Source organism: Lysobacter koreensis (genome assembly GCF_042677045.1).
Classification (GTDB): Bacteria; Pseudomonadota; Gammaproteobacteria; order Xanthomonadales; family Xanthomonadaceae; genus Lysobacter_K; species Lysobacter_K koreensis.
In genome coordinates, this window is sequence record NZ_JBHTIH010000003.1 from 900,624 (window position 1) to 951,316 (window position 50,693).

Here is a 50,693-nt window from a genome sequence, read left to right on the forward strand (position 1 = left end):
CGCCGCGCGCCGCGGGCGGCTGACCTTCCCGCGGGGCACGGTGGAAACGCCGGCGTTCATGCCGGTCGGCACCTATGGCTCGGTCAAGGGGATCATGCCCGAGCACGTCGCCGAACTCGGCGCGCAGATCATCCTGGGCAACACCTTCCACCTGTACCTGCGGCCCGGGCTGGAGGTGATTGCCGAGCACGGCGGCCTGCACGGGTTCGCGCGCTGGAGCGGGCCGATCCTCACCGATTCGGGTGGATTCCAGGTGTTCTCGCTGGCGCACAAGCGCAAGATCACCGAGGCCGGCGTGACCTTCGCCGCGCCGACCGACGGCAGCAAGGTGTTCCTCGGGCCCGAGGAGAGCATGCACATCCAGAAGGTGCTCGACTCGGACGTCGTGATGATCTTCGACGAGTGCACGCCGTACCCTGCCACCGAGGAAGTCGCGCGTACCTCGATGGAGCTGAGCCTGCGCTGGGCGGAACGGAGCAAGCGTGCGCACGAAGGCAACGACGCGGCGCTGTTCGGGATCGTCCAGGGCGGCGTGCACCACGACCTGCGCACACGCTCGGCGGCGGCGCTCAGGGACATCGGTTTCGACGGCTATGCGATCGGTGGCCTTGCGGTCGGCGAGCCGGAGGCCGAGCGCAACGCGATGCTCGAACACACCGCCCCGCAACTGCCCGAAGACCGGCCGCGCTACCTTATGGGGGTGGGCCGGCCCGAGGACCTGGTCGAATCGGTCGCACGCGGGGTCGACATGTTCGATTGCGTGATGCCGACCCGCAACGCGCGCAACGGCCACTTCTTCACCTCGTTCGGCACGGTGCGCATCCGCAACTCCAAGTACGAGCACGACGTGCGGCCGATCGAGGAAGGCTGCGACTGCTACGCCTGCCGCAACGGCTTCAGCCGCAGCTACCTGCGCCACCTGGACCGCTGCAACGAGATGCTCGGGCCGATGCTGGGCACGCTGCACAACCTGCGCTACTACCAGCGGCTGATGGCGCAGATGCGCGACGCGATCGGGCAGGGAACCTTCCAGGCCTTCCGGGAGTCCTTCTACGCCGCACGGGTTGAGTCCCCCTCCCGCCCCGCAGGAGAGGGGCAGGGGTGAAGGCGCGCGAAGTGCCCGATTGCGGCGCAATCGTGGTTTCGAACGCCTCCCTCCACCCTCCGGGCACCTTCTCGCGCCGCCGGGAGCAGGGAGCAGCAAGCCCCGTGGCATAATCCCCGGCTATTTTCGCCCCAGGACATCCGACATGAACCTGCTCGACCTCGTGATCTCCCCCGCCTACGCCCAGGCCGCCGGCCAGCCCGCCCCGGGTGGTTTCGGCATGTCGCTGCTGTTCCCGGTGCTGCTGATCGGCGTGATGTACTTCCTGATGATCCGCCCGCAGATGAAGCGCGCCAAGGAGCACAAGGCGATGCTGGAGAAGCTGTCGCGCGGCGACGAGGTCATCACCAACGGCGGCATCGCCGGCACCGTGTCGGACATCGGCGACAACTTCGTCAGCGTCGAGATCGCCGACAACGTGCGCATCCGCGTGCAGAAGGGCGCGATCGCCAGCGTGCTGCCCAAGGGCACCCTGAAGGCGTCTTGAGAAGACGGCGCGGACTGGAGCCGGCCCGAGGCGCGCCACGCACCTTGAAGTCGGCCTCCAGCGCCGCCAAGACCCACTGAACCACCAATCGACCCACCATTGATTCACGGCAGCCTCGGCTGCCGCAGGGGCATTCGATGTTGACCTACGCGCGCTGGAAATACTTCGTCATCCTGGTCGTCCTGCTGCTCAGCGCGCTGTATGCGTTGCCGATCGCGTTCACCCAGGACCCGTCGGTGCAGGTCACCGCCAGCCGCGGGGCTCCGGTCGACGCGGCGCTGCGCACGCGCGTGGAGGGCGAGCTCAAGCAGGCCGGCGTCGCCGTCAAGGCCGTCGAGCTGGAGAAGGGCGGCAACCTGCTGGTGCGCCTGTTCAACGCCGACCAGCAGGTCAAGGCCGCCGACACGCTGCGCCCGGAACTGGGCAGCGGCTACGTGGTGGCGCTGAACTTGGCGTCGACCCTGCCGAACTGGCTGGAGGCGATCGGTGCCCAGCCGATGCGGCTCGGCCTGGACCTGCAGGGCGGCGTGCATTTCACCATGCAGGTGGACCAGAAGGCCGCCCTCGACAAGCGCCTGGATGCCACCGCCGAGGACATTCGCGTGCAGTTGCGCGACAACCGCGTGCGCTACGAGTCGGTCGAACGCCGTGCCAACAATGCCATCGTCGCCACTCTGGCCAGCGCCGCCGACGCCGAGAAGGCGCGTGGCTTGATCCTGACCAACCAGCCGACGCTGAGCGTCGACGTGGTCGGCAACACCGTCTCGGTGCGGATGACCGAAGCCGAGCTCAAGCGACTGGCGGCCGAGGCGATCGAGCAGAACGTCGGCACGCTGCGCAACCGCATCAACGCGCTGGGCGTCACCGAGCCGATCATCCAGCGCCAGGGCGACGACCGCATCGTGGTGCAGCTGGCGGGCGTGCAGGACACCGCCCAGGCCAAGCGCGTGCTCGGCGCGACCGCCACGCTGGAGTACCGCGCGGTCGTCGAGGGCAATGCCTACGACGCCGTCGCCAGCGGCAACGTGCCGCCCGAGGCGCGCGTCTACTACCGCAAGGAACTCGGTCCCGACGGCAAGCCGATGCCGATTTTGCTCAACAAGCGCGTGATCGCCACCGGCGACCAGCTGGTCGGCGCGACATCGGTGTTCGACTCGCAGACCGGCTCGCCGGCGGTGTCCGTGCGGCTCAACAACGCCGGCGGCCAGCGCATGTTCGACTACACCACCGAGAACGTCGGCAAGCTGATGGCGGTGGTCTACATCGAGCGCATCCCCGAGGTGCGCGTGGTCGACGGCAAGGAAATCCGCACGACCCGCATCAATGAGGAAGTCATCAACGCCGCGACCATCAACGGCGTGTTCGGCAAGGAGTTCCAGACCACCGGCCTGGAGAGCTCCAAGTTCGCCGCCGACCTGGCCCTGCAGCTGCGCTCGGGTTCGCTGGCCGCGCCGATGGACTTCATCGAGGAGCGCATCGTCGGCCCCAGCCTGGGCGCCGAGAACGTCGAGCGCGGCCTGCGCGCGGTGGCCTATTCCTTCGTGTTCGCGCTGGCATTCTTCCTCATCTACTACCGCATGTTCGGCCTGATCACCTGCCTGGCGCTGCTGGTCAACATGCTGATGGTGATCGCGGTGATGTCGCTGTTCGGCGCCACCCTGACGCTGCCAGGCCTGGCCGGCATCGCGCTGACGGTGGGCATGTCGGTCGACGCCAACGTGCTGATCAACGAACGCATACGCGAGGAGTTGCGCCTCGGGGTGCCGCCACAGGCGGCGATCGCCGGCGGCTACGACAAGGCGGCCGGCACCATCACCGATGCCAACACCACCGCCATCCTCGCCGGCATCGCGCTGTTCGCGTTCGGCTCCGGGCCAGTCAAGGGCTTCGCGGTCGCGCTGATCGTCGGCATCCTGACCTCGATGTACACCGCCGTTGGCGTCTCGCGCGGCATCGCCACGCTGATCTACGGCGGTCGCCGCAAGCTCAAGTCGATCGCCATCTGACGGGACCACACATGAAACCTTTCAACCTCATCCCGTACGACAGCAACTACAACTTCATGCGCCTGCGCTGGGTGTCGCTGGCGCTGACCGCGCTGCTGACGCTTGCCGCGGTCGGCCTGATCGCCGCCAAGGGCTTCAACTTCGCGCTCGACTTCACCGGTGGCACCGGCATCGAGTTGCGCTTCGCCAAACCGGTCGAGGTCGAGGACGTGCGCCGGCGGCTGGAGAAGGCCGGCTTCGAGAACCCGCAGGTGCAGACCTTCGGATCGGGCAACGACCTGCTGATCCGCCTGCAGTCGAAGCCGCCGGCCGGTGCCGGCGACGATGCGACCACCAGCATCGCCTCGCAGGTCCAGCGCGCGGCATCGAGCGCCGACAACCCCGGCCAGGTGATGAGCAGCGAGGTGGTCGGCGCGCAGGTCGGCAAGGACCTGGCGATCAACGGCATCTGGGCGCTGATCTTCGTGGTCGTCGGCTTCCTGATCTACATCTCGTTCCGCTTCGAGAAGAAGTTCGCGATCGCCGCGATCATCACCACGCTCAGCGACATCACCATCGTCGCCGGCTGGTTCGCGCTGACCCAACACGAGTTCGACCTGACCGTGCTGGCCGGCATCCTGTCGGTGCTGGGCTACTCGATCAACGACAAGATCGTGGTGTTCGACCGCGTGCGCGAGAACTTCCGCTCGATGCGCGCCGATCCGGAGACGATCCTCAACAAGTCGATCAACCAGACGCTGTCGCGCACGATCATCGTGTCGTTCGTGGCGTTCCTGACCGTGCTGGCGCTGTACCTGTACGGCGGCGGTTCGCTGCAGGGCATGGCCGAGGCGCAGATGATCGGCATCGTGCTGGGCACCTTGTCGTCGATCTTCGCCGCGTGCCCGCTGCTGACGCTGGGCTTCCTCAAGGTCACCAAGCAGGACCTGATGCCCAAGGCCAAGGACGAAGAGGCGATGGCGCGCCGCCCGTAAGCGCCTGCGACCGGACACAAAAAAGGCCGCGATCTCGCGGCCTTTTTTGTGGTCTGTAGGTGCCGAGCCTGCTCGGCACGCTCTTTTTCGGAGCCGATCGGTGGTTGCGTGTGCCGAGCAGGCTCGGCCTACAGGCGCGCCGGCTCAATCAAACGCGGCGGCGTAACCGGTGTTGACGATCTTCTGCTGCAGCACGTCGCTGATCTTCAGGTTGCCGGCGATCAGCGGGCGACCCGCCAGGCCGCGGTTGTCCATCGGCCCGGTGGTGCGGCCGCGGAAGTCGCTGACCTTGCCGCCGGCCTCGCGCACCATCAGCACGCCGGCGGCGATGTCCCACGGCTTCACGCCGGCCTCGAAATAGGCGTCGGCGCGGCCGCAGGCGACATAGGCCAAGTCGAGCGCGGCCGAACCGGTGCGGCGGATGTCCTCGGCCTCGGTCAGCAGCGTGTCGATGCACTTGAGCTGGGCGCTGGCGCGGGCGCGCTCGCGCGGCGGGAAGCCGGTGACCAGCATCGCGCCGTTGAGATCCTTGCGGTCGGCCACGCGCACGCGCTTGTCGTTGAGCACGGTGCCGCTGCCGCGGCTGCTGGTGAACAGCTCGTTGCGCAGCGGGTCGAAGATCACGCCGTGGACGGGCTCGCCGTTCTCGACCAGCGCGATCGACACGCAGAAATGGGGGATGCCACGCAGGTAGTTGCTGGTGCCGTCGAGCGGGTCGATCACCCAGGTGAAGCGGTTCTGGCCGGTCGAGCCGGTTTCCTCGGCCAGGATCGCGTAATCGGGGGTGGAGCGGCGGAACTCCTTGATGATCTCTTTCTCGGCCAGGCTGTCGACTTCGCTGGCGAAGTCCATCCGGTCCTTCTCGACCACGTTCAGCGCGTCCAGCTTGTACATGTGCCGCAGCAGCACGTTGCCGGCGGCGCGGGCGGCCTTGACCATGAGGGTGACGGCGGGTTTCTGCATGGCGAACGGCCTCGGACGGTTGAGGTGGGGATGAGCGGCTGGTTTGAACGCGGGCTGCTGGGCAGCCGGCGCCGTGAAAGAGCAGGCCGGCGCTGGGGCCGGGCCGCGGAGTTTACCATTGCGTCCATGAGTAACGACTCGGCCCCGGCCACCCCCTCGCTATCCCCCGCATCCCGCCTGCGCATCGTCTTGGTCGGCACCCAGCACCCGGGCAACATCGGCTCGGCGGCGCGCGCGATGAAGACTATGGGCCTGTCGCGGCTGGTGCTGGTCGCGCCCGAGCGGGCACCAAACGTCGACTCGTTCGCGCTCGCCGCCGGCGCCGACGACGTGCTCAGCGGCGCCACCACCTGCGCGACCTTGGCCGAGGCAATCGCCGACTGCCGCTGGGTGCTGGGCTGCACCGCGCGCAGCCGTCGGGTCGCGCTCGACGAGCTGCTGCCGCGGGATGCCGCCGCGCGCGTAGTGGCCGAGGCGGCCGCTGGCGCCGAGGTCGCGCTGGTGTTCGGCCGCGAGCGCACCGGCCTGAGCAACGACGAGCTGCAGCTGTGCCACGCCGCCGTGCACATCCCGGCCAATCCCGATTACAGCTCGCTGAACCTCGCCGCCGCGGTCCAGGTGCTCAGCTACGAGCTGCGCCTGGCGATGCTGGGCGACGCGGCCGCCGCGCCCGTGTCGGCGGACGGGGAGCGCGAGGAACCGCCGGCCTCGCATGCGCAGATGGAAGGCTTCTTCAGCCAGCTCGGCGAAACCCTGGACGCGATCGATTTCCACAAGGGCCGTGCCCCGGACTCGGCGATGCGCAAGCTGCGGCGGCTGTTCCTGCGCGCGCAGCCCGACGAGCGAGAGGTGCGCCTGTTGCGCGGCATCCTGGCCGACGCCCAGCGCATGGCGATGCTCGCCAGCCAACGCCGCTCATAGCCGCCAGGCGCCCCGGCCGGCGGTGCTATCGGCCCCGGCGGCTTTCGATTAGGCTGCGGCACTACACCGGACCGGGCCTTCCCGCTTGATCGCCAGCGCGCGCCGCATCGCCATCTTCATGATCGCGCTCGCCTTGGCGCTGCCGATGCGAGCGGCCTTCGCCGACGACCCCGGGGTGCTGGTGCTGGGGCGGATCAGCGACGATCCCAAGGCGCACTACGAACAGCTCAAGCCCCTGCTCGACTACGTGGTGCCGCGTATGGCCGATGTCGGCATCCGCGAAGGCCGGATCCTGATGGCCAAGGACCCGCAGCAGATGGCCAGCTACCTGCGCCGCGGTCGGGTCGACTGGGTCAGCGAGACCGCCGGCACCGCGGTGCTGCTGCAGCAGCGCGCGCAGGCCAGGCCGATCCTGCTGACCGAGCGCGATGGCACCAGCCAGTACCACAGCGTGTTCTTCGCGCGGCGCGACAGCGGCCTGCGCTCCCTCGACGACCTGCGCGGCCACAGCGTCGCGTTCCAGCGGCCGTCATCGACCAGTGCCTACCTGGTGCCGGCCGCGGAACTGCTCGACCGCGGCCTGTCGCTGGAAATCCTGCTCTCGCCCACCGACCGGCTGGACTCGGGCGTCGTCGGTTATCTGTTTGCGCGCTCGGAACTCAACATCGCCACCTGGGTGCACAAGCGCCTGGTCGATGCCGGGGTGATGAGCAACTTGGACTGGGACAACCCCCGGCGCATGCCTGTCGCGTTCCGCCGCGACCTGGTGGTCATCGGTATGACCCCCAACTACCCACGCGCGGTGGAACTGGTGCGCGGTGACCTCAACCCCAAGGTCAAGGCGCGACTGCGCGAGGTGCTGAGCGAAGCGGCCGCCGATCCCGACGCCAGCGAGGCCTTGCTGCGCTTCTTCAAGACCACCCGATTCCTGGAGATCGATCCCACCTCGCAGCACGCCCTCGACCACATCGCCGTCGGCGTCGGCCGGGTGAGGGCGGACGTCGAATGAACCTGCGCTACGGGCTGCAGGCCAAGTTCCTGGCAATGATGGGCTTGGCGCTGCTGGTGGTGCTGGCGCTGATGACCCTGCTGTGGGTCCGCCAGGCGCGGATGCAGCGCGCGGTCGAGGAGGTCAGCCGCGACGCGATGACCGACATGGTCGACTCGGCCCTGCACCGCCGCGGCGAGGGCGTGGTGGCGCAACTGGCCGAGTCGCTCAGCAACCCGCTGTACTACTTCGACCTGGACGCGATCGGCGAGCTCGGCCGGGCGACGCTGCGCCAGCCCGGCATCGGCTACCTGATCGTCTACGACGTCGAAGGCAACGTGCTGCACGACGGCACCGAGGAGATCCCCAGCTACGGCAAGCGCATGGACGACGCCATGGCCTACGAAGTGATCGCCGCGCGCGCGCTGCACACCCAGTCCGACCAGCGGGTGATGGACATCTCCGCGCCGATCATGATCGGCAACCAGCGCCTTGGCGGCGTGCGCGTCGGCTTCGACCTGCTGGAAGTGCAGCGCTACCAGGACGGCGCGGTCGCCGACCTGCGCACGCGCCTGAGCGAACTGGGCCGGCGGCAGTTGCTGTGGGTGGGCTTGCTGAGCCTGGGCCTGGTCGGCCTGGGCGGGCTGATGCTGGTGCTGATCCAGCGCTCGCTGGTGCGCCCGATCCGGCAACTGGCCGACTCGGCGCGCGCGATCGAGGAAGGCCAGTTCGACACCAGCATGCCGGTCAGCCACCGCCATGACGAGGTCGGCGACCTGATGCGCGCGTTCGGGCGCATGGGCCAGTCGGTGGCCCGCCACGACCGCGAGATCCGGCGCATGGCCTACACCGATGCGTTGACCGGCTTGTCCAACCGCCTGGCATTCCGCGAGACCCTCGACCAGCGCCTGCTGGAGCTACGCGGCGCCGGTCGCCAGCTGGCGCTGCTATTCGCCGACATCGACGATTTCAAGCGCGTCAACGACACCCTGGGCCACGACGCCGGCGACGAGGTGCTGCTGCAGTTCTCCAACCGCATCAGCGACACCGTGCAGCGGCTGGGCGGCGGCGATGCCAAGCTCGCGCGCTTCGGCGGCGACGAGTTCGTGATCCTGGTGCAGGCCGGGCAGGGCCAGGGCGGCGACGTGCGCCAGACCGCCAGCCGGCTGGCTGAAGCGCTGGTGGAGGAACTCGGGCAGCCGATCCTGGTGCACGACCGGCAGGTATTCCTGGGCACGTCGATCGGGGTGACGATGTTCCCCGAGGACGCGTCGGGCGCGCTGTCGCTGATGAAGAACGGCGATATCGCGATGTACCAGGCCAAGGTCGCCGGGAAGAACTGCTACCGGTTCTACAGCCGGGTAATGGATCAGGCGGCCGAGCGCCGCATGCACCTGGAGCAGGAGCTTCGCGGCGCCTGGGAGCGCGGCGAGCTGAGCCTGGCCTACCAGCCGGTCTACAGGCTGTCCGACGGGGTAATGGTCGGTGCCGAAGCGCTGCTGCGCTGGCTGCACCCCGAGCACGGGCAGGTCGCACCATCGGTGTTCATCGACGTGGCCGAGCAGAGTGGGCTGATCGAGACGCTCGGGCCGCAGGTGTTGCGCGCGGCCTGCGGCGACGCCGCGCGCTGGCCCACCCGCGCTGGCGGCCCGCCGCTGTTCGTGTCGGTCAACGTGTCGCCGCGGCAACTGCGCAGTGGCGACCTGCCGCTGGTGGTGTCGGCCTGCCTACGCGACAGCGGGCTTCCGGCGGATCGCCTGCACGTCGAGCTGACCGAAACGGCGGTGATCGGCGACGAGGCGCATGCGAGCACGCTGTTGACCAAGCTGCGCACGATGGGCGTGAAGGTCTGGCTCGACGATTTCGGCACCGGCTTCTCCGGGCTCAGCCACCTGCGCCGGGTGCCGGTTGACGGCGTCAAGATCGACCGCAGCTTCGTCGCCGACGTGCTGCGCGACCCGGACGACCTGGCACTGACCACCGCGATCATCGCGATGGCGCACTCGCTGGGCATCACCGTGGTCGCCGAAGGCGTCGAGCAGGAAGGCCAGTACGCGATCCTGCGCGAACGCGGCTGCGACCTGGCGCAGGGCTACTGGCTCGGCCACCCGGTGGCGATCGACGAGTTCCTGGCGCTGCTGGGCTGACGGCCATCTGCAGCCGAGCTTGCTCGCCTTGCGCAGGCTGTTTGCGCGACGCGGTGCGGAGCCGGCTCGGCCCTACAACAACGATGCCGGCGCTTTTGTAGATCCGAGCCTGCTCGGATTGCTCTGCGGTGGTTTTCGTGGCTTACGGCATCAGCGCCGCGCCGTACCACCCCGGCGCTAGACCAGCAGGTCGACCCAGCGCGCGGCCATCGCCGCCAGGTTGCCCGACAGCACCCCGAACACCGCCACCGCGATCACCCCGGCGGTCCAGGCCACGGCCATCAGGCGACCGTCGCGCTCGAGCAGGGCCAACGCAAACAGCAGCAGCAGGCCGCCGAACACGAAGTTGGTAAACGGGATCGGCAGCGACAACAGCAGCCCAAGCAGCACCAATTGCATGCCGGTGAAGGCGCTGGCCACGCGGTGGTCGAGCAGCGCCGGCGAGTGCGGCGTGACCACGCGTTCCAGCCGCGCCAGCCATGGCGAAATCATGTCGCGGAAGCGCGCGACCGCATGCCGGTGCGGGCCGCGGCGGGCGATGAACTTCGGCAGCCACGGCTTGCGCAGGCCGACCAGCAATTGCGCGCCGATCAACACCACCAGCGGTCCACTGATCGCGCCGCCCACGCCCGGGATCGGAATGAAGGCGGGCAGGGTGGACACGAACAGCAGCATCCCGAACGAGCGCTTGCCCAGCCCGGCGAACACGTCGCCGAGCTTAAGTGTTTCCTGCGGATCGCCGGTGGCGATCGCGTCGAGCAGCGCGCGGGTGCCGGCCTCCTCGGTGTGGGGGCCGTGCTCAGTCATGCTCGTCTTCACCGTTGGCGGCCTGCTCGGGGCGCCGCTGCAGCAGCAGCTTGTCGATGCGCGGACCATCGAGGTCGACCACCTCGACCCGCCACTTGGCCCAGTCGAAGTACTCGCCGACGTGCGGGATGCGACCAAAGTGCGCAATCACCATGCCCGCGGCGGTGTGGAAGTCGTGTTCGTCCTCGTCGGGCAGACGCCCGCCGCCGATCAGTTCGCGCAGGTCCTCGACCGCCAGCGCGCCGTCGATCAGGTAGGAACCGTCGGCACGCTGCACCACCGGTGCTTCGTTGTCGTCCGACTCGGCCGATGGCGTGGTGCCGATCTGCACGCGGCCGATCACCGCGCCCATCAGGTCGTTGACCGTGACCAGGCCGGTGACGTCGCCGTACTCGTCGACCACCAGCGCCAGCGACTGCTGTTCCTCGCGGAAAATCTCCAGCAGCTTCAGCGCGTGGGTGGATTCGGACACGAACAGCGCCTCGCGCGTGTTCGCAAACAGATCCGGCGGGGTGCCCTGGCCGAGATCGCGCAGCAGCGACTTCGCCTCGAGGATGCCCATCACGTCCTGGTCACTGCCGCGATAGACCGGGAACCGCGAAAATGGCGACTCGCGCATCGTGGCCAGGTTCTCCTCGAGCGGCGCGCCCGCGTCAAGCCAGGCGATGCGCATGCGCGGCGTCATCAGGCTCTCGGTGGTGCGGTCGCCGAGGCTGAGCACGCGGTTCATCATCTTGCGTTCGTCGGCGTCGATCACGCCCTGCTCGTGGCTCTCGGTCACCAGCAGGCGGATCTCTTCCTCGCTGATCTCGCTGCGGGCGTCGTCCTTGATGCCGAGCAGGCGCAGCACCAGGCGGTTGATCGCGCCGAGGGTGAACACGATCGGCTTGGCGGCCCGTGCCAGGCCGTCGAGGGGGATCGCGATCGCGGCGGCGATCACCTCCGGATTGGTCAGCGCCAGGCGCTTCGGGATCAGCTCGCCGAAGATGACCTGCGCGGCGGTGATCAGGCCGACCGCGGTGCCGATGCCGATGCCCCGCGCGTACTCGCGCGCTTCCGGCCAGATGCCCTCGATCCAGCCGGCGATCAGCAGGCCGATCGCGTCGCCGCCGAACACACCGGTCAGCACGCCGATCAGGGTGATGCCGACCTGCACGGTCGAGAGCAGGTTGTCGGGGTGTTCGGCCAGGGCGAGCGCCTTGCGCGCGCCGCGGCTGGTCTGCGCCAGCTGCTTGAGGCGCAGCTTGCGCGAGGTCATCAACGCCATCTCCGACAGCGCGAAGAAGGCGTTGAGCACGATCAGGGCAAGGACGACTAGGAGTTCCAGCATTGCGTCCGTTCCTGCGGGCCTTGCGGGAGGGCCGGGGCGGTACGCCGGGGGGGCGGCTGGGTCAGCGGCAAGGTAGCTGACTTCTTAGTGTCGTCTTCCATGGAGTGGAGGGCCTGGCGGGGGTGAAGAAGCGCGCCCGATCTTAGCAGGCGCCCAAAGCCGGCCTTCGTGAAGGTGCGCGCGACTGTCTCGAAACCGTCATAATCGCGCCCGCTGCCGTTCCCACGACCTTCCAGCCGGTACCACGAGGCCTGCACATGTTTTCACTGCAAACGATTTTCGGCCAGGGCATGCAGTTCTACACGCTGCTCGAAGAGGCGGCCGTCGCCGCCCACGACAGCACCAAGGCGCTGCACGTGATGCTGAAGGACACCAGCCGGCAGCCGCCGCTGGACGCGTTCAAGCTGGCCCGCCAGCGTGAGCGCGCGGCCTCTGACAAGATCAGCCACGAGCTGGTCAACAGCTTCATCACCCCGATCGAGCGCGAGGACATCGAGGCGCTGGGGTCGGCGCTGTACAAGATCCCCAAGCAGGTCGAGAAATTCGCCGACCGCTACTCGCTGGCGCTGCAGCACCTGGACGGCATCGACTTCGCGCCGCGCGCGGCGATGCTCGAGCAGGCCTCCGGCGTGGTCGTGCAGATGGTGCACCTGCTGCGCGGCATGAAGCTGGAGCCGATGAAGGAGCTCAACGACAAGCTGCGTTCGCTGGAGAACGAGGCCGACCGGCTGATGCTGGAGCTGTACCGCGACATCTACTCGGGCAAGCTCGACCACCTGCAGATGTTCCTGCTCAAGGAGTTCTTCGAGATCCTCGAGAAAGCCATCGACCGCTGCCGCGAGGCCGGCGTGGTGGCGTACGAAATCGTCCTCAAGAACTCGTAACGGGCGGCATTGGATGGAGATGCATCGATGCTGACCCTGGTCCTGGTCGTCGTGCTTGCGGCGCTGATCTTCGAGTACATCAACGGCTTCCACGACACCGCAAACTCGATCGCGACCGTGGTCGCGACCAAGGTGCTGTCGCCGATGCAGGCGGTCGGCTTGGCCGCGGCCACCAACCTGGTCGGCGCGCTGCTGGGCACCGCGGTCGCCAAGACCGTGGCGTCCGGGATCATCGACACTGAAGTGGTCAACGTCAGTTCGCAGCTGATCCTGTGCGCGCTGCTCGGCGGCATCGTCTGGAACCTGATCACCTGGTGGAAGGGGCTGCCGTCGTCGTCGTCGCATGCGTTGATCGGCGGCCTGTGCGGCGCCGCGTTCGCCGCGGCGATGGACAACGTCGACGCGATCGTCTGGTCCAGCCCCGCCGAGCCCTGGTACAAGAGCGCCGGCGTGCTGTGGAAGGTGGTCGTGCCGATGTTCAGCTCGCCGCTGCTGGGTTTCACCACCGGTTTCCTGCTGATGGGCGTGCTGTTCGCGCTGGTCTCGCTGATGGCGCGCAGCGGCGGACTGCTGCGGCGCCTGGCGCGGCCGCGCTGGGTCAACAGTTTCTTCGGCAAGGCGCAGCTGGTCAGTGCCGCCGGCATGGGCCTGGCGCACGGTTCCAACGACGCGCAGAAGACCATGGGCATCGTCGCCCTGACGCTGGTCGCGGCACAGGCCGACGGCACGCTCGACAACCTGCCGGCGTGGCTGGCGTTCCTGCACCCGTCGCCGGGCGCGATCGCCAACAACGACATCGACCTGTGGATCAAGCTCACCTGCGCCGTGGTGATGGCTGCAGGCACCGCCGCCGGTGGCTGGCGGATCATCAAGACGCTGGGCCACAAGCTGGTCAAGCTGCACCCGATCCACGGCTTCGCGGCCGAGAGCAGCGCGGCGTCGGTGATCTTCCTGGCGTCGTCGCTGGGCATCCCGGTGTCGACCACGCACAACATCTCGTCGGCGATCATGGGCGTGGGCACCGCCAAGCGCTTCAACTCGATCAAGTGGACCGTGGTCGAGAAGATGATCTGGGCGTGGATCCTGACGATTCCCGCCGCCGGCGGCATCGCCTACGGCTTCTTCCAGTTGTTCAAGCTGATGGGCTGGGTGTAGCCACGGCCGTCGCGCGGCACGACGGCAAGAAAGCAGAAGGCCCGCGCAAGCGGGCCTTCGTCGTTTCGGCGGCAGCAGGGCGGCTTGCCCTCAGAGCAAATCGCCGCCGGCCGACATCATCCGTTCCATGCGATCCCCAAGCCCGCCGATCTCCAGCACCAGGCGATCGACTTCCGCCGCATCCAGGCCTTCGTACGGACGGTTCTCGCACAGCTGCAGGTAGGGCACGCCGTCGAGGTCGCCGATCGCCAGGTAGCCCACGCGGCTCTGCCAGTTGAACACCAGCGCGCGGCGCGCATCCAGGCCGGTGGTCGGCGCGACCGCGGTACTCACGCGCAGGTAGGGGCGGCCGTCGTCGTCGTCGAGTTCGGACAGGAAGATCGCCTGGTGGCGCGTGCCCTGTTCGAGCGACAGTTCGATGCAGACCACGTCTTCGTCGTGCGACGTCGTGTTGAAGCCGGCGGTTTTCAGGTGGCGGCGGATCGATTCGAAGTTGCGCATCGCAGGCTCCATCCAGGGGCAGGCGGCTATGCTACCGCGATGGATGCACACGTCGCCGCCGAACGCATATTCGCCGTGATCCGCGCCATCCCGCGTGGCCAGGTCGCCGGCTACGGCGAGGTCGCGCGCCGGGCCGGGCTGCCCGGGCGCGCGCGGCTGGTGGCGCGGCTGTTGAGCCAGAACAGCGACCGCAAGCTGCCCTGGCACCGGGTGCTGCGTTCGGACGGCAAGGTCGCGTTCCCGCAAGGTTCGCAGCCGTTCGACGAGCAGTGCCAGCGCCTGCGCAGCGAAGGCTTGACGGTGGAGTCCGGCCGGGTGCGCGGGGTGCGCGCGGCGGCGACCCTGGACGAGCAGGTGTGGGGCGCGCCACCGGCGGCGCCGGCACGTGCCAAGGCGACGGCCGCCAATCGCAAGCCGCGTGCCGGCAAGCCCGTGGCCCGTTGAGGCGGGGTTTGGCGCCGGGTTGAACCACCGGTTCGAAGCCGGCGGCTGGCGCAGCGGCTACCATGTGCGCTCCCCCAAGGAGTCGCGATGTTCGCCAACCTGCCGCCCGTGACACGGGCCTTGATGATCGCCAATGGCCTGGTGTTCGTGCTGCAACTGACGCTCGGTGACGCCGCGCTCGCCGCGTTCGAGCTGTGGCCGCTGGGCAGCGGCAACGATCCCTACGCGGGCAGCGGCTTCCTGCCGTGGCAACTGCTGACCTACGGCTTCATGCACGGCGGCTTTGCCCACCTGCTGTTCAACATGCTGGCGCTGTTGATGTTCGGCGCGCCGCTGGAGCACACCTGGGGCGACCGCCGCTTCCTGACCTACTACCTGGTGTGCGTGGTCGGCGCGGCGCTGTGCCAGCTGGCGGTCGGCGCGTGGACGATGTCGCAGGGCGGCGAGGCCTACCCGACGGTCGGCGCGTCCGGCGGCATCTTCGGGTTGCTGCTCGCCTACGGCATGTTGTTCCCGCAGCAGCGGGTGATGCTGTTGATCCCGCCGATCCCAATGAAGGCGCGCACGCTGGTGATCGTCTATGGCGTCATCGAGCTGTTGATGGGCATCACCGGCACGATGCCAGGCGTGGCCCACTTCGCGCACTTGGGCGGGATGCTGTTTGGCTGGCTGCTGATCCGTTACTGGCGCGGGCAGCCGCCGTTTGGCAAGCGTCGGCCGCCGCGACCGCGGATCGTGCGCTGACTCAGGATCCGCGAGACTGCGCAATCCGCATTGGCGCGGAGACGCAGAAAGCAGAACGGCGCGGGTCACCCCGCCGTTCTGCCATGGGCCACTACGCCCGGTTTACGGCCAGATCCTGATCTGCTGCTCGGCCTGGAGCTGCATCGGCGTGCCGGCCTTGCAGCCGTAGGCTTCGCCGAAGCTGGCCAGGTTCATCACCGGCCCGTTGGCGCGCCATTGCCCCGGCGCATGCACGTTGCGCGCGGCGTGTTGGGTGGCCGCGTCGGTGGTCAGCTGCTGCGGCCACAGGCTCGCCCAGCCCTTGTAGAACGCCTGCTTGGCTTCCTTGGTGGCCGCCGGTTGCGCGGCGTTGTAGGCCGCCCATGCCAGCTCGACGCCGGCGAGGTCGGCAATGTTCTCGTCGCGGGTCTGGCTGCCGTTGAGCCGGATCCCGCTGAGCTCCGGATACGCGAAGCCGCCGTACTGCGCGCTGACCCGGTTGCCCAAGGCTTCCCACGCGCCGATCTCGGCCGGCGTCCACCAGTCGCGGACCTCGGCCCTGGCATCGACCATGCGGCCGCGGCTGTCGAAGCCGTGGCTCAGTTCGTGGCCCACCAGCGCGCCGTAGGCGCCGTACTGCGCGGCGGTTTCGCGGCTGAGGTCGAGCACCGGCGGCTGCAGCATCGCGGCGGTGACGATCAGGCGGTTCTGGGCGAGGTCGTACGCCAGCGCCGGCTGCTGCGGCAGCACGTCCCAGCGGCGGTCGGCGTTGCCGCGGCCGATGCGCTTCATTTCCTCGCGGTGGTGCCAGGTCGACGCGATCAGGATGTTGCCGCCGTAGCTGCCACGGCCCATCGGTTGCACGGTGTAGTCGAGGTCGCGCTTCGGCGCGCCGATCTCGATCTTGAGGTTGGCCAGCTTGGCGCGGGCTTCGGCCTTGGCGGCTGCGCCCAGCCGCGGGTCGCGGTCGAGCGCGGCGCCCAGCGCGGCACGCACGTTGGTGGCGATTTCCTCGGCGCGTGCCTTGTTGGCCGCGGGCAGGTAGCGGCCGACGTACTCGCGCCCCAGCATCGGGCCGGCGGCCAGGTTGATCGCGTCCAGCACCTGCTGCTGGCGGGGCGCCGGCGCGGCCTGGCCGGCAAGCATGCGGCCGCGGAAGTCGAAGTGCGCGTCACGCCATGGCTTGGCCAGGTACGGCGCCATCGCGTCGCCGACGCGCCAGCGCAGGTAGGTCTTCCACTGCGCCGGCTTGAGCCCGCCGACCAGCGCGTCAAGCTGCGCGAACAGCGCCGGGTTGGCGATCGACACGCTGTCGTCGGTCACGCCCTGGGCCTTGAGGAACTCGGCCAGCTGCAGGCGCTTGTAGGTCTTGGCCAGGGTGGCGGTGGCGACTGGGGCGTAGTTGGCGCGCGGATCGCGCAACTGCGCGAGCGGCTTGGACGACTGCGCGATGCGGGTCTCCAGATCGATCACCTGCTGGGCCTCGGCGGCCAGCTGCGCCTGCGGGGTGCCGGTCAGCGCGAGGATCTTCTGCACGTAGTTGTTGTAGTGGCCAAGCACCGCGCGCGTTTCGGCATCGGTGCGGGTGTAGAAGGCCGGGTCGGACAGGCCCAGGCCGCCTTGGCTGAAGTAGCCGATGTGGCGGCCGAGGTCCTGGAGGTCGACGTCGGCGCCGAAATTGAACGCGACCGGGATGCCGACCTGGTGCAGCGCGGCGATCGAGGCCGGCACGTCCTTGGCCTTCTTGATCGCGTTGATGCGTGCCAGCAGCGGCGCCACCGGGTTGGCACCGTCGCGCTCGACCGAGGCCTCGTCCAGGCCGCTGGCCCAGAAGTCGCCGAGCAGCTTCTGCACGTTGCCCTGCGGTGCGGCCATCGCGGTGTTGAGCAGTTCGACCTGCTGCGCGCGCGCGCGATCGCTGAGCTGCTCCAGCGCCGACAGGGAGGGCACGCCGGGCAACAGCGTGTTGGCCTTGAGCCAGTCGGCATTGGCGCTGCCGTAGAAGTCGGTGCAGGCGGCAGCGACGGCCGGGGCCTTGGCCTTGGCAGCGCGCTTCTTCTTTTGGGCTTCGGCGGACGGCGAGGCGAGGCCGGCGATCAGGCTCAGGGCGAGGGCACAGGCAAGCGGGCGTAGGGTCATCGCGGGGTTCCAGGCGGGACTGCGGCGGGGGCCACAGTGGGGGATCGAAGGCTGGCCGGAGTCTAACAATCGCCTCGCGGCAGCCACTGAACGGTTTCGTCACGGTGCCGGGCCGCAGCGTTCAAACAGCACACGCCTGCACGAGGCGACTTTTTCAAGAGCAAAGCCCACGCAGCGCGCAAAAAAAGAAGGCCCGGGAGATCCCGGGCCTTCACGCCTAGCCGACGAGGGCGAGGTTGGACGCTTGCAAGCCATTGGCTCGCGTTCGTCCGAGCGCCTGCGCGAATAGCGCAGGCTGGACGAGGGTGCAGCCCACGAGCCATTGGCCCGCGTTCGTCCGAGCGTCCGCGCGAATAGCGCGGGCCGGACGCGTTACTTACGCACAGATCACCAGATCACCACCTGCTTGTCGCCCTCGCGCACCATCGGCTGGCCCGGCTTGCACGAGAACGCCGCGGCGAACGCCGGCAGGTTCGACGGCGCGCCGATCGCGCGGAAGTTGGCCGGCGCGTGCGGGTCGGTGGTCAGGCGCACGTTGAGCTCTTCCGGGGTGAAGTTGCGGCGCCACACGGTGGCCCAGTTGGCGAAGAAGCGCTGGTCGCGGGTCAGGCCGTCGGTCTTGGGATCGGGCTTGTCGCCCGCGGCCGCCTTCATCGCGTCGTAAGCCACCGCCAGGCCGCCGAGGTCGGCGATGTTCTCGCCCAGGGTCAGCTTGCCGTTGACGTTCTTGCCCTTGACCGCCTCGTAGCCGTCGAACTGGTTGACCAGCTTGTCGGTCAGGCCGGTGAAGCCCTTGGCGTCGGCCGGGGTCCACCAGTTCTCGAAGTTGCCGGCCGGGCCGAAGCGGCTGCCCTGGTCGTCGTAGCCGTGGATCATCTCGTGGCCGATCACCGCACCGATGCCGCCGTAGTTGATCTCGTCGGTGGCATTGGGGTCGAAGAACGGCGGTTGCAGGATCGCGGCCGGGAACACGATCTCGTTCTGCAGCGGGTTGTAGTAGGCGTTGACCATCTGCGGCGGCATGCCCCACTCGGTCTTGTCGACCGGCTTGCCGATCTTGCCCATCATCCACTTGTAGTTGAACTCGTTGGCGGCCAGCACGTTGCCGATGTAGCTGTCGCGGCTGGTGGCCAGGCCATTCCACTCACGCCACTTGTCGGGGTAGCCGATCTTGGGGGTGAAGGCGGCCCACTTCTCCATTGCCTTCTTCTTGGTCTCCGGGCTCATCCAGGCCAGGTTCTCGATACGGACCTTGAGCGCGTCGCTGAGGTTCTTGACCAGCGTGACCATGCGCGCCTTGGACTCCGGCGTGAACGCGACCTTGACGTACATCTGGCCCAGGGCCTCGCCGGCCTGGTTCTCGATGGTGTCGAGCACGCGCTTGCCACGCTCCTTGAGCTCCTTCTGGCCGCGCAGGGTCTGGTTGTAGAACGCGAAGTTCTGCTGCACGAACGCATCAGACAGGAACGGCGAAGCGCCATCGACCGTGTGGAAGCGCAGGTAGCTCTGCCACTGCGCGGCCGGCACGTCGACCAGCATCTTGCTGACTTCCTGGTGGAACGCCGGGATCGCCAGCGAGAACATCTTCGGCGTGGCCACGCCCTGCGATTCGAAGAACTTCGTCCACGGGAAGTTCGGGGTCAACTTGTCGGCCTCGGCCGGCGACACCGGGTTGTAGTACAGCGAGACGTCGCGCGACAGCTGCTCGCTCGACTTCGACACCTTGGCCAGGCGGGTCTCGAACGCGATCACGTCCTTGGCCTGCTTGGCGGCGTCCGCGGCGGCGATGCCCGACAGTTCCAGCACCTTGGCGATATGCGCCTGGTACGCGGCGAGCTTCTCCTTGTGCTCGGCCTTCTCGTAGTACTCCTTGTCCGGCAGGCCCAGGCCGCCCTGCGCGGCGTAGGCGATGTTGTTCTTGGAGTCCTTGAAGTCGGCTTCCGGGCCGAAGCCGAACAGGTCGTTCTCGCCCCTGGCGGCCGTGGTGCGCAGGTGCTCGGCGATCTTCTCCGGGGTATCGAGCGCGGCGATCGCGTCCAGGCGGCCCTTGATCGGCTCGATGCCCTGGGCGTTGATCTTGGCCGCGTCCATGCCGGTGGCGTAGAAGTCGCCGACGATCTTCTCGACGCCGGTTGCGCCGGCCTTGGCCGCCGCCTGCTCGGCCAGCTGGCGCTGCACGCCGGTGGAACGCTCGTCGAGCATCTCGAACGCGCCCCACGAGGTGCGGTCGCCGGGGATGGCGTTGGCGGCCAGCCACTTGCCGTTGACGTAGCCGCCGAAGTCGGTGCACGCGTCCTTGCTGGTGTCCAGGTTGTCCAGGGTGAAGCGGTTGACCGGCGGCAGCTTGCTTTCGTCGATCGTGAACGCCGCGGCGTCGGCCGCCGGCTTGGCGGCATCGGCGGCCGGGGCGGCGGCGTCTTGCTTGGCGCACGCGGCCACGGCGGTGGCGATCGCGAGGGACAGCATCAGGACTTGCGGGCTTTTCAGGGACATGCGGTTCAAGGTCACGGGGTAACTCCAGCCAGCGGGCGTGGGAAATGTCGGAAGACCACCCGGAAGGGCGTCGGCGGACACTAGCCCCCCGAGCGACCCCGGCGCGGGTGTCGAAGGTCATGCCACGGTGCTGCGCGGGTTGCGCAAGTCGCCGTGTTTCGTGATGAAGGTGGCGTCGCCGGGACCGCGAGGGCGCCCGTGCTACGTTTCCGCGCAATTGACGAAGGATCGACGGGGCGGCGCATGCGGGTGCATTTCCACGGAGCGGCGGGCGAGGTTACCGGGTCCCTGCACGAGGTCGAGGCCGCCGGCAAGCGCCTGCTGCTGGACTGCGGGATGATCCAGGGCAGCCCCGAAGCCGAGCACCGCAACACCGAACCGTTCCCGTTCGAACCCACCGCGCTCGACGCGCTGGTCATCAGCCACGCCCACATCGACCACATCGGCCGGGTGCCGCTGCTGGTCAAGCGCGGCTTCCGCGGCCCGATCCATGCTCAGGCCGCGACCGCCGACCTGATGGCGATCATGCTGCTCGACGCGGCCTCGATCGCCGAAAGCGAAGCCGAGCGCGGCAACCGCCACCGCCGCGCGGGCGAGCCGCGGCTGCTGCCGCTGTACACCCGCGACGACGTCAATGCCGCGATGGCGCAGGTGCGGCCGCTGCCCTACGACACCCGCAAGGCGATCCTGGCCGGGGTCGAGATCGCGTTCCGCGAGGCCGGCCACATCCTCGGTTCGAGCGCGGTCGAGCTGTGGGCCGACGGCCGCAAGCTGGTGTTCTCAGGCGACCTCGGCCCGAAAGGCACGCCGATCCTGCGCGACCCCGCGCCAATCGACGCCGCCGACCTGGTGCTGATGGAATCGACCTATGGCGACCGCAACCACCGCGAACGTGCCGACACCATCCGCGAGCTTGGCCGCATCCTCGACGAGGCCTGGCGCGACGGCGGCAACGTGCTGATCCCGGCGTTCGCGGTCGGGCGCAGCCAGGAACTGCTGTACTGGTTCGCGCTGCACGCGGACGAATGGAACCTGTCGCGCTGGAAGATCTACCTCGACAGCCCGATGGCGGCCAAGGTGATCGGCGTCTACCAGCGCCACCACGAGCTGTTCGACCCGCCAGCGCGCGCGGCGTGGGCGCACAGGCCCAGTCCGTTCACGATGTCGAACCTGCACGTCGCGCAATCGCCGCAGGAATCGATTGCGATCAACCAGGTCGAGCGCGGCGCGATCATCATCGCCGGCAGCGGCATGGCCAACGCCGGCCGCATCGTCCACCACCTCAAGCACAACCTCAGCCGGCACGAGGCGCACGTGGTGTTCGTCGGTTACCAAGGCGAGGGCACACTGGGCCGGCGGCTGGTCAACGGCGCCAAGTGGGCGCGCATCCACGGCCGCGACTACCGGGTCAACGCGCAGGTGCACACGGTCGGTGGCCTGTCGGCGCATGCCGACCAGCAGGGGCTGATCGAGTGGTACGGCCACATCGAGGGGCACCCGTCGCTGGTGCTGGTGCACGGCGAGGACCTGGCGCGCGAGGCGCTGGCCGGCGAGATCGGAGAGCGCTTCGGCACCGACGTGACGCTGGCGCGGCCGGGGATGACGCTGAACGTGGGAGGCGATTGATCGTCCAGTGACTGCGTCCACCCAAGTCGCTGGCTTGGCTCCCTCTCCCTCCGGGAGAGGGTTGGGGTGAGGGGCCGGCGGAGCCAGGCGGGTGAATTGCGGCGGAGGTCATCAGCCCGGGCCTTGCTCTATCTCGGCAACCCAGCCACTGCCGTTGCGTCGAACCCTCACCCTCGGTCCCTCTCCCGGCGGGAAAGGGAGACCAATCAAGCTGAACAGCCACGACAGCTCACCAAATTCGGCTGGCTTGTCCCACCCCTTTCGCGTACAGTTCGCCCCGTTCAGCGCACGGCTGCCACCCCGCAAGGGGTACGTTTCCCAGGTTGCCCGTCGTATTGGCGTGATCATCCTTGATCAAGAACCCGCACATCCATGTGCGGACTTTCCAATGCGACTATTTATCCAGCCACGTCTTTCGTAGCGCCGACACGGTCCGGAGCATCCGGCACCGTCTAAATTCGATACTCGCAGCGCGGTTCAAGGGAACGCTGGGGTTATCACACGACCGCCTGATCCAGGTTGCGCACGCCATGTGTGCCTTCCCGGTGTCGGCATTCGTGGACCACCGGAGTTCCATCATGACTTTTGAATCCCTCGGGCTTGCGCCCGCGTTGCTGCGCGCGCTCGGCGAGCAGAACTACAACACCCCGACCCCGATCCAGTTGCAGGCGATCCCGCTGGCGATGGCCGGCCACGACCTGCTGGGCGGCGCCCAGACCGGCACCGGCAAGACCGCCGCGTTCGGCCTGCCGCTGCTCAACCACCTGTCCAAGCTGACCGGCGTCAACGGCCCGCGCAAGCCGCGCGCGCTGGTGCTGGTGCCGACCCGCGAGCTGGCGGTGCAGGTCAACGACAGCCTGCGTGGCTACGCCAAGCACCTGCGCCTGAACATCTGTTCGATCTACGGCGGCGCCGGCATGGGCCCGCAGGTCGACATGCTGCGTCGCGGCGTCGACGTGCTGGTCGCCACCCCCGGCCGCCTGATCGACCACCTCGAGCGCGGCACCGCCAAGCTCGACGCAATCGAGGTGCTGGTGCTCGACGAAGCCGACCGCATGCTCGACATGGGCTTCCTGCCGGCGATCAAGCGCGTGCTCGCGCGCCTGCCGCAGCAGCGCCAGACGATGCTGTTCTCGGCCACGTTCGAGGCTGAGATCAAGAAGCTCGCGCTCGAGTTCATGGTCAACCCGCAGCAGGTGCAGGTCGCCGCCAACAACACCATCGCCGACACCATCGCCCACAAGGCGCACCCGGTCGACGGCGGTCGCAAGCGCGACCTGCTGATCCAGATCCTGACCCAGCGCCACACCGACCAGGTGCTGGTGTTCGGCCGCACCAAGCACGGCTGCAACCGCCTGGCCGAACAGCTGGAAGACGCCGGCCTCAAGGCCGTCGCGATCCACGGCAACAAGAGCCAGGCCCAGCGCCAGAAAGCCCTGCGCGACTTCAAGGCGAACAAGGCCCGCGTGCTGGTCGCCACCGACGTCGCCGCGCGCGGCCTCGACATCCCCGACCTGCCGCTGGTGATCAACTTCGACCTGCCGATGGTGGCCGAGGACTACGTGCACCGCATCGGCCGCACCGGCCGCAACGGCGCCACGGGCGAGGCCATCTCGCTGGTGTCGCCGGATGAGGGCGGCCTGCTGCGCCAGATCCAGCGCATCCTCAAGGACGACATCCAGATGGTGACGGTGGACGGCTTCGTGCCGACGCGCCCGATCCGCATGGGCTCGGACGCGCCCGGCGCGCGCAACCCGGGCGGTCGCCCGGGCGGCAACAACGGCCCGCGCAAGCCGGCCCCGCGCCACGGCCAGCCGGCCCCGCGCCACGCGCACGCCGGTCCGCAGCGCCGCGGCGGCGCCCCGGGCAGCGGCCGCAGCAGCGGTTCGGGTTCGCGCAGCGGGTTCAGCGGCGCCTGATCCAGGCGCACCGCTGAAATGAGAAAGGGCCGGCATTGCCGGCCCTTTTTTTGTGTGCGGCGACCGGGTTGCAACACCGTGGTCCGTCCAGCCTGCCGTTCCAGAACGCCACGAGCACCGCGCGAGCTAGGAGAAGACCGCTCCGGCACGCTCCGGAACCGCCTTGAAGCGGCGCAATGGCGCGGCAGCGGTCCGGCAACGGATTGAAGCCGTCTCCGATGAATGCTCTGGAGCACCCTGCCTGCGGGCTGATAGGCTCCGACCAGGGAGATTCGCACAACGGAACTGGCTTACGGTCAAGGAGGATCGATTGAGCAAGCTATGGATCGTACTCGGTGACTCGACGAGTGCTGGCGGTGTGGTTATCACCGGTTCGCCAGGAACCGATATAGACGGCAAGCCCGTCGCCCGAATCGGGGACAAAGCCACGTGTCCGACACACAAGGGCATTTTCCCGATTGTCACCGGCAACCCGTGCGAAGTAATCGACGGACAACCCGTAGCGCGCCACGGCGACAAGCTTGCATGCGGCTGCACGTTGATTGCCGGCAAGCAGAGCCGGACGTTCGATGATGATGGCGGCAGCAACAAACCCAGGCCTAGAGCGGACCAGGCGCGCGCGGCAGTCGCCGCGGCACCATCGGGTGTCGAAGAATTCGACGAAGCCTTCGTTCTACTCTCGGAGTTGACCGGCAAGCCCTTGAAGAACCGGCAATACAAGGTGACTCGTGCAAACGGTGCAGTAGAGAACGGCACTACCGATCACGAAGGGAAGACTCACGTGGTCAAGACCGACAAGGCGGAGCTGCTGACGGTCGAGCTGGAAGAGGAAATCCCGGCATGAGCGCAAAGCACATCCAGGTCGGGCAATCGACCACCACCCCGGTGACGCAAACTCAGCGCAAGCGAGTCGACGTAAAGGTTTACGTGGACAACAAGGGGTGGGTACAGAACGCAGGGTTCGTTCTAAGGGCGGTGCCCGAGCTTGAGAAGGGCTCCATGACCGGACCCAAAGCAATCGTCCTGCATCGAACGTCCGGCGATAGCGTCGAAAGCGCGCTTGCCTCTGCCAAGCGAGGCGAGGGCACGCATTTTTACGTCGACAAGGATGGGACTGTTTACCAGGCCGCAAGCCTCTTGAAAAAAACGCATCACGTCGGGAGGATCAAATCGAAGTGTTTCGCGGACGGTTCCTGTCCGGCCGATGAGATGCGCCTCATAAGGTCCTGGGGCTTTGCGCCCGGCAGAATCTACAGTCACGAGAAAGCCAAGGCGTATCCCGCGCGCTACCCGATGAACGAAGACAGCGTGGGGATCGAGACGGTTGCCAGCTGTCTTACGAACTGCCAGCCCAACGAGCCAGACAACGTCACGTGGGATGCGCCAACACCCGAGCAGTCCGCAGCCATCAGCACGGTGGTCGGCATCCTGAAACGCCATTACGGTCTCGGCGACGCCGATATCTACGAACATGACAAGGTTTCGTACAAGAAGGGCGGAGAAGGCGCCGGCCTCTACTCCGCAGACAGCGACAGCAGTCGTGGCTTTCCTCCCTCCTTTGATCAGGCGCTCCCCGGACATGAAACCCTTAGCCAGAACCCTAATCGCGGCGGTACTTAGCATTCCGCTGCTTGCGTGCGGGGGACACGTAGGCGCGAAGGCCGAATCGGAGAAGATCGTGCACGCCGTGCAGGTGTCTCCGGCCAGTTACCAGGGAAGTCCAGGGGACGCGTTGGAAGCAACTTGTAGAAACTGGAAGCTGTCAGCGAAGCAGGTCGAGCTTTTTTTCAGGATCAGTGAACGGTACGCAGAGGACCCATACAGTTCGTTCTATCAAATACCGTGCTCGATCTCGGGCAAGGTCGATGCCGAAGGGAAGTCCTGGGATTTTGTGATCGGAGGCGGTGCTACGGCTACATGGAAGAGCGGCAAGGAAACCCGGTATTGGGGTTGCACCGCGAAAGCATGCGAGTCGCTAGTTGTAATGCCGCACGACGGGATGGATCCGGATAAATGAGGGTCAAAGCTGCTCACTATCTCGCGACACTAAGCGGGGCTTTCACCTTGTTTCTCAGCGTGTCCGGCCTTGGTGACGACGAACAGAAAAAGCCCGGCACTCGTGATTTCGCAGGAGGGTCGGGCTCGGGACGTCGGCTTAGCGTTTTCCGCAGAGCGGTCTTGTGCAGATAGGCGATGGGCGTCGAAGGGCGACGCCCATCGCTTAGCCTCAGGCCTTCTTCGCCGCGATCCAGCGGTCGATCTTGTTCTCCAGCACTTCCAGCGGCACCGAGCCGTCCTTCAGCACTTCGGCGTGGAACTCGCGCACGTCGAACTTGTCGCCCAGTTCCTTCTCGGCGCGGTCGCGGAGTTCCTGGATCTTCAGCTCGCCGATCTTGTACGCCAGCGCCTGGCCCGGCCAGGCGATGTAGCGCTCGGCTTCGGCGGTGGCCTGGGTCTCGCTTTCGGCGGAGTTGTCGAGCATGTACTTGATCACCTGCTCGCGGGTCCAGTTCTTGCTGTGCAGGCCGGTGTCGGTGACCAGGCGGATTGCGCGCCACAGTTCGTTCTGCAGGTAGCCGAAGTAGTCGTAGGGGTCGGTGTACACGCCCAGGTCCTTGCCCAGCGACTCGGCGTACAGGCCCCAGCCTTCGATGAAGGCGGTCTCGCCGCCGAAGCGGCGGAACTTCGGGATGTTGGTCAGTTCCTGCTGCAGCGCGAGCTGGAAGTGGTGGCCGGGGATCGCTTCGTGCAGGTACAGATCCTCGGCGTCCCAGGTCTTGCGGGTCGGCATGTCGTAGGTGTTGACGTAGAAGATGCCGGGGCGGCTGCCGTCCTCGCTCGGGCTCTGGTACTCGCCACCGGCGGCGGACTTGGCGCGGAACGGTTCGACCGCGCGGATCTCGAACGGCGCTTTGGGAGTCAGCGAAAACTGCTCGGGGACCTTCTGGTTGACCTTGGCTTCCAGCGCGCGGTAGTGCGCCAGCAGCGCGGACTCGTCCTTGAAGTTGAAGCGCTTGTCGTTCTGCATGAACTGGAAGAAGTCCTGCAGCGAGCCCTTGAAGCCGGTTTCGGCCATGATCTTGCGGATCTCGCCGTGGATGCGCGCGACCTCGCTCAGGCCGATCTCGTGGATCTGCGCCGGGCTCATGTTGGTGGTGGTGCGCTGGCGCGCGTTGAACGCGTACCAGGCCTGGCCGTTGGGCAGCTTGTCGACGCCGACCGAATCGCGCGTGGCGGGCAGGTACTCGTCGTTGATGAAGGCACGCAGTTCGCGGTACGCCGGCATCAGCTGCTCGCCGATCATCGCGCGGTAGGCGGTGGTCAGGCGCGCCTTGTCGGCGGCCGGGAAGTCCTTGGGCATGGTCTTGATCGGGCCCCAGAACAGCGTGTCCTCGGGCTTGGCCTTGATCAGGGCGTCCAGCTGCGGGATCACCTTGACCATCAGCGCGCGCGGCTGCACCACGCCGGCCTTCATGCCTTCGCGCATGTTGGCGATGGCGGTGTCGAACAGCTGCGGCAGCTTGTTGCCACGCGCCAGCCAGTTGTCGTAGTCCTTGACCGTCTTGAACGGCTGCGCGCCGGTGCCCGAACCCAGCTGCACCGCGAAGCTGGCCATCGAGCCCATCTGGTTGACCGGCATCATCCAGTCGGGGAACTGCTCGGATTCCAGCGAATTCTTGGCGTCGCGCACGAAGGTCTGGTAGCTGAGCAGGGCCTGGCCGTCGAGGCCTTCCGGGCCGACGTCCTCGATGGTCTTGAGCCAGCGCGTGGTGAAGTCGTGCTGCTGCTGGCGGAACTGCGCGGTGCCGAAGTCGGGAAGCTGGTCGTTGTAGCGCGGGTCGCCCTGGAACGTCGCCTGCACCGGGTTGAGCTTCAGCACTTCCTCCCAGTACTGGTCGTACAGCGCGGTCAAGCGTGCGGCCTTGGCCTGGCTGGACTCGCTGGCCGCGGCCACCGGAGCGGTGGCGCCGTCGCCAGCGCCGGCCGGCGTGGTGGCGCAGCCGGCAAGCGCGGCGGCCAGCGCCAGGGCGAGCAGGGAGAAACTGGTGCGAGGGTTCATCGCGGACTCCGGTTGGGGATGGATCGGACGGGCAGGGGGCAAACAGACACCGAGCGTCGTCGCAGACGCCGGCCGGGGCATGGGCCAAAGGTCACCCGCCGCGCTGGCCGTGCCGCGCAGCGTGATGGCATCGGCCTGTCGCCGCTCCTGTCGCCGCGCAAGCCGGCGCGATCAACCGGTCGATGCCTCGGCTCGCAGTTGGCTGGCGCGCGCCTGGCCCAAGTACCGGATGATGCCCGCGCGCACCAGGTAGATCAGCGGGACCAGCGCGATCGCGGCGAGCATCTTGTACGCGTAGTTGACCGTGCTGACGGCCAGGAACAGCGAGGTCGGCCACTGCTGCGGACCGAGCACGAACGCGATGTACAGCACCACGAAGCTGTCGACCAGTTGCGACACCGCGGTCGAGCCCGTCGCGCGCAGCCACACGTGTTTCTCGCCGGTGGCGCGGCGGATGCGGTGGAACACCGCGACGTCGATCAACTGCCCCAGCATGAACGCGACCAGCGAGCCGGCGATCGTCCACAGCCCCTGTCCGAACACCGCGGCGAACGCGGCCTGGTAGTCGGCCACGCCCTGCGCCTGCGCCGCGGTCACCCACCAGCCCGCGGGCGCCAGCGCGATCGCCGCGAACGCGAACACGAAGCCGTACACGATCAGCATCGCCGCCAGCCACGAGATCATGCGCACGCCGCGGCGGCCGTAGAGCTCGTTGACCACGTCGGTCATCAGGAACACGACCGGCCACAGCAAGGTGCCGGCGGTAAAGCTCAGCGAGCCGACCTGACCAAACAGGTTCCACTGCAGCGGCGCGATGCCGAGCGTGTCCTCCAGCGCGAAGATCTTGACGCCGATGAACTCGGCCAGCACCGCGTTGACGCAGAAGAATGCGGCCAGGGCGATGAACAGGCGCGTGGCGCGGTCGTCGAGGGTACGGGTGGTAAGAGAGAAAGGTGAAGGTGTGCTCGCGTCTTCCATGGATCTCCTTCCTCGCTTACACAACAGCTTCAAACGCTAGTTCTTTATCGCAAGCCGCTGCGGCGGCTTCAATCGCGCTGGCGGTCAGATGTCGTCGCGGCGCGGCGGCGAGAACGGGATGGTGTCGGGCGACACCGCGCCACCGGAGATGATGAAGCTCATCGCCTGGTCGACGGTCCAGTCGGTTGGCGTGATCTTCTCCATCGGCACGATCTCCAGGTAGCCCGAGGTCGGGTTGGGTGTGGTCGGCACGTACACCGCGGCCAGTTCGCGGCCCGTGCCCTGCTCGCGCATCACCTTGGTGACGAAGCCGAGCGTCTTCATCTCGTTGTGCGGGAAGTCGATCAGCACCACGCGCTGGGTGCCGTCGGGCTTGGTCTGCAGGATGTCGAGCAGTTGCCGTGCGCTGCCGTAGATGGTGCTGGCCAGCGGGATGCGCCCGATCAGCGCCTCGAACCAGCGCAGCACGCGCTGGCCGAGCACGCGCCGCGCCATCACTCCCGACACCAGGATCACGGCGAGGGTCGCCAGCAACGCGATCGCGGTCTGCACCCAGGGCTGGGCCAGCCAGCCCAGTGTGTGCGGGCTGCCGGTGGCGTAGCTGTGCAGGGTCGGGCCGACCAGCGGGCGGCTGATGTCCGACAGCAGCACGAAGACGAACTCGACCACGACCCATGTCAGCCAGATCGGCAACAGGGTCAGCAGACCGGTGAGGAAGAGTTTCTGCAGGCTCGGGCCGGATCGTATGGGGTTTTGCATGCTGTCGATTGTAACGAGCATGCCGCAGCCGGGTGCGCCTTGGGCGAGTGTGGCGTCGCCCGGCGCCAGTCCTCAGAGTTCGCGCACCAGGCGGAAGCCGACGTCGTCGTAGCCGCGCGCGGACGGAAGCGGGCGCTGGTTCACCTGGCTGCGCCACGAGCTACCGCTGACCTGCCGCTGGGTGCAGCTGGAGCCGCAATCGCGCAACCACAGCGAGATGTCGCGGCCGCTGATTTCCGGCGCGGTCTGCGCCGACTCGGCGGCGGTCGGCAGGCGGTAGCGATGCCCGGTCTGCTGGCTGTGCCAGCGGGCGTAGGACTCGGCATCGGCCATCGACACGCAGACCACCGGCCCGCCTTCGCCCTGGCTGAAGCCCGGCGTCTTCCAATCCTTGTGCGCGAACACGCGCAGCAGCGAGACGCGTTCGCGGCACAACGTGGCGGGTCGCCCGGTGGCGCTGACGAAGCGCGCGTAATCGCCGCGGCTGACCGGCTTGCGCGAGATCACGAACGCGCCGTCAGTGCCGCTGCCCAGGACGCCGCGCGAACGGTCGCCTGGCACCGCTTCGCCGTCCTTCGGCAGCGCTTTGGCCTGCGCGGTGAGGCGCGCGACCAGCGCCCGCGGCAAGCCGAGCTCACCGGCAAGCTTGGCGGTGCGCTGCGCGGCGTCGCGGTCGTAGGTCTTGGCGGCCGCGTCCATGCGCGCCTGCAGGGCTTGGGTCGCCTGCTCGCGCAGTTTGCGTTGCGCGTCGGAGTCGGCGTTGCCGGTTTGCTGGCCCAGGCTGCTCGCGCGCTGGTAGTAGTCGCGCGCGCGGTCGTCGTTGCCGTCGCGCAGGTTGCTTGCCAGCTGCGTGGTCATCGCGTCGGTCAGCTGCGCAATCACTTCGTGCACTTCCGGACTGGTGCTGTCGGCGTGCCAGGCTTCGAGCACGCTGTCGTAGGCATTGGCACCCTCTGGCGCGGTGAGGTTGCGCTGCGCCAACTGCTGCCGGGCCGTCTCGAGGATGCGCTGCAGCGGTGCCTCCGGCAGCGGCTCGAGCATCGCCTCGGTCGGGTCGGCGCTGGCCTCGATGGTTGCGACCTCGGGCGCGTCGACGCGGAAGAACCCGCGGTCGCGGTTGCGGCCGACCGCGAACACGAGGCCGGCGAGCGCGACCGTCAGCACCGCCACGGTGGCGATGCGCGGCGTGGCGCGCCGGCGCGCGGCGACCACCCGTTCGCGCAGCTTTGCCAGCCACGGCCAGTAGTGCCGCGGCTTGACCTTCGCCATCGCCTCGCGCATCTGCGCGACGTCGTGGAAACGTTGCTCGGGGTTCTTGGCCAACGCACGGTTCATGAAGCGCTGCCAATGGCGCAGATGCGGTGGCAGCTTCGGGATCGGGTCCTGGGCGTGCATCACCGCCATCGACAGCGCGTCGGCCGCCCGGTAGGGCAAGCCGCCGGCGAGCATTTCCCAGATCAGCACGCCGAGGCTGTACAGGTCGGCACGGCCATCGACGTCCTCGCCGCGCGCCTGTTCCGGCGCCATGTAGGCCGTCGATCCGACCGCCAGGCCGGCGGCGGTCACGCGCGGGCCGAAGCCGCGCCGCAACGCGATGCCGAAGTCGGCCAGCAGCGGCCGCTCGGCGTCGTCGAACAGCACGTTCTCAGCCTTGACGTCGCGGTGGACCACGCCGCGCGAGTGCGCATACTCGAGCGCGGCGTACAGCGTGTTCGCGATCGAGACCACGTGTGCCTCGTCGGGCGTGTGGTCGTCGCGCATGAAGGTGCGCTGGCCGAGATGGCCGCGCGCCATGTACGGCATCGTGTAGTAGGGCAGGCCATCGCGGGTGCGGCCGAGCTCGTGGATGCGCACCACGTTCGGGTGCTCGAGGCGCGCGATGGTGCGCACTTCGTTCTCGAAGCGGCGGCGGCTGACCTCGTCGGCCAGCGCCTGCGGCGACATCACCTTGATCGCCACTTCGCGCGACAGCGCCAACTGCTCGCCCAGGTAGACCGTCGACATGCCGCCGTGGTTGATCACGCGCAGCAGGCGGTAGCCGCTGATCTCCGGCAGCGGTGGCGCGGACTGGTTGTCGTCGAGGTAGGAAGACATCGGGGCGGCCCCCTATAGCCGAGTCGCGAGCATACGCTGCAGGTAACCCGGGTTTGCAACATGTTCGTCACTGAAATGACGTGACAAAAATGGTCACCCCGGACACGTGGCGGCGGGGTTGGTTGCGGCGCGTCAGTTGCCGGTGCGTCGATGCGGCTTCCGGCGCACGTACAGCTGCTTGCGGATGCGCGCCACCACTTCGCCTTGCGCGTCGACGATGTTGCTGTCGAACCAGCGCAGCGCCTTCTCGCCCACCGCGGTCGCGCCGCGCAGTTCGTCGAGCACGCTTAGGTCCAGGTCGAAGCGGGCATGCACGGTGCCGCGTCCGGGTTTGACGAACTGGATCTGGCCGGCCTGGTCCCAGACGATGTAGTCGCGGCCGAGCGCGTTCAGCACCAGCAGCATCCAGAACGGATCGGTCATCGCGAACAGGCTGCCGCCGAAATGGGTGCCGACGTAGTTGCGGTTCCACGGCCGCATGCGCAACTCGACCCGCGCATGGCGGAAGTCGTCGTCGATCGCGCTGACGTGGATGCCGGCGAACAGGAACGGCGGCCACCAGTTGAGGAGGTGGCGCAGGGTGCTGGCTTTCATCGGTGTGAGGTTCTCGAGGGCAAGGTGCAGCCTGCCATACGCACCCGTACCGTCAAGCCGCCTAGAACGCGGCGCAGCCTCAGAACAGCAACGACGACATCTTGCGGCGGTAGCTGCCGACCAGCGCGGCGTCGTCGACCACGCGGAACGCATCGATCAGCGCCTTGCGCGCCAAGCCATCCTCGAACGTGCGGTCGCGGCGCAGCATCTCGATGAACTGCTCCAAGCCTTCGGCGGGTCGATCGCCGACGATGTGCTGCACGCCCAGCAGGTGGCGCGCGCGCAGGTCGTCGGGGTTGGCGGCGATGGCCGCCTCCAGTACCGGAACCGGCGGCGCGTCCCTGAGCGACTTCGCGAAGCCCAGCCGCGCCCGCGCGCGCACGGTGCGGTCGTCGGTGGCGAGGTTGGCGGGCAGGGCATCTACGAGTTGCTCGGCCTCGTGCGCGGCGCCGGTCTGCAGCAGCGCGAGCGCGAGGTCGAGCTTGAGTTCGGCCTGCTCGGGCGCCGCCGCGACTGCCGCGCGCAGGCGCACGACTTCGGCGTGCGGGTCGAGCGGCGTGGCTTCGGCCGCGACTTCGGCCACCTCCGGTTCGGCCGGCGCGGCCGGTTCGATACCGTGGTGCGAGAGGAACTCGCGCAGCTGGCCCTCGGGCAGCGCGCCGGGGAAGCCGTCGGCGATCTGCCCGCCCTTGACCAGGAACACGGTCGGGATCGAGCGGACCTGGAACGCCGCGCCCAGCTGCGGCTCCTTGTCGACATCGACCTTGGCCAGCACGAACGCACCGTTGTAGTCCGCGGCGAGCTTCTCGAGGATTGGCCCGAGCTGCTTGCACGGGCCGCACCATTCGGCCCAGAAGTCGACCAGCACCGGCACTTGCATGGATTTCTGCAGGACCTGCGCCTCGAAGGTATCGGTGGTGGCGTCGAAGACGTGGGGGTTGGCGGCGTCGGCGGTCATCGGGGCGGCTCGTTCTTGGATGGATGCAGCATGCTGTGCGGGGCCTGCTGTGCAGGGCATGCCGTGCAGGACATGGGGCCTTGCGGATCGCAAGGCAAGGTCGCGGTTCGGCGCCGCGCGCACGCTAGCATGGGGCGATGAAGAACCTGATCGAAACCGTACACCGCCACGCCGGCTGGCTGGCCGCGGCCTGTTGCGCGCTGGCCGCATGGGCGTTCGGCCACGCACTTGCGGGCTACTCGCATGCGCAATATCCGCTGGCGTTCCTGGGCGCGCGCGGATTCCCGCAGGCGCTGGCGTTCAACCTGCTCGGCTTCGTGGTGCCCGGTGCGCTCGCGGCCGCGGCGGCGATGGCATTGCGGGCGCGCTTGCCGGGCGATGCGCGCTGGCCGGCGCGGATCGGCGCGCGCCTGCTGATGCTGTCGGCGCTCGCGTTCGCCGCGCAGGGGCTGCTGCCACTGGACCCGGACGACCTCGACGGCCCGCGCAGCCAGTGGCACGCCACCGCGTGGACGTTGTGGTGGATCGCCGCGGGCACGGGCGCGGCCTTGCTCGGTGGCGGCCTGTGGCGGCGATCGGGATGGCGCGCCCTGGCCGGGATGGCGCTGGCCAGTTCGGTGCTGGTCGTCGTCGTGGCGCTGGCGCCGCCGGGGCTGTGGCCGGCGGGCATCGGCCAGCGCATCGCGTTCGGGGCCTGGCTGGGGTTGTGGATCGTGGCCGCCCGCGTCCCGTCGGGTCGTGGCGCGGCTCAGCCGTAGCGCAGCTTCATCGCCAGGATCGTCGCCGCCAGGCCGAAGGTCAGGATGTTGGACACGATCATCGGCCACGACTGCAGCACGATCCCGTAGCCCAGCCAGAAGCCGACGCCGACGGTGAACACCGCGTACATGCCCAGCGAGATGCCGCGCGTGTCGCGGGTCTTGATGGTCTTGATCGCCTGCGGCACGAACGACAGTGTGGTCAGGGTAGCGGCGACGTAGCCGATCCACTCGCCATTCATGGCGCCGCGCCGGCCTGTGCCTCGGCGTCGGCTTGCATCCCGTCGAGTCTCACGCCGTCCGGTCGCTTGTAGACCTTGCCGTCCTTCATCACAAAGTCGACCCGGGTGACCACAGTGATGTCGGCCAACGGGTTGCCGGGCATCGCGACGATGTCGGCGCGCTTGCCGGCCTCGACCACGCCCTGGTCGTCGACCCCGAGCACCTCGGCGGCGCGGATGGTCGCGGCCTGCAGCGCGGTCGCGGCGGGGATGCCGGCCTCGACCATGTAGAGGAACTCGCGCGCGTTGTCGCCGTGCGGGCCGACGCCCATGTCGGTGCCGAATGCGATCTTGACGCCGGCCTTGTAGGCGCGCGCCGCGGTGTCCTGGATCAGCGCGCCGATGCGCGCCGCCTTGGGGCGCACTACCTCGGGGAAGTAGTCGTCGAGCTTGGCTTTCTCGGCCACGAAGCGGCCGGCGTGGATCGTCGGCACGTACCAGGTGCCCTTCTGCTTCATCAGCGCCATGACCTCGTCGGTCATGTAGGTGCCGTGCTCGATGCTGGTCACGCCGCCGAGCACCGCGCGCTTCATGCCCTCGGCGCCGTGCGCGTGCGCGGCGACGCGGTAGCCGTAGTCGCGGGCCGTGTCGACGATCGCCTTGACCTCATCGACCGTGAACTGGGGCGCGTCGCCGGACTTGGCGTAGGACAGCACGCCGGCGGTGGCGGTGATCTTGATGACGTCGCTGCCATCCTTGTAGCGCTGGCGCACGGCCTGGCGCGCGTCGTCGACCGAGTTGATCACGCCCTCGGTGGGGCCGGGCGGGCCGATCAGGTGCGACAGCGTCGAGTTGTAGCCATTGCTCGGGTCGGCGTGGCCGCCGGTGGTCGCGATCGACTTGCCCGCGGCCCAGATGCGCGGCCCGTCCACCAGGCCCTGGTTGATCGCGTCGCGCAGGTGCGGGCTCACTTCGCCGCCCAGGTCGCGGACGCTGGTGAAACCGGCCATCAGGGTCTTGCGTGCGTAGCCGACCGCGCGGAATGCGAAGTCGACGTCGTCGAGGCGGAAGTCCTCCTCGTAGCTCTTCGGACTGGACTGGTCGCCCAGGTGCACGTGCAGGTCGGTCCAGCCGGGGCTGCAGGTGTGGCCGGACAGGTCGATCGCCTGGACGCCGGGCACGTCGGCCCGGCCGGCCAGCACCTCGGCGACCTTGCCGTCGCGCACCACCACCGTGCGCGCGTCGAGCAGCTTGCCGCTGCGCGCGTCGAACAACTGCCCGCATTGCAGTGCCAGCGGCTCGGCGGCGAACAGGGACAGCGGCGACAAGGCGGCGAGGGCAACGCCGGCAAGGCGGGCAGTGGGGTGCATGGCGGGTTCCGGTAGCGGCGGCGGTTACCGGGATTGAAGCACAGCGTCAGCCGGGGAGGCCGAGCGGGCGTCTCCGGCGCGGGCGAGCTCGATGCGGTCGCGGCCGTTGGCCTTGGCCCGGTACAAGGCGGTGTCGGCGCGGTCGAGCAGCGTATCCGGCGCCGCCGCGTCGGCAGGAAAGCTGGCGATGCCCAGCGACGCGGTGGTCGGGCCGACGGTCCGGCCCATGTGCGCGGCGGTGGTGGCGGCGATCGCCAGGCGGATCTCCTCGCCGCGCTGCAACGCGGCCTCGCGACCGATCTCCGGCAGCACCACGGTGAACTCCTCGCCACCGTAGCGGCAGGCAAGGTCTTCGCCGCGGGTCGACGCGCGCAGCGTCGCCCCGATCGCGGCAAGCAGGGCGTCGCCCGCGGCGTGGCCGTACTCGTCGTTGAAGCGCTTGAAGTGGTCGACGTCGATCATCAGCACCGACAACGGCAGGCCACGCCGTTCGCAGCGCAGCAGCTCGCGCTGCAGGTTCTCTTCGAGGAAACGGCGATTGAACAGGCCGGTCAGGGGGTCGCGCAGCGACTGCACGCGCAGGGTCTCGCGCAGTTGGAGGTTGGCCATCGCCAGGCTCAACTGCTCGGCGACCGCCTCGATCACGCCCACGTCCTCGGTTCCCAGCGGCTGCGCGCCGTTGAGGTGCAGCAGGCCCAGGGCGGTTCCCTGCGCGGCCAGCGGCAGGCACAGCGCCCAGGCATCGGGCGGTGCATCGGCGAACTGCAGGTGCGCGCAGACGACGTGGCCATGGCCCGCACCCACGCGGTGCGGCTGGCCGCGGCGCAAGGCCCAGCAGTCGGAAGGCTCCAGCCGGCCGGCACTGGCGACGCTCTCCCAGCCAAAGCGCGCCGCCGTCTCGGCGATGTTCTCCGACGCGCGCATCGCATAGCAGCGACCTCCGGCATTCGGCAGCAGCTGGCCGATCACCTGCGCGGTGACCTGCATCGCTTCGGGCAGGGATTCGCAGCTCTGCAGCAGGCCGGCGTAGATGCCCAAGGCACGGCGCTGCTCCGACAACCGTCCGCTCACGACCGCGGCGTTCTCCAGCGCCTGCATCGCGTTGCGCGCCTCGCGTTCGAGCTCGCGGCTGCGCAGGTTCTCGCGCGCCAGCCCGCGCAGCAGCAGCCCGAGCAACACCATCGGCAGCACGATGCCGAGCACGATGAAGCCGGTCAGCAGGCTGGCGCGCCCGGCAATCGCGACACGGCGCTGGGCCAGCAACTGCTGCTCGACGTGGCGCATCTCGCCTGCCAGCACGGTGATGCCCTGCATCAGGCCGATGCCCGAGCTGGTGAGCGTGGCGACGCGGGCCTGCTCGGCGCCTTGCCGGTTCTGCAGCTCGACCAGCCGGGCGATCTCGCCCAGGCGTGCCTGCACCCGTTGCTGCAATTGCCGCGCGCGCTGGTGCTGGCCGCGGTTGTCGACCGTCAGCGCGACCAGGTCGGCGGCGTGCTGCAACGCGACCGGAACGGCCGCCAGGTACTCGGCCTGCTGTTGCGGGTTATCGGTGAGGCGGTAGGCGCGCGCGGTCGATTCGGCGGTGCGTACCGCCGACTCGGTGGCCTCGATCCGCGCGATCACCTGGTAGGTGTGTTCCAGCCATTCGGTGCCACGCGAGAAGCCGCGGATGCTCCAGATCGTGGCGACGCCGACCCCGATCAGCAGCACGATCGCCAGCGCCAACGCGGGCGATCGATACGGGCGCAATCGCGAGAATGGGGGCATCAGCAAGGTCCGGGCCATGGGGGCGCCCGTTTTAGCGCAAAAACCCGGGCTAGGGAGTGAGGCTGTGGCCGTTGCGCGTGCCTGGTGTGCGCACGTCGCACCGCGGGCTCGAACGATTGCGCGGCGCGCGCGGCCCTCAGCGCGAGGTGATCCGCAGCGCGACCTCGCGGCCGAGCAGGGCGGCCGCGATCAGTTCCCATCCGAGCCCGCGTGCGTCGGCGTATTCCTCGAAGGCGCGCAGCTCGTGCTGCTCGTAACCGGGATAGCCGAGGAAATCGTCGAACACCAGCACGCTGCCGGGCACCAGGTGCGCGTCGGCGGCGTCCAGCACGCTGCGGGTCGAGCTGTAGAGGTCGCAGTCGATGTGCAGCAGCCGGATCGGGCCCGGGTGCGCGGCGAAAAACGGCGGCAGGGTGTGCTCGAACCAGCCCGCGTGCAGCTCGACGTTGGCCGTGACCTTCGGCAAGCGGCCGGCGGTGCTGTAGGCGCCGGCGCCCTCGTGCGCGCTCCAGGCCTCGGGCAGGCCCTGGAAGCTGTCGAAGCCGTGCACGGCGCCGTGCGTGCGTTCGGCGATCAGGCGCAGCGAGCGGCCGAAGTAGACGCCGCATTCCAGCGTCAGCCCGGAGCCAGCGGTCGCGTCCAGCGCGCGCAGCAGCACGTCGCTGGGCATGCCGGCATGCACCTGGCGATCAGGCGCGTGGCGCTGCACCCAGCGCAGGCTGTCCTGGCGCGCGATCGCCTGGGGGTCGCCACTGCGGTCGGGCGCCGGCATCGCGCCGGCCTGGATCGCGGCCAGGGCCTGGTCGAACTGCGCACACAGGCCATCTTGCAGGTGCGGCTGCAACAGATCGCGCGCCGCGGCCAGGTCGCCCGGTACCTGCCGCAAGGCAGCCTGCAGGGCCAGTTCCGGCTGCCGCGGGTGCAGTTGGAGGGCCAGTTGCAACGCAGAGGTCTCCAGTTCCAACAGCCCCAGCATCGAGGCCGAGCGCACCAGCGCGATGTGGGTGTCGGCGACCGCGGGCGCGCCATCGCGGGCGGCGATGAAATGCGTCATCGCCTGCTCGTAGTCGCCGCACAGCCAGTGGCCGCGGGCCAGCGCCAAGGCGCTCTGCGCCGTAGGTTGGCTGGCATGTTGCCGCGCCAGGCCGGCGAGCCAGTCGCGGCGGGCCTGGTCAAGTTGTTCGGGCGAGCGGCTCAAGAGCAGTTCCGGGACATGGGTGGGTGCCGCGCCATGGTAGGGCCGCGTGGCGGGGTTTTGTGCGCTACGGTAGGCTGGCCGGCCCTGTCCCGTGTTGCGCCTGCCGTGTCCAGCGAAGCCGATTCGACCACTCCCGACTCATCAGCCTCCGACCAGCGGGCCGCCGACCCGCGGGCATTCGACCCGTCCAGCGTCGAGGCCGCCGCCCAGCGCTACTGGGACGCGACGCGCGCGTTCGAGGTCGACGAGTCGTCGCCCAAGCCCAAGTACTACTGCCTGTCGATGCTGCCGTACCCGTCGGGTGCGCTGCACATGGGCCACGTCCGCAACTACACCATCGGCGACGTGATCAGCCGCTACAAGCGCATGACCGGCCACAACGTGCTGCAGCCGATGGGCTGGGACGCGTTCGGGCTGCCGGCCGAGAACGCCGCGATCAAGAACAAGACCGCGCCGGCGAAGTGGACCTACGCCAACATCGCGCACATGAAGGCGCAGCTCAAGACCATGGGCTATGCGATCGACTGGTCGCGCGAGTTCGCCACCTGCATGCCGGACTACTACGTGCACGAGCAGCGCATGTTCGTGCGCCTGATGCAGCAGGGCCTGGCCTACCGCAAGAACTCGGTGGTGAACTGGGACCCGGTCGACCAGACCGTGCTCGCGAACGAACAGGTGATCGACGGCCGCGGCTGGCGCACCGGCGCGCCGGTGGAGAAGCGCGAGATCCCGCAGTGGTTCCTCAAGATCACCGACTACGCGCAGGAACTGCTCGACGGTCTGGACGCGTTGCCGGGCTGGCCCGACGCGGTCAAGACCATGCAGCGCAACTGGATCGGCCGCAGCGAAGGCCTGGAGATCCGCTTCGACGTGCGTGATGCCGATGGCGCCGCGGTCGCGCCACTGGATGTGTTCACCACCCGCCCCGACACCCTGATGGGCGTGACCTTCGTGTCGATCGCCGCCGAGCATCCGCTGGCGCTGCAGGCGGCCGAAACCGACGCCGATCTCAAGGCGTTCATCGCCGAGCTGAAGCAGGGCGGCGTCACCGAGGCCGAACTGGAGACCCAGGAAAAGCGCGGCATCGACACCGGCCTGCGCGCGGTCCACCCGATCAGCGGCGAGGAACTGCCGGTGTACGTGGCCAACTTCGTGCTGATGAACTACGGCACCGGCGCGGTGATGGCCGTGCCCGGCCACGACCAGCGCGACTGGGAATTCGCCACCCGCTACGCGCTGCCGATCACGATGGTGATCGTGCCGACGCCGGTGCGCGACGCGCTCGACGAAATCAAGAAGCACGTCGCCGGCCACGACGACCCGATGCGCAGCGCGCTGGGCACCGGCGGCGCGATCGACGTCTACGACACCGGCGCGGCGGTGCAGGTGGTCGAGGAATTCCAGACCCGGATCGCCGAGGACAGCGCGTATACCGAGCGCGGCTGGCTGGTGAACTCGGGCGAGTTCGACGGCATGGATTTCCAGCAGGCGTTCAACGCCCTGGCGACGCGCTTCGAGGCCGACGGCCGCGGCGCGCGGCGGGTCAATTTCCGCCTGCGCGACTGGGGCGTCAGCCGCCAGCGCTACTGGGGCTGCCCGATCCCGGTGATCTACTGCAACGCCTGCGGCGCGGTGCCGGTGCCGGAGGACCAGCTGCCGGTGCTGCTGCCCGAGGACGTCGAGTTCATGGGCACCGGCTCGCCGATCAAGGCCGACCCGCACTGGCGCAAGACGACGTGTCCGACCTGTGGCGCCGCCGCCGAACGCGAGACCGACACCTTCGACACCTTCATGGAGTCGAGCTGGTACTACGCGCGCTACACCTCGCCCGGCGCGGCGCAGCAGGTCGACGAGCGAGCCAACTACTGGGCGCCGGTCGACCAGTACATCGGCGGCATCGAGCACGCGATCCTGCACCTGCTGTACTTCCGCTTCTATCACAAGCTGCTGCGCGACCAGGGCTTCGTGCATTCCGATGAACCGGCCACCAACCTGCTGACCCAGGGCATGGTCATTGCCGAGACCTTCTACCGCGACCACGCCGACGGCTCGAAGGACTGGATCAACCCCGCCGACGTGGCGATCGCGCGCGACGAACGCGGCCGCATCACCGGCGCCACCCTGCTCGCCGACGGCCAGCCGGTGGTGATCGGCGGCATCGAGAAGATGTCGAAGTCGAAGAACAACGGCGTCGACCCGCAGCAGATGGTGGACAAGTTCGGCGCCGACACGGTGCGGCTGTTCTCGATGTTCGCCGCGCCGCCGGAGCAGTCGCTGGAATGGAACGAAGCCGGTGTCGAGGGCATGGCGCGCTTCCTGCGCCGCTTCTGGCGCGAGGTACTCGGCCACGTGGCGCAGCCCGACCACCCGGAAGTAGACGCCTCGCTGCTCGATGCCGCGCAGAAGACCCTGCGCCGCCAGCTGCACGAGACCATCCAGAAAGTCGGCGACGACTACGGCCGCCGCCACAGCTTCAACACCGCGATCGCGGCGCTGATGGAACTGCTCAACCACGTCTCCAAGTTCAACGACATGAGCGAGCAGGGCCGCGCGGTGCGCCACGAGGCATTGCAGGCAATGGTGCTGCTGCTCAATCCGGTGACCCCGCACGTGTCGCACGCGCTGTGGCAGGCACTGGGCCATCCGGAAACCCTGCTCGAGGACGTGCCGTTCCCGCAGCCCGACCCGTCGGCGCTGCAGCGCGATGCGATGACCCTAGCGGTGCAGGTCAACGGCAAGCTGCGCGGCACCATCGAGGTGCCGGTCGGCGTCGACCGCGAGCAGGCCGAGCGCCTCGCGCTGGCCGAACCGCACGTCGCCAAGTTCCTGGCAGGCCAGACCGTGCGCAAGGTGATCGTGGTGCCGGGCAAGATCGTGAACATCGTGGTGGCCGGCTGAATGACGCGGGTTGCCGCCCATGCCCGCGTCGTCCAGACTTCGGCCATGATTCGTCGCCTCCTTCCCGTTGTTCCCGCGCTGGCCGTCGTGCTGGCCCTGTCCGCCTGCGGTTTTCACCTGCGCAACGCCTTGACCCTGCCTCCCGACCTCGGTCCGGTGCGGGTGGTTTCGGTGGATCGCTACAGCCCGCTGGCCGAATCGCTGGCTCAGGCGCTGACCCGCGCTGGCGCCACCGCCGCCGATGCGAGTACCGACGCCGCTGCGGTGCTCGACCTGCTGTCCGAGCAGTGGGGCGACACGCCGGTGGCAGTGGACGAGTTCGGCCGCACCGTGGAACTCAGCCTGCGCTACGCGGTGGTCTTCGAGTTGCGCAAGGCCGACGGCACCGCGCTGGTGCCGCGCCAGACCATCGAGCTGGCGCGCGACTACATCTCCAACCCGGTCAACGCGATCGGTACCGAGGGTGAGCGCGAGATCCTGCAGCGCGAGATGCGCCGCGAGATGACCGCCTCGGTGCTGCGCCGGATCGAGGCGGTGTCCAAGAGTGCGCAGGGCGCCGTGATCGGATCGGCCCCGGCCGCGTTGCCAATTGCGACCGACGCCGCCAGGGCTGCGGTCGAGGCCGCCGACCCTGTGCCGTCCGACGCTGACGCGCCGGTCGAGCCCGAGCCGACCCCCGTTCCGCGCTGAGCATGGAACTCAAGCCGGAGCAGCTGGCCACCCAGCTCGAATCCGGGCCGCTACGCCCCGCCTACCTGATCGCCGGCCCGGAGACGCTGCGCGTGCTCGAGGCCGCTGACGCGGTGCGCGCCGCCGCGCGCAGGCACGGCGTCGCCGAGCGCGAGGTGTTCGAGGCCGAAGGCAACCCGCGCGAGCCCGACTGGGACGCGATCACGGCGACGATGCGCGCCCCCAGCCTGTTCGCCAGCCGCCGCCTGATCGAGGTGCGGCTGCCGACCGGCAAGCCCGGCAAGGACGGCGCGGCGCTGATCGCCGAGTTCTGCGCCGATCCGCCCGCCGACATCACCCTGTTGGTCACCGCCGGCGAGTGGAGCCGCCAGCACGGCGGCAAGTGGAGCGAGGCGATCGGCCGTATCGGCCAGGTCGCGATCGCGTGGGCGATCAAGCCGCACGAGCTGCCCGAATGGATCGAGCGCCGGTTGCGCGCGCACGGCCTCAAGGCCGACCGCGGCGCGGTGCAGCAACTGGCCGACCGGGTCGAGGGCAACCTGCTAGCCGCCGCGCAGGAGGTCGACAAACTCGCGCTGCTGTCCGACGGTTCGACGCTCGACGCGCAGCGCATGGAATCGCTGGTCGCCGACGCGGCGCGCTTCGACGTGTTCCGGGTGGTCGACGCGGCCTTGAACGGGCAGGGCGCGCAGGTCTCGCGCATGCTCGCCGGCCTGCGCGCCGAGGGCGAAGCGGTGCCCGCGCTGCTCGGCATGGTGATCATGGAACTGCAGCGCGGCGCGGCGCTGGCGCGCATCAGCGAGCGCGGCGGCAACCTGGCGGCCGAGTTCAAGGCGCAGCGGATCTGGGATGCCAAGCAGCCGATGTACCAGCGCGCGTTGAAACGCCATGGCGTCGCGCGCTGGGAAGCGTTCGTCGCCCAGGCCGGGCGGGTCGACCGCATCGCCAAGGGCCGTGGCCAGCCCGGCGAGGATCCCGGTGACGCCTGGCTGGCGCTGGAGCGGCTGCTGCTCGCGGTCGCCGAACCGCGCGCGGCCCGCCTGCTGTCGGCATCGCGTTGAGCGCGGTGGCAGCGCCCCGTTCCGAGCACGCGCGATGACCCTGCAGGTTTTCTACGGCGGCACCTTCGACCCGGTCCATTGCGGCCACCTTGCCGTCGCGCGCGCGGTGCGCGACGGCCTGCAGGCGCCCGTGCGGCTGCTGCCGGCCGCCGATCCGCCACACAAGGGCCCGACCCACGCCGACGCGCAGCAGCGCGCGCGCATGCTCGACCTGGCCACCGCCGGCGAACGCGGCCTGGTGGTCGACCGGCGCGAGCTGCGCCGCCCGGGGCCGTCCTACAGCATCGACACCTTGCGCGAGTTGCGCGAAGAACTCGGCCCGCAGGCGCCGATCGCGTGGCTGATCGGCAGCGACTCGCTGGCGCAGCTGCACACCTGGCACCGCTGGCGCGAGCTGTTCGAGCTGGCGCATATCCTGGTGGTCACGCGCCCGGGTACCCCGGTCGACGCGCAGTGGCTGGCGCAGCAGGCACCGCAGGTCCATACGGAAGTGGCGGCGCGGCAATGCCCGCCAGCGCGGCTGAAGGCGTCGCCCGCTGGCGGCCTGGCGCTGTTTGGACTGGAGGAACAGCGCCCGGAATCGTCCACCGAGCTGCGCCGCCGGATCGCCGCCGGCGAGCCTTGGCAGGCTTGGGTACCGCCCGCGGTCGCCGAGTACATCGCCCGCAAGCAGCTCTACGCCGTTCAGGCCGCCTCCGCGGCTTCGCTATAATCCCCACGCACCTATCCCCGCGCTTCAATCCCGCGCACCCCAGCGCGCCCCACGAGCTTCCCCTTTGACCAGCCAAGCCCAAGTCATCAAGACCCGCCTCCCCAGCCCGCCGCCGTCGGTGGACGACCTGCTCAAGACCGTGCGTGCCGCGTTGGTGGAGCTCAAGGCCAAGGACGCCGTCGAGATCGACGTGCGCGGCAAGAGCAGCGTCACCGATTTCATGGTGATCGCCTCGGGCACCTCCACCCGCCACGTCAAGTCGATTGCCAACGAGGTGGTGGTGTTCGCCAAGAAGCTCGACATCATGCCGCTGGGCGTGGAGGGCGAGCGCGAGGCCGAGTGGGTGCTGGTCGACCTGGGCGACGTGGTGGTCCACGTGATGCTGCCGCGGGTGCGCGAGTTCTACGCGCTGGAGCGCCTGTGGACCGTCGGCGACCAGCCGCCGAGCGAGATCGACGAGTACGGCGACACCGAGTTCGGCGACGACGGCTTCGACAGCGAGACCGACGTCGAAGACCGCGTCTGATTTCGGATGTTGCGTAATGAAACACGGCGCCCTGGGGCGCCGTTTTTCTTTGCTCGTCATTCCCGCGAAGGCGGGAATCCAAGGACGTGGGTTCTTGGAAAAAGCAGAGTCCATGGATTCCCGCCTTCGCGGGAATGACGAGCGCAACTACGCACGAATGACGAGCCAAAGGGAATCCATTCCCTCCGCCTCAAGCCCAACTCACAACGGTCCGCGCTGCCACGGCCCGGTGATCGCCACGGTGATGCCCGGGGTCTGGATGTTGACGAACAGCGTGCGTCCGGTCGGGTCCCAGCAGGCGCCGCAGAACTCGCTGTCGCGGTAGTCGCCCTCGGCTATGGTCTTGTCGGCGTTGGCGATCTGGATCGCGGTGAGCTGCACGTTGTTCTTGCCCAGGTAGAACGACTCGCCGCCGCGGGTCAGGCCGATCAGGCGCGCGCCGGGGCCGTAGTTGTCCGGGCTTTCGCCGCCGTCCTCGCACAGCACCACGCCGCCGCGCGGGCTGACGGTGACGTTGTCGGGGTTGTGCGCGGCCAGCTGGTCGCCGCTGACGAACAACGCGCGCATGGTCTGGCTGGCCAGGTCCAGCACCCACACCGCGCCGTTGCCACGGCCCCGGCGGCCGCGGCTGTCGACGCCGGTGGCGGTGTCGACGATGAGCATCTTGCCGCTCGCGTACCAGATTCCTTCGCCACGGCTCATGCGCAGCGCGCCCTCGGCCCAGGCCTGCGCGAACGGGCCGCTGAGGGTGTCGCCGGCGGCGATGTCGGGGAAGCCCGACGGTGCGACGATCGAATCCAGGTCCGGATCCGGCACGTTGACCCATTCCAGCGCGACCTGCGTGCCGATGGTGGCGACGGTGAGGTCGGCGTTCGCGCGGCCGCGCACGCGCGCCGCCTGCAGGCGGCCGCCGTTCTCGAGCGAGCCATTGCGGCCGGCGCGGTCGTGCGGGATGTAGCGGTACAGGCCCGACTTGTTGCGGTCGTCCTCGGTCAAATAGACGATGCCGGTGCGGGGGTCGATCGCGACCGCCTCGTGGCTGAAGCGGCCCATCTGCACCAGCGGGCGGCCGCTGGTGCGTTCGTTGCGCGGGTCGACCTCGAACACGTAGCCGTGCTTCTTGCCGGTGCTCGACACCGCGTTGGTCTTGATCTCCTCGCAGGTCAGCCACGTGCCCCACGGGGTCAGGCCGCCGGCGCAATTGACCAGGGTGCCGCCGAGGCTCGGCTCGATGCCGCGGAACTCACCGTCGCGCCAGAACAGCGTGGTGGTGCCACCACCGGAGACCTGGCCGCCGCCGATGTCGCCGGTGTCGTACATGCCCGGGGCGCGGATCGGGGTGCCGGCGCCGACCTCGTGGTTGCGGATCAGCACCATGTCCGGGCCGTTGCCGTGGCCGCGCCCGCGACCCAAGCCATGGCCGCGGCCGGGCGCGCGCATCACCGCCATGCCGTCGTGGCGGTCGGGGCAGGCCTGGCCGTCGTCCATGCGGTCGCCGCTCCAGCCGAACGACTGGTAGCTGAAACCGCGCGGCAGCTGCAGCAGCGGCAGGCCGGTGCTGCGGTCGGCGACCGGGGCAAGCGCGCCATACGGGCTGGGGATCGGCGCCATCCGGGTAAGGTCGCCAGCGGCGGCCATGGCCTGGTTCGCATGCAGACCGCCAAGGCTGCCGATCGCACCGACCGCCATTGCGGCGGCGCTGCCCTTGAGTACCTGGCGGCGGGAGACGTCGAGATCGTCCATTGCAACTCCTGCTGGCTGGGGGAGTGCTGACCGTAGGGCCGGGCCATAACCGTCGTATGACGCCGGGGTGTCAGTGGCCGCGGGGCGTGACGCGCGGCCGCTACCATGGCGCCATGAAAGCCAAGTTGATCGCCGTGGGCGAACGCGCGCCGCGCTGGGTGGCAGAGGGGTTCAGCGAGTACCAGAAGCGCCTCTCGCACTGGTTGCCGCTGGAGCTGGCCGAGGTCGAGCCGGGCCTGCGCGGCAAGGGCCGCGACGCGCTGCGCGCGACCTTCGACGAAGGCGCGCGGGTGCTGGCGGCGCTGCCGAAGCAGGCGACCGTGGTCGCACTCGACGGGCGCGGCAAGCCCTGGTCGTCGGAGCAGCTCGCGCAGCGGCTCGAACACTGGCGCGCGCAGGGCCGCGACCTGGCGTTGCTGATCGGCGGCCCGGAAGGGCATGCGCCGGAGGTGCTCGCGCGCGCCGACGAGTCCTGGTCGCTCGGCCCGCTCACGTTGCCGCACATGCTGGTGCGGCTGGTCGCGGCCGAGCAGCTGTACCGCGCCGCGGCGCTGCTCGCCAACCACCCGTACCACCGCGCGTAACCCCCGCCCACACCCACACCCGTTCGACGCAACGCCACCGCGCGTGGCCTTGTTCATCGTGCGTGACCGTTGGCCTTGTTAACGACGGGATAACGCCATGGGCCGCGCGATTCGCGAACACCTGGACACCTCCACGGCCGCGGCCGGGTCGCTCGGCGCTGCCAATGATCGCGATCGTGCGGCGGCCAGCGCGGTCTACATCCACGGACTGGGCAACCACGCCGACGAGCACGCCCTCACCGCACGCTGGGACCGCGCCCTGTTCGGCCGCGACCTGGACGGCCACTCGCGCATGGCCTACTGGGTCGACCGCGCCCGCTACCCGCAATCCGAAGGCTGCGATTGCGCCGACCCGGTCTGCGGCTGCGGCGCGCACGAGGAACCCGGCCTGGGCAGTGCCTTGGCCGGGGTTTGCGCGCCGATCCAGTTCGAGATGGCGATCCGTGCCGCCACCGGCGATGCCGAACAGCGCGCGTTCCTGCGCGAGATCGGCCTGCTCGCGATGCAGCGCGCCAAGGCGCAGGCCGCCGGCAACGACGGCCGCCAGCGCCGCGACAGCCACGGGCGAGCCGTCGCCGCGAGCACCGGCCTGGGCCTGCCCGATGCGGTGGACTTCCTGTTCGACCCGGCGCGGCGCCGGCACATGGAGGACGTGTTCCGCCAGCGCCTGCACCGCGACGACGGACCGTGCGTGGTGGTCGCGCACAGCCAGGGCTCGCTGATCGCCTACGACGTGCTGCGCCAACTGCGCCGGCGCGACATCGACGTGCGCCTGTTCGTCACCGTCGGCTCGCCGCTGGGGCTGGCGCCGCTGCGGCGCGTGATCCAGTCCTGGGTGGGCCAGACCCGGCTGCCGTTCCCGGCCTGCGTGCGCCGTTGGGTGAACGTCGTCGCCGCCGGCGACGTGCTCGCGTTCGACCCGCAACTGCCCGACGCCATCGCGTTGCCCGCCCGCGGCGGCACCTTCGAACAGCACTGCATCGGCCGCGAAGAACGCGATCGCAACCCGCTGTTCGCCGGCAACCCGCACGCCGCGCTGGGTTACCTGTCGAGCGCGATCGTGCAGCAGTGCGTGCGCGCGGCATGGCAGGCGGTGGCGTCGGTGCACGGCGGCTTGCGGGAACTGGCCACCCGCGATTCGCTTTCGTCCTGAGGCACTTGCTTCTGTAGCAGCGGCTTCAGTCGCGAGCTTCTCCTCGTCGTCCCAACCCACCACATAGGTGTGCCGGGAGCAGAAGCTCGCGGCCGAAGCCGCCGCCAGCCGGGCACGCGTCGCTTCCCCGACGCGTGACCGCCGCAACCGCAGGGCGGGTTTCAACCCGCCGGCCTGGCGGCGCCATCCCGCGAAGGCGGGTTGAAACCCGCCTGGCGCGGCGACCGGTTTTCCGCCGCGCTCAACGCCGCAGCGCGAACTCCACCGGCACCAACCCGATCGCCTGCACCGGCGCGCCGTTGCGCATCGCCGGCACGAACCGCCAGCGCGCGAGTACCTGCTTGCGCGCGGCCTGGTCGAGCACGCGGTGGCCGCTGCTGCGCGACACCGCTACCTGCAGCGGGCGGCCATCGACGTCGACCAGCACCTGCAGCACCACCGTGCCGGCGAGCCCCTCGCGCAGCGCGGCCATCGGATAGCCCGGCGCCGGCGCCGACGCGTACTGCAACTGCGCCCCGGCCAGCGGTTCGACGTTCGGCGCGATGCTGTCGCCGCCGCGGTCGACCACGACCTCCTCGAACGGCGGCACCGCGATCTCGCCGGCCGGGTCGAGCACCTGCGGCAGCGGCTGCGGTTCGACCCGTGGCGGCTGCACCACCGCCGCGCTGCGCACCGCCCGCGGCGGCGGTTTCACTACCGGCACCACGATCGGCGGCACTGGCTTGGGCTTGACCCGCGGCAGCCAGTCGGTCGTCGTCTCGGGTTCGGGGATGTCGACGTGCAACGGCGCCGACAGCGGCACCAGCAACACCAGCAACAGTCCGACATTGACCGCGATGGTGCCGACCTCGGCCGCGATGCGGCCGCCATCGAGGCGCGGGTGGGAAGGGTTCGGGATCGCGTGTGCCATGGCCCATCTCCTGGTTGGGGTGCATGGCTTCCAACGCGCGGATGCAGGCAACGGGGTTGCGCGGGGCGCCAGCAGCAAAAAACAAATCCCCCTTGGTCCTCCTTTTTCAAAGGGGGAAACCACCTGAGGGGGAAACCCCGTACGTTGACGACCCCGCACCTGCCGCGGCCGCCGGCGTGTCTCCTTCCCTTGAGGGGAAGGAAATCGCGCGCGTGGCTTGTCTCCCTCCTTTGAAAAAGGAGGGCCGGGGAGGATTTGCTGTTGCCGTTGCGGTTGCAAAAAAAAGCCCCGCAAAAGCGGAGCCTTTCCGTAGCGACCGCGGCCTGCATTTACGCCTGGCCCGGCTCCACCGGCGCCGAGTCCTTGACCGATACGGGAACACGCGCCTTGACCCGGTTGCAGGACTGCTTGAGCATTCGGTGCACATCCCCGCTCGCAGGGTCTGCTTAAGCGTCAGCCGTCAAAACACCTCTTGAGGGCATCGTCGTGATTCGAAAACTGATCCTCATCCTGATGGCAAGTTTCGTTGCAGCACCGGTTCTGGCTGTCGACATTTTGTCGCTTTGGGATTTCAGCAATCCAGCCTTGAGCGAACAGCGGTTTCGTTCTGCTCTTGGGACTGCAAACGGCGATGAAGTCCTGATTCTTCAAACGCAGATCGCACGGACCTACGTATTTCGAAAGGATTTCCAGAAGTCGAGGCAGATCCTGCGTTCCATCGAGCCGCAGATTCGATCGGCCGGCGCGGAGGCCCAAGTGAGGTACTGGCTGGAGCTTGGCCGTACGTACGCCTCGCACCAACATCCTCCGGAGTCGCAAACGCCAGAGTCGAAGAGCAACGCTCGCATGGCTGTCGAAAAGGCTCTCACCATCTCGCGGGAAGCGCGGCTTGATGGGTTGGCCATCGATGCCATTCACATGTTGGCATTCGTGGACACGGATCCTGCGGATCAGGTGAAGTGGGGGCAACAAGCGTTGTCCCTTGTGGAGGCGTCGAACCAACCGGAAGCCAAGCAATGGGAAGCCTCTGTTCGCAGCAATCTTGGTGAAGCACTGTACGATCTCGGTCGCTACGAGGAAGCTCTCGGGCACTTCAGAAGAGCAGTGATACTTCGAGAGCAAGGCGCCAATCCAAGAGCGACTCGTGACGCTAACTGGCACGTCGCTCGCGCACTTCGTATGCAGAAACACTTTGATCAAGCATTTGCCATACAACTTCGTCTTGAACGCGAGAGTGAGGCCATGAGTGATCCCAGGCACTACATCTTCGAGGAGTTGGCACTTCTTTACCAAGCAAATGGATGCCAGGAGCGTGCTAGGCATTACTTAGCCCGTGCCAAAGAGCTGGCGGATTGAGTGCGCAAAGTGACGGCTAGCAATTCATTCAAGCCGAAGCCGCTTCGCGGCTCGGCTTAGTTCAGGCGTTTGGGCTTGCTGACTTAAAGCGCATGATCCGAGTATCTGCAACTGGAGTCCGCGAAATGAATGTGCGCCATCTTCAGTTGTCAGGTCTTCTCGTATTCCATCTGGTGTCCTGCAGCCGAGATGTCGATCCTCCAGTCAAGGCTCCAGCTCAAGCAGAACGCCAGGTCCTTTCGCAGCCCTCCCCCGCAAGACTAGGGGCGTGCTCGAAGATCACGGCGCAGGAGCTTCGGAGCGAGGAGCCGGGAATGATGCTCATGGGGGACACCGGGTCGATCAGCTTCTACGGGCACAAGCGAGCGCTGCTCTGCTCCGAGCCAGGACCCGGAGGCATCGGTGAATGCGAAATCGTCGCGGACAAAGTCATCAAGGTCGTCACGCCCTCGGAAACATTGGGACTCAAACCACAAATCGGCCGGGTTCCGAGCCGACTTGTCTATGGGCCGGACGGGGTTTTCTGCGAACCCATCCGCAACTAGTCCTTGTCATGCATTGGCCTAACAATTCGTTCGAGCCGAAATGGTAGTTCCTTCGGTTCAGTGGACACCCTGATCTAACTTCAGGAGTGTCTTTATGCCAGCACCAGGTCCCAGGACGATCAATCGCTACAGCGATGAGTTCAAGG

Annotated in this window: 41 protein-coding genes and 3 pseudogenes (1 of these 44 only partly in view); 26 read left to right on the top strand and 18 right to left on the bottom strand. The window is 68.5% G+C overall.

The features are described from left to right. The 4 genes from tgt to secF form a co-directional block, all read left to right on the top strand. On the top strand, positions 1 to 1,105 hold the 3' portion of the coding sequence (gene tgt, locus ACFQZQ_RS09480; RefSeq protein ID WP_386812502.1) for a tRNA guanosine(34) transglycosylase Tgt. Its footprint begins 29 nt before the window's first position; 1,105 of the gene's 1,134 nt are visible here — the last part of the coding sequence; its start codon lies off the left edge, out of view; the stop codon is at positions 1,103 to 1,105. A 145-nt stretch (positions 1,106 to 1,250) separates the two neighbouring features. Next, positions 1,251 to 1,592, top strand: coding sequence for a preprotein translocase subunit YajC (yajC, locus tag ACFQZQ_RS09485; protein ID WP_386812503.1), 342 nt, complete (start codon positions 1,251 to 1,253; stop codon positions 1,590 to 1,592). 137 nt (positions 1,593 to 1,729) lie between these two features. After that, positions 1,730 to 3,598: a protein translocase subunit SecD gene (secD, locus tag ACFQZQ_RS09490; protein ID WP_386812504.1), complete on the top strand. Its 1,869-nt coding sequence runs from the start codon at positions 1,730 to 1,732 to the stop codon at positions 3,596 to 3,598. 11 nt (positions 3,599 to 3,609) lie between these two features. Further along, positions 3,610 to 4,572: a protein translocase subunit SecF gene (gene secF / locus ACFQZQ_RS09495; protein ID WP_386812505.1), complete on the top strand. Its 963-nt coding sequence runs from the start codon at positions 3,610 to 3,612 to the stop codon at positions 4,570 to 4,572. 144 nt (positions 4,573 to 4,716) lie between these two features. Here the strand turns inward: secF and ACFQZQ_RS09500 are convergent, their stop codons facing one another. Next, positions 4,717 to 5,535: an inositol monophosphatase family protein gene (locus ACFQZQ_RS09500; RefSeq protein WP_386812506.1), complete on the bottom strand. Its 819-nt coding sequence runs from the start codon at positions 5,533 to 5,535 to the stop codon at positions 4,717 to 4,719. Positions 5,536 to 5,661: 126 nt separating this feature from the next. Between ACFQZQ_RS09500 and ACFQZQ_RS09505 the strand changes: the two genes are divergently transcribed. From ACFQZQ_RS09505 to ACFQZQ_RS14870, 4 genes and pseudogenes are all read left to right on the top strand, one after another. After that, a complete protein-coding gene (locus ACFQZQ_RS09505) occupies positions 5,662 to 6,456 on the top strand; it encodes an RNA methyltransferase (RefSeq protein ID WP_386812507.1) in 795 nt (264 codons plus the stop codon). Between the two features lie 118 nt (positions 6,457 to 6,574). Next, a complete protein-coding gene (locus ACFQZQ_RS09510; RefSeq protein ID WP_386812585.1) occupies positions 6,575 to 7,465 on the top strand; it encodes a phosphate/phosphite/phosphonate ABC transporter substrate-binding protein in 891 nt (296 codons plus the stop codon). Positions 7,466 to 8,091: 626 nt separating this feature from the next. Next, positions 8,092 to 8,781: pseudogene (locus tag ACFQZQ_RS14865) on the top strand (diguanylate cyclase domain-containing protein); the annotation flags it as partial. 69 nt (positions 8,782 to 8,850) lie between these two features. Beyond that, positions 8,851 to 9,591, top strand: a pseudogene (locus tag ACFQZQ_RS14870) (putative bifunctional diguanylate cyclase/phosphodiesterase); the annotation flags it as partial. A 177-nt stretch (positions 9,592 to 9,768) separates the two neighbouring features. Here the strand turns inward: ACFQZQ_RS14870 and ACFQZQ_RS09520 are convergent. Next, positions 9,769 to 10,398 (bottom strand): exopolysaccharide biosynthesis protein, encoded by a 630-nt coding sequence (locus ACFQZQ_RS09520; RefSeq protein ID WP_386812509.1) that lies wholly within the window; start codon positions 10,396 to 10,398, stop codon positions 9,769 to 9,771. Further along, the gene (locus ACFQZQ_RS09525) at positions 10,391 to 11,728 is read right to left on the bottom strand and encodes a hemolysin family protein (protein ID WP_386812510.1); all 1,338 of its coding nucleotides are present in this window, start codon (positions 11,726 to 11,728) and stop codon (positions 10,391 to 10,393) included. Before ACFQZQ_RS09525 ends, ACFQZQ_RS09520 begins: the two co-directional genes overlap by 8 nt. A gap of 257 nt (positions 11,729 to 11,985) precedes the next feature. On the opposite strand from ACFQZQ_RS09525, the gene ACFQZQ_RS09530 reads away from it, so the two are divergent. Continuing rightward, the gene (locus ACFQZQ_RS09530) at positions 11,986 to 12,612 is read left to right on the top strand and encodes a DUF47 domain-containing protein (protein WP_386812511.1); all 627 of its coding nucleotides are present in this window, start codon (positions 11,986 to 11,988) and stop codon (positions 12,610 to 12,612) included. Positions 12,613 to 12,639: 27 nt separating this feature from the next. After that, positions 12,640 to 13,767 carry an inorganic phosphate transporter gene (locus tag ACFQZQ_RS09535; protein ID WP_386812512.1) on the top strand — a complete coding sequence of 376 codons (1,128 nt, stop codon included), beginning with the start codon at positions 12,640 to 12,642 and terminating at the stop codon, positions 13,765 to 13,767. 90 nt (positions 13,768 to 13,857) lie between these two features. Here ACFQZQ_RS09535 and ACFQZQ_RS09540 read toward each other — a convergent pair whose 3' ends face one another. Further along, positions 13,858 to 14,268 carry a hypothetical protein gene (locus ACFQZQ_RS09540; RefSeq protein ID WP_386812513.1) on the bottom strand — a complete coding sequence of 137 codons (411 nt, stop codon included), beginning with the start codon at positions 14,266 to 14,268 and terminating at the stop codon, positions 13,858 to 13,860. A gap of 39 nt (positions 14,269 to 14,307) precedes the next feature. Between ACFQZQ_RS09540 and ACFQZQ_RS09545 the strand changes: the two are divergent. Continuing rightward, positions 14,308 to 14,631: pseudogene (locus ACFQZQ_RS09545) on the top strand (MGMT family protein); the annotation flags it as partial. 168 nt (positions 14,632 to 14,799) lie between these two features. Next, complete coding sequence (locus ACFQZQ_RS09550; RefSeq protein ID WP_386812514.1) at positions 14,800 to 15,456, top strand: rhomboid family intramembrane serine protease; 657 nt, start codon at positions 14,800 to 14,802, stop codon at positions 15,454 to 15,456. Positions 15,457 to 15,558: 102 nt separating this feature from the next. Here the strand turns inward: ACFQZQ_RS09550 and ACFQZQ_RS09555 are convergent, their stop codons facing one another. Together ACFQZQ_RS09555 and ACFQZQ_RS09560 are read right to left on the bottom strand one after the other, a co-directional pair. Next, positions 15,559 to 17,574 (bottom strand): M13 family metallopeptidase, encoded by a 2,016-nt coding sequence (locus ACFQZQ_RS09555; protein WP_386812515.1) that lies wholly within the window; start codon positions 17,572 to 17,574, stop codon positions 15,559 to 15,561. Positions 17,575 to 17,961: 387 nt separating this feature from the next. Next, on the bottom strand, positions 17,962 to 20,043 hold the full coding sequence (locus tag ACFQZQ_RS09560) for a M13 family metallopeptidase (protein ID WP_386812586.1): 2,082 nt from the start codon (positions 20,041 to 20,043) through the stop codon (positions 17,962 to 17,964). Positions 20,044 to 20,310: 267 nt separating this feature from the next. On the opposite strand from ACFQZQ_RS09560, the gene ACFQZQ_RS09565 reads away from it, so the two are divergent. From ACFQZQ_RS09565 to ACFQZQ_RS09580, 4 genes are all read left to right on the top strand, one after another. After that, on the top strand, positions 20,311 to 21,693 hold the full coding sequence (locus tag ACFQZQ_RS09565) for an MBL fold metallo-hydrolase RNA specificity domain-containing protein (RefSeq protein WP_386812516.1): 1,383 nt from the start codon (positions 20,311 to 20,313) through the stop codon (positions 21,691 to 21,693). 578 nt (positions 21,694 to 22,271) lie between these two features. After that, a complete protein-coding gene (locus tag ACFQZQ_RS09570) occupies positions 22,272 to 23,612 on the top strand; it encodes a DEAD/DEAH box helicase (protein ID WP_386812517.1) in 1,341 nt (446 codons plus the stop codon). A gap of 310 nt (positions 23,613 to 23,922) precedes the next feature. Continuing rightward, positions 23,923 to 24,456, top strand: a complete 534-nt coding sequence (locus ACFQZQ_RS09575; protein ID WP_386812518.1) for a PAAR domain-containing protein — start codon at positions 23,923 to 23,925, stop codon at positions 24,454 to 24,456. Continuing rightward, on the top strand, positions 24,453 to 25,232 hold the full coding sequence (locus ACFQZQ_RS09580; protein ID WP_386812519.1) for a peptidoglycan recognition protein family protein: 780 nt from the start codon (positions 24,453 to 24,455) through the stop codon (positions 25,230 to 25,232). Before ACFQZQ_RS09575 ends, ACFQZQ_RS09580 begins: the two co-directional genes overlap by 4 nt. Before the next feature lie 607 nt (positions 25,233 to 25,839). Here ACFQZQ_RS09580 and ACFQZQ_RS09585 read toward each other — a convergent pair. The 6 genes from ACFQZQ_RS09585 to trxA all read right to left on the bottom strand — a co-directional run bounded on the left by ACFQZQ_RS09585 (position 25,840) and on the right by trxA (position 33,055). Continuing rightward, a complete protein-coding gene (locus tag ACFQZQ_RS09585) occupies positions 25,840 to 27,672 on the bottom strand; it encodes a DUF885 domain-containing protein (protein ID WP_386812520.1) in 1,833 nt (610 codons plus the stop codon). 171 nt (positions 27,673 to 27,843) lie between these two features. Further along, positions 27,844 to 28,650, bottom strand: a complete 807-nt coding sequence (locus ACFQZQ_RS09590; protein ID WP_386812521.1) for a queuosine precursor transporter — start codon at positions 28,648 to 28,650, stop codon at positions 27,844 to 27,846. Positions 28,651 to 28,734: 84 nt separating this feature from the next. After that, positions 28,735 to 29,409, bottom strand: a complete 675-nt coding sequence (locus ACFQZQ_RS09595) for a DUF502 domain-containing protein (RefSeq protein WP_386812522.1) — start codon at positions 29,407 to 29,409, stop codon at positions 28,735 to 28,737. Positions 29,410 to 29,481: 72 nt separating this feature from the next. Then, positions 29,482 to 31,503, bottom strand: coding sequence for a bifunctional serine/threonine-protein kinase/formylglycine-generating enzyme family protein (locus ACFQZQ_RS09600; protein WP_386812523.1), 2,022 nt, complete (start codon positions 31,501 to 31,503; stop codon positions 29,482 to 29,484). 132 nt (positions 31,504 to 31,635) lie between these two features. After that, positions 31,636 to 32,097 (bottom strand): DUF4442 domain-containing protein, encoded by a 462-nt coding sequence (locus tag ACFQZQ_RS09605; RefSeq protein ID WP_386812524.1) that lies wholly within the window; start codon positions 32,095 to 32,097, stop codon positions 31,636 to 31,638. A gap of 79 nt (positions 32,098 to 32,176) precedes the next feature. Further along, positions 32,177 to 33,055 (bottom strand): thioredoxin, encoded by an 879-nt coding sequence (trxA, locus tag ACFQZQ_RS09610; RefSeq protein WP_386812525.1) that lies wholly within the window; start codon positions 33,053 to 33,055, stop codon positions 32,177 to 32,179. Between the two features lie 137 nt (positions 33,056 to 33,192). Here trxA and ACFQZQ_RS09615 point away from each other — a divergent pair, with 137 nt between their 5' ends. Further along, entirely contained in the window at positions 33,193 to 33,813 is a 621-nt protein-coding gene (locus tag ACFQZQ_RS09615) for a DUF998 domain-containing protein (RefSeq protein WP_386812526.1), read from the top strand. On the opposite strand, the gene ACFQZQ_RS09620 is transcribed toward ACFQZQ_RS09615, so the two are convergent. The 4 genes from ACFQZQ_RS09620 to ACFQZQ_RS09635 all read right to left on the bottom strand — a co-directional run bounded on the left by ACFQZQ_RS09620 (position 33,804) and on the right by ACFQZQ_RS09635 (position 38,369). Then, entirely contained in the window at positions 33,804 to 34,055 is a 252-nt protein-coding gene (locus tag ACFQZQ_RS09620) for a SemiSWEET transporter (RefSeq protein ID WP_386812527.1), read from the bottom strand. The two genes, ACFQZQ_RS09615 and ACFQZQ_RS09620, sit on opposite strands and share 10 nt — an antisense overlap. Beyond that, positions 34,052 to 35,404, bottom strand: a complete 1,353-nt coding sequence (locus ACFQZQ_RS09625; protein WP_386812528.1) for a metal-dependent hydrolase family protein — start codon at positions 35,402 to 35,404, stop codon at positions 34,052 to 34,054. Before ACFQZQ_RS09625 ends, ACFQZQ_RS09620 begins: the two co-directional genes overlap by 4 nt. Before the next feature lie 24 nt (positions 35,405 to 35,428). Continuing rightward, positions 35,429 to 37,189, bottom strand: coding sequence for a sensor domain-containing diguanylate cyclase (locus tag ACFQZQ_RS09630; RefSeq protein WP_386812529.1), 1,761 nt, complete (start codon positions 37,187 to 37,189; stop codon positions 35,429 to 35,431). 118 nt (positions 37,190 to 37,307) lie between these two features. Continuing rightward, positions 37,308 to 38,369, bottom strand: a complete 1,062-nt coding sequence (locus ACFQZQ_RS09635) for a class I SAM-dependent methyltransferase (RefSeq protein WP_386812530.1) — start codon at positions 38,367 to 38,369, stop codon at positions 37,308 to 37,310. A gap of 105 nt (positions 38,370 to 38,474) precedes the next feature. Here ACFQZQ_RS09635 and leuS point away from each other — a divergent pair, with 105 nt between their 5' ends. The 5 genes from leuS (at position 38,475) to rsfS (ending at position 44,256) form a co-directional block, all read left to right on the top strand. Then, the gene (gene leuS / locus ACFQZQ_RS09640; RefSeq protein ID WP_386812531.1) at positions 38,475 to 41,267 is read left to right on the top strand and encodes a leucine--tRNA ligase; all 2,793 of its coding nucleotides are present in this window, start codon (positions 38,475 to 38,477) and stop codon (positions 41,265 to 41,267) included. A gap of 45 nt (positions 41,268 to 41,312) precedes the next feature. Beyond that, on the top strand, positions 41,313 to 41,957 hold the full coding sequence (locus ACFQZQ_RS09645; RefSeq protein WP_386812532.1) for an LPS-assembly lipoprotein LptE: 645 nt from the start codon (positions 41,313 to 41,315) through the stop codon (positions 41,955 to 41,957). Positions 41,958 to 41,959: 2 nt separating this feature from the next. Further along, on the top strand, positions 41,960 to 43,018 hold the full coding sequence (holA, locus tag ACFQZQ_RS09650; protein WP_386812533.1) for a DNA polymerase III subunit delta: 1,059 nt from the start codon (positions 41,960 to 41,962) through the stop codon (positions 43,016 to 43,018). 34 nt (positions 43,019 to 43,052) lie between these two features. Then, the gene (gene nadD / locus ACFQZQ_RS09655) at positions 43,053 to 43,730 is read left to right on the top strand and encodes a nicotinate-nucleotide adenylyltransferase (RefSeq protein WP_386812534.1); all 678 of its coding nucleotides are present in this window, start codon (positions 43,053 to 43,055) and stop codon (positions 43,728 to 43,730) included. Between the two features lie 64 nt (positions 43,731 to 43,794). Beyond that, on the top strand, positions 43,795 to 44,256 hold the full coding sequence (rsfS, locus tag ACFQZQ_RS09660) for a ribosome silencing factor (protein WP_386812535.1): 462 nt from the start codon (positions 43,795 to 43,797) through the stop codon (positions 44,254 to 44,256). A 201-nt stretch (positions 44,257 to 44,457) separates the two neighbouring features. Here rsfS and ACFQZQ_RS09665 read toward each other — a convergent pair whose 3' ends face one another. Then, a complete protein-coding gene (locus tag ACFQZQ_RS09665) occupies positions 44,458 to 45,999 on the bottom strand; it encodes an alkaline phosphatase PhoX (protein WP_386812536.1) in 1,542 nt (513 codons plus the stop codon). Positions 46,000 to 46,112: 113 nt separating this feature from the next. Between ACFQZQ_RS09665 and rlmH the strand changes: the two genes are divergently transcribed. Beyond that, positions 46,113 to 46,583, top strand: coding sequence for a 23S rRNA (pseudouridine(1915)-N(3))-methyltransferase RlmH (gene rlmH, locus ACFQZQ_RS09670; RefSeq protein WP_386812537.1), 471 nt, complete (start codon positions 46,113 to 46,115; stop codon positions 46,581 to 46,583). Positions 46,584 to 46,680: 97 nt separating this feature from the next. Beyond that, positions 46,681 to 47,736: a hypothetical protein gene (locus ACFQZQ_RS09675; protein WP_386812538.1), complete on the top strand. Its 1,056-nt coding sequence runs from the start codon at positions 46,681 to 46,683 to the stop codon at positions 47,734 to 47,736. A gap of 241 nt (positions 47,737 to 47,977) precedes the next feature. Here ACFQZQ_RS09675 and ACFQZQ_RS09680 read toward each other — a convergent pair whose 3' ends face one another. Further along, entirely contained in the window at positions 47,978 to 48,646 is a 669-nt protein-coding gene (locus ACFQZQ_RS09680; protein ID WP_386812539.1) for an energy transducer TonB, read from the bottom strand. A 486-nt stretch (positions 48,647 to 49,132) separates the two neighbouring features. Here ACFQZQ_RS09680 and ACFQZQ_RS09685 point away from each other — a divergent pair, with 486 nt between their 5' ends. Both ACFQZQ_RS09685 and ACFQZQ_RS09690 read left to right on the top strand, forming a co-directional pair. Continuing rightward, positions 49,133 to 50,002 carry a tetratricopeptide repeat protein gene (locus tag ACFQZQ_RS09685; RefSeq protein ID WP_386812540.1) on the top strand — a complete coding sequence of 290 codons (870 nt, stop codon included), beginning with the start codon at positions 49,133 to 49,135 and terminating at the stop codon, positions 50,000 to 50,002. A 125-nt stretch (positions 50,003 to 50,127) separates the two neighbouring features. Further along, a complete protein-coding gene (locus tag ACFQZQ_RS09690; protein ID WP_386812541.1) occupies positions 50,128 to 50,547 on the top strand; it encodes a hypothetical protein in 420 nt (139 codons plus the stop codon). Positions 50,548 to 50,693: the final 146 nt, after the last annotated feature.

Excerpts from the sequence above, each read along its gene's own strand:
- yajC (WP_386812503.1), top strand. The coding sequence starts at position 1,251 with ATGAACCTGCTCGACCTCGTGATCTCCCCCGCCTACGCCCAGGCCGCC.
- secD (WP_386812504.1), top strand. The coding sequence starts at position 1,730 with ATGTTGACCTACGCGCGCTGGAAATACTTCGTCATCCTGGTCGTCCTG.
- secF (WP_386812505.1), top strand. The coding sequence starts at position 3,610 with ATGAAACCTTTCAACCTCATCCCGTACGACAGCAACTACAACTTCATG.
- ACFQZQ_RS09500 (WP_386812506.1), bottom strand. The coding sequence starts at position 5,535 with ATGCAGAAACCCGCCGTCACCCTCATGGTCAAGGCCGCCCGCGCCGCC.
- ACFQZQ_RS09505 (WP_386812507.1), top strand. The coding sequence starts at position 5,662 with ATGAGTAACGACTCGGCCCCGGCCACCCCCTCGCTATCCCCCGCATCC.
- ACFQZQ_RS09510 (WP_386812585.1), top strand. The coding sequence starts at position 6,575 with ATGATCGCGCTCGCCTTGGCGCTGCCGATGCGAGCGGCCTTCGCCGAC.
- ACFQZQ_RS09520 (WP_386812509.1), bottom strand. The coding sequence starts at position 10,398 with ATGACTGAGCACGGCCCCCACACCGAGGAGGCCGGCACCCGCGCGCTG.
- ACFQZQ_RS09525 (WP_386812510.1), bottom strand. The coding sequence starts at position 11,728 with ATGCTGGAACTCCTAGTCGTCCTTGCCCTGATCGTGCTCAACGCCTTC.
- ACFQZQ_RS09530 (WP_386812511.1), top strand. The coding sequence starts at position 11,986 with ATGTTTTCACTGCAAACGATTTTCGGCCAGGGCATGCAGTTCTACACG.
- ACFQZQ_RS09535 (WP_386812512.1), top strand. The coding sequence starts at position 12,640 with ATGCTGACCCTGGTCCTGGTCGTCGTGCTTGCGGCGCTGATCTTCGAG.
- ACFQZQ_RS09540 (WP_386812513.1), bottom strand. The coding sequence starts at position 14,268 with ATGCGCAACTTCGAATCGATCCGCCGCCACCTGAAAACCGCCGGCTTC.
- ACFQZQ_RS09550 (WP_386812514.1), top strand. The coding sequence starts at position 14,800 with ATGTTCGCCAACCTGCCGCCCGTGACACGGGCCTTGATGATCGCCAAT.
- ACFQZQ_RS09555 (WP_386812515.1), bottom strand. The coding sequence starts at position 17,574 with ATGACCCTACGCCCGCTTGCCTGTGCCCTCGCCCTGAGCCTGATCGCC.
- ACFQZQ_RS09565 (WP_386812516.1), top strand. The coding sequence starts at position 20,311 with ATGCGGGTGCATTTCCACGGAGCGGCGGGCGAGGTTACCGGGTCCCTG.
- ACFQZQ_RS09570 (WP_386812517.1), top strand. The coding sequence starts at position 22,272 with ATGACTTTTGAATCCCTCGGGCTTGCGCCCGCGTTGCTGCGCGCGCTC.
- ACFQZQ_RS09580 (WP_386812519.1), top strand. The coding sequence starts at position 24,453 with ATGAGCGCAAAGCACATCCAGGTCGGGCAATCGACCACCACCCCGGTG.
- ACFQZQ_RS09585 (WP_386812520.1), bottom strand. The coding sequence starts at position 27,672 with ATGAACCCTCGCACCAGTTTCTCCCTGCTCGCCCTGGCGCTGGCCGCC.
- ACFQZQ_RS09590 (WP_386812521.1), bottom strand. The coding sequence starts at position 28,650 with ATGGAAGACGCGAGCACACCTTCACCTTTCTCTCTTACCACCCGTACC.
- ACFQZQ_RS09595 (WP_386812522.1), bottom strand. The coding sequence starts at position 29,409 with ATGCAAAACCCCATACGATCCGGCCCGAGCCTGCAGAAACTCTTCCTC.
- ACFQZQ_RS09600 (WP_386812523.1), bottom strand. The coding sequence starts at position 31,503 with ATGTCTTCCTACCTCGACGACAACCAGTCCGCGCCACCGCTGCCGGAG.
- ACFQZQ_RS09605 (WP_386812524.1), bottom strand. The coding sequence starts at position 32,097 with ATGAAAGCCAGCACCCTGCGCCACCTCCTCAACTGGTGGCCGCCGTTC.
- trxA (WP_386812525.1), bottom strand. The coding sequence starts at position 33,055 with ATGACCGCCGACGCCGCCAACCCCCACGTCTTCGACGCCACCACCGAT.
- ACFQZQ_RS09615 (WP_386812526.1), top strand. The coding sequence starts at position 33,193 with ATGAAGAACCTGATCGAAACCGTACACCGCCACGCCGGCTGGCTGGCC.
- ACFQZQ_RS09620 (WP_386812527.1), bottom strand. The coding sequence starts at position 34,055 with ATGAATGGCGAGTGGATCGGCTACGTCGCCGCTACCCTGACCACACTG.
- ACFQZQ_RS09625 (WP_386812528.1), bottom strand. The coding sequence starts at position 35,404 with ATGCACCCCACTGCCCGCCTTGCCGGCGTTGCCCTCGCCGCCTTGTCG.
- ACFQZQ_RS09630 (WP_386812529.1), bottom strand. The coding sequence starts at position 37,189 with ATGGCCCGGACCTTGCTGATGCCCCCATTCTCGCGATTGCGCCCGTAT.
- ACFQZQ_RS09645 (WP_386812532.1), top strand. The coding sequence starts at position 41,313 with ATGATTCGTCGCCTCCTTCCCGTTGTTCCCGCGCTGGCCGTCGTGCTG.
- holA (WP_386812533.1), top strand. The coding sequence starts at position 41,960 with ATGGAACTCAAGCCGGAGCAGCTGGCCACCCAGCTCGAATCCGGGCCG.
- nadD (WP_386812534.1), top strand. The coding sequence starts at position 43,053 with ATGACCCTGCAGGTTTTCTACGGCGGCACCTTCGACCCGGTCCATTGC.
- ACFQZQ_RS09665 (WP_386812536.1), bottom strand. The coding sequence starts at position 45,999 with ATGGACGATCTCGACGTCTCCCGCCGCCAGGTACTCAAGGGCAGCGCC.
- rlmH (WP_386812537.1), top strand. The coding sequence starts at position 46,113 with ATGAAAGCCAAGTTGATCGCCGTGGGCGAACGCGCGCCGCGCTGGGTG.
- ACFQZQ_RS09675 (WP_386812538.1), top strand. The coding sequence starts at position 46,681 with ATGGGCCGCGCGATTCGCGAACACCTGGACACCTCCACGGCCGCGGCC.
- ACFQZQ_RS09680 (WP_386812539.1), bottom strand. The coding sequence starts at position 48,646 with ATGGCACACGCGATCCCGAACCCTTCCCACCCGCGCCTCGATGGCGGC.
- ACFQZQ_RS09690 (WP_386812541.1), top strand. The coding sequence starts at position 50,128 with ATGAATGTGCGCCATCTTCAGTTGTCAGGTCTTCTCGTATTCCATCTG.